At 65.6% G+C, this 55,945-nt stretch carries 52 protein-coding genes and 1 riboswitch (1 of these 53 cut by a window edge); of the genes, 33 read left to right on the forward strand and 19 right to left on the reverse strand.

From position 1 onward, the window contains the following. Positions 1 to 39: 39 nt before the first annotated feature. From V0R62_RS22205 to V0R62_RS22220, 4 genes are all read right to left on the reverse strand, one after another. Complete coding sequence (locus V0R62_RS22205; RefSeq protein ID WP_050704527.1) at positions 40 to 444, reverse strand: META domain-containing protein; 405 nt, start codon at positions 442 to 444, stop codon at positions 40 to 42. Next, on the reverse strand, positions 445 to 879 hold the full coding sequence (locus V0R62_RS22210) for a hypothetical protein (RefSeq protein WP_062573122.1): 435 nt from the start codon (positions 877 to 879) through the stop codon (positions 445 to 447). A 31-nt stretch (positions 880 to 910) separates the two neighbouring features. Continuing rightward, positions 911 to 1,900, reverse strand: coding sequence for a 2-hydroxyacid dehydrogenase (locus V0R62_RS22215; protein ID WP_330105242.1), 990 nt, complete (start codon positions 1,898 to 1,900; stop codon positions 911 to 913). 68 nt (positions 1,901 to 1,968) lie between these two features. After that, positions 1,969 to 4,725 (reverse strand): response regulator, encoded by a 2,757-nt coding sequence (locus tag V0R62_RS22220; protein ID WP_330105243.1) that lies wholly within the window; start codon positions 4,723 to 4,725, stop codon positions 1,969 to 1,971. A gap of 219 nt (positions 4,726 to 4,944) precedes the next feature. Between V0R62_RS22220 and V0R62_RS22225 the strand changes: the two genes are divergently transcribed. From V0R62_RS22225 to V0R62_RS22255, 7 genes are all read left to right on the forward strand, one after another. Further along, positions 4,945 to 5,661 carry a response regulator transcription factor gene (locus tag V0R62_RS22225; RefSeq protein ID WP_330105244.1) on the forward strand — a complete coding sequence of 239 codons (717 nt, stop codon included), beginning with the start codon at positions 4,945 to 4,947 and terminating at the stop codon, positions 5,659 to 5,661. Between the two features lie 3 nt (positions 5,662 to 5,664). Next, a complete protein-coding gene (locus V0R62_RS22230; RefSeq protein ID WP_330105245.1) occupies positions 5,665 to 7,059 on the forward strand; it encodes a sensor histidine kinase in 1,395 nt (464 codons plus the stop codon). 272 nt (positions 7,060 to 7,331) lie between these two features. Continuing rightward, complete coding sequence (gene cysM / locus V0R62_RS22235) at positions 7,332 to 8,231, forward strand: cysteine synthase CysM (RefSeq protein ID WP_330105246.1); 900 nt, start codon at positions 7,332 to 7,334, stop codon at positions 8,229 to 8,231. Then, positions 8,231 to 9,589 (forward strand): 23S rRNA (uracil(1939)-C(5))-methyltransferase RlmD, encoded by a 1,359-nt coding sequence (gene rlmD / locus V0R62_RS22240; protein ID WP_330105247.1) that lies wholly within the window; start codon positions 8,231 to 8,233, stop codon positions 9,587 to 9,589. Before cysM ends, rlmD begins: the two co-directional genes overlap by 1 nt. A gap of 99 nt (positions 9,590 to 9,688) precedes the next feature. Continuing rightward, positions 9,689 to 11,929, forward strand: coding sequence for a GTP diphosphokinase (gene relA / locus V0R62_RS22245; RefSeq protein WP_186733805.1), 2,241 nt, complete (start codon positions 9,689 to 9,691; stop codon positions 11,927 to 11,929). A 76-nt stretch (positions 11,930 to 12,005) separates the two neighbouring features. Then, positions 12,006 to 12,839: a nucleoside triphosphate pyrophosphohydrolase gene (gene mazG, locus V0R62_RS22250; RefSeq protein ID WP_330105248.1), complete on the forward strand. Its 834-nt coding sequence runs from the start codon at positions 12,006 to 12,008 to the stop codon at positions 12,837 to 12,839. Between the two features lie 27 nt (positions 12,840 to 12,866). Beyond that, positions 12,867 to 13,406 (forward strand): DUF2058 domain-containing protein, encoded by a 540-nt coding sequence (locus V0R62_RS22255; RefSeq protein ID WP_330105249.1) that lies wholly within the window; start codon positions 12,867 to 12,869, stop codon positions 13,404 to 13,406. Positions 13,407 to 13,452: 46 nt separating this feature from the next. On the opposite strand, the gene V0R62_RS22260 is transcribed toward V0R62_RS22255, so the two are convergent. The 4 genes from V0R62_RS22260 to purM all read right to left on the reverse strand — a co-directional run bounded on the left by V0R62_RS22260 (position 13,453) and on the right by purM (position 16,366). Then, the gene (locus V0R62_RS22260; protein ID WP_050704537.1) at positions 13,453 to 13,635 is read right to left on the reverse strand and encodes a hypothetical protein; all 183 of its coding nucleotides are present in this window, start codon (positions 13,633 to 13,635) and stop codon (positions 13,453 to 13,455) included. A gap of 309 nt (positions 13,636 to 13,944) precedes the next feature. Beyond that, entirely contained in the window at positions 13,945 to 14,655 is a 711-nt protein-coding gene (locus V0R62_RS22265; protein WP_050704538.1) for a DUF3108 domain-containing protein, read from the reverse strand. 8 nt (positions 14,656 to 14,663) lie between these two features. After that, positions 14,664 to 15,308: a phosphoribosylglycinamide formyltransferase gene (purN, locus tag V0R62_RS22270; RefSeq protein WP_050704539.1), complete on the reverse strand. Its 645-nt coding sequence runs from the start codon at positions 15,306 to 15,308 to the stop codon at positions 14,664 to 14,666. After that, a complete protein-coding gene (gene purM, locus V0R62_RS22275) occupies positions 15,308 to 16,366 on the reverse strand; it encodes a phosphoribosylformylglycinamidine cyclo-ligase (RefSeq protein WP_330105250.1) in 1,059 nt (352 codons plus the stop codon). The genes purN and purM overlap by 1 nt, the downstream gene beginning before the upstream one ends. 342 nt (positions 16,367 to 16,708) lie before the next feature. Here purM and V0R62_RS22280 point away from each other — a divergent pair, with 342 nt between their 5' ends. The 6 genes from V0R62_RS22280 to V0R62_RS22305 all read left to right on the forward strand — a co-directional run bounded on the left by V0R62_RS22280 (position 16,709) and on the right by V0R62_RS22305 (position 23,892). Beyond that, the gene (locus V0R62_RS22280) at positions 16,709 to 17,764 is read left to right on the forward strand and encodes a DUF2066 domain-containing protein (RefSeq protein ID WP_330105251.1); all 1,056 of its coding nucleotides are present in this window, start codon (positions 16,709 to 16,711) and stop codon (positions 17,762 to 17,764) included. 11 nt (positions 17,765 to 17,775) lie between these two features. Continuing rightward, a complete protein-coding gene (locus V0R62_RS22285; RefSeq protein WP_186712746.1) occupies positions 17,776 to 18,849 on the forward strand; it encodes an AI-2E family transporter in 1,074 nt (357 codons plus the stop codon). 187 nt (positions 18,850 to 19,036) lie between these two features. Continuing rightward, positions 19,037 to 19,741, forward strand: coding sequence for a DnaA regulatory inactivator Hda (gene hda, locus V0R62_RS22290; RefSeq protein ID WP_050704543.1), 705 nt, complete (start codon positions 19,037 to 19,039; stop codon positions 19,739 to 19,741). A 125-nt stretch (positions 19,742 to 19,866) separates the two neighbouring features. Further along, on the forward strand, positions 19,867 to 20,502 hold the full coding sequence (locus tag V0R62_RS22295; RefSeq protein ID WP_050704544.1) for a C40 family peptidase: 636 nt from the start codon (positions 19,867 to 19,869) through the stop codon (positions 20,500 to 20,502). Between the two features lie 146 nt (positions 20,503 to 20,648). Further along, positions 20,649 to 21,182 carry a C40 family peptidase gene (locus V0R62_RS22300; RefSeq protein WP_330105252.1) on the forward strand — a complete coding sequence of 178 codons (534 nt, stop codon included), beginning with the start codon at positions 20,649 to 20,651 and terminating at the stop codon, positions 21,180 to 21,182. 139 nt (positions 21,183 to 21,321) lie between these two features. Next, positions 21,322 to 23,892: a dermonecrotic toxin domain-containing protein gene (locus V0R62_RS22305; RefSeq protein ID WP_330105253.1), complete on the forward strand. Its 2,571-nt coding sequence runs from the start codon at positions 21,322 to 21,324 to the stop codon at positions 23,890 to 23,892. 11 nt (positions 23,893 to 23,903) lie between these two features. Here V0R62_RS22305 and V0R62_RS22310 read toward each other — a convergent pair whose 3' ends face one another. Then, positions 23,904 to 24,482, reverse strand: coding sequence for a hypothetical protein (locus tag V0R62_RS22310; RefSeq protein WP_325927320.1), 579 nt, complete (start codon positions 24,480 to 24,482; stop codon positions 23,904 to 23,906). Positions 24,483 to 24,634: 152 nt separating this feature from the next. Then, a riboswitch (cobalamin riboswitch) is annotated at positions 24,635 to 24,853 on the forward strand. A gap of 113 nt (positions 24,854 to 24,966) precedes the next feature. On the opposite strand from V0R62_RS22310, the gene cobO reads away from it, so the two are divergent. From cobO to V0R62_RS22390, 16 genes are all read left to right on the forward strand, one after another. After that, complete coding sequence (gene cobO / locus V0R62_RS22315; protein ID WP_028690903.1) at positions 24,967 to 25,578, forward strand: cob(I)yrinic acid a,c-diamide adenosyltransferase; 612 nt, start codon at positions 24,967 to 24,969, stop codon at positions 25,576 to 25,578. Beyond that, positions 25,575 to 26,870: a cobyrinate a,c-diamide synthase gene (locus V0R62_RS22320; RefSeq protein WP_186733797.1), complete on the forward strand. Its 1,296-nt coding sequence runs from the start codon at positions 25,575 to 25,577 to the stop codon at positions 26,868 to 26,870. Before cobO ends, V0R62_RS22320 begins: the two co-directional genes overlap by 4 nt. Next, positions 26,867 to 27,517, forward strand: coding sequence for a 5,6-dimethylbenzimidazole synthase (gene bluB / locus V0R62_RS22325; protein ID WP_330105254.1), 651 nt, complete (start codon positions 26,867 to 26,869; stop codon positions 27,515 to 27,517). The genes V0R62_RS22320 and bluB overlap by 4 nt, the downstream gene beginning before the upstream one ends. Beyond that, entirely contained in the window at positions 27,514 to 28,422 is a 909-nt protein-coding gene (cbiB, locus tag V0R62_RS22330; protein WP_330105255.1) for an adenosylcobinamide-phosphate synthase CbiB, read from the forward strand. The genes bluB and cbiB overlap by 4 nt, the downstream gene beginning before the upstream one ends. Further along, positions 28,415 to 29,407 carry a threonine-phosphate decarboxylase CobD gene (cobD, locus tag V0R62_RS22335; RefSeq protein ID WP_330105256.1) on the forward strand — a complete coding sequence of 331 codons (993 nt, stop codon included), beginning with the start codon at positions 28,415 to 28,417 and terminating at the stop codon, positions 29,405 to 29,407. The genes cbiB and cobD overlap by 8 nt, the downstream gene beginning before the upstream one ends. Next, positions 29,404 to 30,858, forward strand: a complete 1,455-nt coding sequence (locus V0R62_RS22340; protein ID WP_330105257.1) for a cobyric acid synthase — start codon at positions 29,404 to 29,406, stop codon at positions 30,856 to 30,858. The genes cobD and V0R62_RS22340 overlap by 4 nt, the downstream gene beginning before the upstream one ends. A gap of 1 nt (position 30,859) precedes the next feature. After that, a complete protein-coding gene (gene cobU, locus V0R62_RS22345) occupies positions 30,860 to 31,381 on the forward strand; it encodes a bifunctional adenosylcobinamide kinase/adenosylcobinamide-phosphate guanylyltransferase (RefSeq protein ID WP_330105258.1) in 522 nt (173 codons plus the stop codon). After that, complete coding sequence (gene cobT / locus V0R62_RS22350; protein ID WP_330105259.1) at positions 31,378 to 32,433, forward strand: nicotinate-nucleotide--dimethylbenzimidazole phosphoribosyltransferase; 1,056 nt, start codon at positions 31,378 to 31,380, stop codon at positions 32,431 to 32,433. Before cobU ends, cobT begins: the two co-directional genes overlap by 4 nt. Continuing rightward, positions 32,430 to 32,999, forward strand: a complete 570-nt coding sequence (cobC, locus tag V0R62_RS22355) for an alpha-ribazole phosphatase family protein (RefSeq protein ID WP_330105260.1) — start codon at positions 32,430 to 32,432, stop codon at positions 32,997 to 32,999. Before cobT ends, cobC begins: the two co-directional genes overlap by 4 nt. 1 nt (position 33,000) lies before the next feature. Beyond that, positions 33,001 to 33,735 carry an adenosylcobinamide-GDP ribazoletransferase gene (locus tag V0R62_RS22360; RefSeq protein WP_330105261.1) on the forward strand — a complete coding sequence of 245 codons (735 nt, stop codon included), beginning with the start codon at positions 33,001 to 33,003 and terminating at the stop codon, positions 33,733 to 33,735. Positions 33,736 to 33,848: 113 nt separating this feature from the next. Then, positions 33,849 to 35,039 (forward strand): glycoside hydrolase family 5 protein, encoded by a 1,191-nt coding sequence (locus tag V0R62_RS22365; RefSeq protein WP_330105262.1) that lies wholly within the window; start codon positions 33,849 to 33,851, stop codon positions 35,037 to 35,039. Between the two features lie 42 nt (positions 35,040 to 35,081). Continuing rightward, complete coding sequence (locus V0R62_RS22370; RefSeq protein ID WP_050704557.1) at positions 35,082 to 35,486, forward strand: MarR family winged helix-turn-helix transcriptional regulator; 405 nt, start codon at positions 35,082 to 35,084, stop codon at positions 35,484 to 35,486. A 64-nt stretch (positions 35,487 to 35,550) separates the two neighbouring features. Next, a complete protein-coding gene (locus tag V0R62_RS22375) occupies positions 35,551 to 36,753 on the forward strand; it encodes an MFS transporter (RefSeq protein ID WP_028690891.1) in 1,203 nt (400 codons plus the stop codon). Next, the gene (locus V0R62_RS22380; RefSeq protein ID WP_264082553.1) at positions 36,750 to 36,872 is read left to right on the forward strand and encodes a hypothetical protein; all 123 of its coding nucleotides are present in this window, start codon (positions 36,750 to 36,752) and stop codon (positions 36,870 to 36,872) included. The genes V0R62_RS22375 and V0R62_RS22380 overlap by 4 nt, the downstream gene beginning before the upstream one ends. A 46-nt stretch (positions 36,873 to 36,918) precedes the next feature. Next, positions 36,919 to 37,470 carry a glutathione peroxidase gene (locus V0R62_RS22385; protein ID WP_186712762.1) on the forward strand — a complete coding sequence of 184 codons (552 nt, stop codon included), beginning with the start codon at positions 36,919 to 36,921 and terminating at the stop codon, positions 37,468 to 37,470. Positions 37,471 to 37,584: 114 nt separating this feature from the next. Beyond that, positions 37,585 to 38,355 carry an RHS repeat-associated core domain-containing protein gene (locus V0R62_RS22390; protein WP_330105263.1) on the forward strand — a complete coding sequence of 257 codons (771 nt, stop codon included), beginning with the start codon at positions 37,585 to 37,587 and terminating at the stop codon, positions 38,353 to 38,355. A 288-nt stretch (positions 38,356 to 38,643) separates the two neighbouring features. Here V0R62_RS22390 and V0R62_RS22395 read toward each other — a convergent pair whose 3' ends face one another. The 3 genes from V0R62_RS22395 to V0R62_RS22405 form a co-directional block, all read right to left on the reverse strand. Continuing rightward, positions 38,644 to 39,921: an OmpP1/FadL family transporter gene (locus tag V0R62_RS22395; RefSeq protein ID WP_330105264.1), complete on the reverse strand. Its 1,278-nt coding sequence runs from the start codon at positions 39,919 to 39,921 to the stop codon at positions 38,644 to 38,646. Between the two features lie 145 nt (positions 39,922 to 40,066). Then, the gene (locus tag V0R62_RS22400; protein WP_186712763.1) at positions 40,067 to 40,549 is read right to left on the reverse strand and encodes a hypothetical protein; all 483 of its coding nucleotides are present in this window, start codon (positions 40,547 to 40,549) and stop codon (positions 40,067 to 40,069) included. Between the two features lie 244 nt (positions 40,550 to 40,793). Further along, a complete protein-coding gene (locus tag V0R62_RS22405) occupies positions 40,794 to 41,018 on the reverse strand; it encodes a hypothetical protein (protein ID WP_050704563.1) in 225 nt (74 codons plus the stop codon). 939 nt (positions 41,019 to 41,957) lie between these two features. Here V0R62_RS22405 and V0R62_RS22410 point away from each other — a divergent pair. Together V0R62_RS22410 and rmuC are read left to right on the forward strand one after the other, a co-directional pair. Beyond that, positions 41,958 to 42,377 carry a tetratricopeptide repeat protein gene (locus V0R62_RS22410; protein ID WP_330105265.1) on the forward strand — a complete coding sequence of 140 codons (420 nt, stop codon included), beginning with the start codon at positions 41,958 to 41,960 and terminating at the stop codon, positions 42,375 to 42,377. Positions 42,378 to 42,709: 332 nt separating this feature from the next. Beyond that, positions 42,710 to 44,068 (forward strand): DNA recombination protein RmuC, encoded by a 1,359-nt coding sequence (rmuC, locus tag V0R62_RS22415; RefSeq protein WP_330105274.1) that lies wholly within the window; start codon positions 42,710 to 42,712, stop codon positions 44,066 to 44,068. On the opposite strand, the gene V0R62_RS22420 is transcribed toward rmuC, so the two are convergent. Next, entirely contained in the window at positions 44,040 to 47,516 is a 3,477-nt protein-coding gene (locus tag V0R62_RS22420) for a hybrid sensor histidine kinase/response regulator (RefSeq protein ID WP_330105266.1), read from the reverse strand. The genes rmuC and V0R62_RS22420 overlap by 29 nt on opposite strands. A 120-nt stretch (positions 47,517 to 47,636) precedes the next feature. Further along, complete coding sequence (locus V0R62_RS22425; RefSeq protein ID WP_330105267.1) at positions 47,637 to 48,818, reverse strand: MFS transporter; 1,182 nt, start codon at positions 48,816 to 48,818, stop codon at positions 47,637 to 47,639. A 172-nt stretch (positions 48,819 to 48,990) separates the two neighbouring features. On the opposite strand from V0R62_RS22425, the gene V0R62_RS22430 reads away from it, so the two are divergent. Both V0R62_RS22430 and V0R62_RS22435 read left to right on the forward strand, forming a co-directional pair. Beyond that, entirely contained in the window at positions 48,991 to 50,130 is a 1,140-nt protein-coding gene (locus V0R62_RS22430; RefSeq protein ID WP_330105268.1) for a TDT family transporter, read from the forward strand. A gap of 200 nt (positions 50,131 to 50,330) precedes the next feature. After that, on the forward strand, positions 50,331 to 52,205 hold the full coding sequence (locus tag V0R62_RS22435; RefSeq protein ID WP_330105269.1) for an MFS transporter: 1,875 nt from the start codon (positions 50,331 to 50,333) through the stop codon (positions 52,203 to 52,205). A gap of 16 nt (positions 52,206 to 52,221) precedes the next feature. Here the strand turns inward: V0R62_RS22435 and sugE are convergent, their stop codons facing one another. The 5 genes from sugE to V0R62_RS22460 all read right to left on the reverse strand — a co-directional run. Then, the gene (sugE, locus tag V0R62_RS22440; RefSeq protein WP_050704569.1) at positions 52,222 to 52,539 is read right to left on the reverse strand and encodes a quaternary ammonium compound efflux SMR transporter SugE; all 318 of its coding nucleotides are present in this window, start codon (positions 52,537 to 52,539) and stop codon (positions 52,222 to 52,224) included. Positions 52,540 to 52,720: 181 nt separating this feature from the next. Continuing rightward, positions 52,721 to 53,374, reverse strand: coding sequence for an HAD family hydrolase (locus V0R62_RS22445; RefSeq protein WP_028690877.1), 654 nt, complete (start codon positions 53,372 to 53,374; stop codon positions 52,721 to 52,723). A gap of 13 nt (positions 53,375 to 53,387) precedes the next feature. Continuing rightward, positions 53,388 to 54,377 carry an ABC transporter ATP-binding protein gene (locus tag V0R62_RS22450; protein WP_330105270.1) on the reverse strand — a complete coding sequence of 330 codons (990 nt, stop codon included), beginning with the start codon at positions 54,375 to 54,377 and terminating at the stop codon, positions 53,388 to 53,390. A gap of 1 nt (position 54,378) precedes the next feature. Then, on the reverse strand, positions 54,379 to 55,173 hold the full coding sequence (locus V0R62_RS22455; protein WP_186733775.1) for an ABC transporter permease: 795 nt from the start codon (positions 55,171 to 55,173) through the stop codon (positions 54,379 to 54,381). Continuing rightward, positions 55,163 to 55,945: the 3' portion of an ABC transporter permease gene (locus tag V0R62_RS22460; protein ID WP_011532723.1), read on the reverse strand. It continues 57 nt past the right edge of the window; 783 of the gene's 840 nt are visible here — the last part of the coding sequence; its start codon lies beyond the right edge, outside the window; the stop codon is at positions 55,163 to 55,165. The genes V0R62_RS22455 and V0R62_RS22460 overlap by 11 nt, the downstream gene beginning before the upstream one ends.

The following is a 55,945-nucleotide window of genomic DNA, read 5'->3' on the forward strand; positions in this document are numbered from 1 at the left end:
CCCGCCCCCACGTGGGAGCGGGCTTGCCCCGCGATGGTTTCAGCCTTCCTCAGGCCAGAACCGTAGCGGCTTGCCTTCAACCGGCCAGAAACGGATCTGCTCGATCGGCGACACATCCCAGCGCTGCACCGTTTCCAACGCCTGTAGGAAGCGTTTTTCCTGGTCCATCAGCGCCGGCGCGCACAGCTTGCGGGTCTTGCCGACCTTGCCGAAGCTGATGCGCTCGCCATCCAGCGTGTAGGGCGCGAACCAGTGGTTGCAGCCGCCGTTGCCGTAGGCGCGACCATCGCTGGCCAGGGTCAGCGTCAGGTGGCTGTAGTCGATCAGCGGGCGCTCACCGATCCACTCCAGCACGTAGCTCTGCTCCTGCTGCAGCTTCGAGGGTTGTGCGGCGCAGCCCATCAGGCCGCAGGCGATCAGCGCGCCGGTCAGCAGCTGTTTCACTCAACCACGCTCCCGGCACTGCGGGCACAGGTGCTTGTCACCCTTGCTCGCCCAGCCCAGTTCCTGGATACGCGCGCTGGCGGCCGGGGCCTGGCCCTTCTTGCCCTGTTTGGCGTCGTTGGCAAACTCGAAGTCCAGCACCGCGTCGCAGCTGTCGCACTTGACCTGCCAGTTGAGGATTTCCAGCTCGTTGAACGCCGGGCCCTGAGCCACGGCGACCCACTGGCCGTGCGGGTTGATCAGGTGGCGCACGGTCTCGACGGTCAGGCGCATGGACAGGTCCTTGCTGCCCTTGAGGGTGACCAGCAGGACGTCGCCCTTCTGGATCGAGCCGCCGTTGCCGGTGACCTGGTAGCGGCCCGGCACCAGCGCGCGGCACTCGATCAGGGTGTGTTGCGGGTTGAAAAGGGTGTAGCGGAAATCGTGTTCGACCATGGGTCCTCCAAAATTGCCGCGTATCCTAGCATCAACCGTTTACAAGATTGTGCGGATTGCCTGCCGCCCAGCGGTTGATGTTGTCCAGGGTGGTCTCGGCGATGGCGTCCAGGGCCTCGCGGGTGAGGAAGGCCTGGTGGGCGGTGACGATCACGTTGGGGAAGGTCAGCAGGCGTGCCAGCACGTCATCCTGCAGCGGCAGGTCGGAACGGTCCTCGAAGAACAGCTGCGCCTCCTCTTCATACACATCCAGCCCCAGGTAGCCGAGCTGGCCGCTCTTGAGCGCGTCGATCAGCGCCGGGGTGTCGACCAGCGCGCCGCGGCCTGTGTTGATCAGCATGGCGCCGGGCTGCAGCTGGGCCAGGCTCTGTGCGTTGATCAGGTGGCGGGTGTGCTCGGTCAGCGGGCAGTGCAGGCTGATGATGCGTGCCTGGCGCAGCAGCTCGGGCAGTTCCAGGTAGCGGGCGCCGAGGGCGACCAGCTCGGGGTTGGGGTAGGGGTCGTAGGCCAGCAGCTGGCAGCCGAAGCCGGCCATGATGCGGGCGAAGGCGACGCCGATCTGGCCGGTGCCGACCACGCCGACGATCTTGCCGTGCAGGTCGAAGCCGGTCAGCCCGTGCAGGGTGAAGTCGCCTTCGCGGGTGCGGTTGTAGGCCCGGTGCAAGCGGCGGTTGAGGGCCAGGATCAGGGCCACGGCATGCTCGGCGACGGCGTGGGGCGAATAGGCCGGGACGCGGACCACGGTCAGGCCCAGGCGCTGTGCTGCGGCCAGGTCGACATGGTTGTAGCCGGCCGAGCGCAGGGCGATCAGGCGCGTGCCGCCGGCGGCCAGGCGCTCCAGCACCGGGGCGTCGAGCTCGTCGTTGATGAAGGCGCAGACCACCTCGAAGCCCTGGGCCAGGGGCGCGGTGTCGAGGGTCAGGCGGGCGGGCTGGTAGTGCAGCTCCACGGTGCCCGCACTCGCGGCGCGGGTGAAACTTTCCTGGTCGTAGTGTTGGCTGCTGAACAACAGGGCGCGCATGATCTGAGTCCTATCTGAAATGCCACCAGTCTAGCCATATGGCTGGCTTTGGCGTTGACCTGTGTCTCCTACGCGCTCTCACGCGCCTGCTCGGCCAGTCGGTTGATGGCCTGATCCAGTTCGTCCAGGGCCTGCAACGCCTGGGGGCTGTCCTGCTTGAGCAAGGTTTCGCTGCGCTGGCAGGCCGCACGCAACTGCGGCACGCCGCAATAGCGAGAGGCGCCGTTGAGCCGGTGCACGCGCTCGATCATCGCCGTGCGGTCGGCGGCGTTGCGGGCGGCCCGGATGGCTTCACGGTCGGACTCCAGCGAGGCCAGCAGCATGGCCAGCATGTCCGCCGCCAGGTCCGGCTTGCCGGCCGCCAGGCGCAGGCCTTCCTCCGGGTCGAGCACCTTCAGCTCGCTGCTGTCGGCCAGGCGTTCGCTGGCGCGCTCCGGTGGCGGTGAGCCCAGGCTCAGGCCGGTCCACTTCATCACCACCTGGGACAGCTGGCGCTCGCTGATCGGCTTGGTCAGGTAGTCGTCCATGCCGCTGTGCAGCAGGGCGCGCTTTTCGTTGGCCATGGCGTGAGCGGTGAGGGCCACGATCGGCAGGGGCGGGCCGCTCTGGCTGCTTTCCCACTGGCGGATCTGCTCGGTGCAGGCGCGGCCATCCATGCCGGGCATCTGTACATCCATCAGCACCAGGTCGAAAGGTTCGTCCTGCACGGCCTGTACCGCGCCGTAGCCGTTGTCCACCGCCAGCACTTCGGCGCCCATGCCTTCGAGCAGAGTCTGCACCAGCAGCAGGTTGGCCGGGTTGTCGTCGACGCAGAGGATCTTCGGCATGCGCTGGCCACCGTGGTTGCGCTGCTCGCACACCGGGCGGCGCGGCTGCACCAGTTCCAGCAGCAGGCGACGCAGCTTGCGGGTGCAGGTCGGCTTGGCCAGCAGTTGGCCATGGGCATTGGGCAAGTAAGGGTGGTAGAGCGGCTGCTCGGTGGTCGGACAGAGCACCACGCACTGGCAGCCGAGACGTTCGAGCTGCTGGTGGTACTGGCCCAGCTGTTCCGGCGCCAGGCTGCCCAGGTTGACCCCGAGCACGGCGAACTCGAACGGCTGCCCGGCCTGGCTGGCGGCCTGCACGCCTTGCAGCAGCTGGTCGCAGGAGGCGAACACGCTGACCGCCAGGCCGCAGTCCTCCAGTTGGTGCTCCAGCGCCTGGCGCGCCAGGTCGTGGCCGTCGACGATGGCCACGCGGCGGCCGAGCAGGGCCTGGGCAGGTTGTTCCTCGGCGTCGTCGTGAGCCTTGGGCAGGTTGAGGCTGATCCAGAACTGCGAGCCTTCGCCGGGCGTGCTGTCGACGCCGATCTCGCCACCCATCTGCTCGATCAGGCGCTTGGAGATCACCAGCCCCAGGCCGGTACCGCCGGGTTGGCGCGACAGCGAGTTGTCGGCCTGGCTGAAGGCCTGGAACAGGGTGCGCACGTCCTGGGGCGAGAGGCCGATGCCGGTGTCCTGCACACTGATGCGCAGCTGCACGCTGTCTTCCTGTTCGTCCTCGAGCATGGCGCGCACGACGATGGTGCCTTCGCGGGTGAACTTGATGGCGTTGCTCACCAGGTTGGTGAGGATCTGCTTGAGCCGCAGCGGGTCGCCCACCAGCGACAGCGGCGTGTCGCGGTAGACCAGGCTGAGCAGTTCCAGCTGTTTGGCGTGGGCAGCCGGGGCAAGGATGGTCAGGGTGTCCTGGATCAGGTCGCGCAGGTTCAGCGGGATGCTGTCGAGCACCAGCTTGCCGGCCTCGATCTTGGAGAAGTCGAGGATCTCGTTGATGATCCCCAGCAGGTTGTCGGCGGACTTCTCGATGGTGCCGAGGTAGTCGAGCTGACGCGGGGTCAGCTCGCTCTTCTGCAACAGGTGGGTGAAGCCGAGGATGCCGTTGAGCGGAGTGCGGATCTCGTGGCTCATGTTGGCGAGGAACTCGGACTTGATGCGGCTGGCCTCCAGGGCCTCCTTGCGCGCCATGTCCAGCTCGATGTTCTGGATCTCGATGGTCTCCAGGTTCTGGCGCACGTCCTCGGTGGCCTGGTCGATGCTGTGCTGCAGCTCTTCGTGGGCGCTGTGCAGGGTTTCGGCCATGCGGTTGATGCCGGCGGCCAGCTCGTCGAGCTCGTGGCTGCCCATGGCCGGCAGGCGCTCGTCCAGGTGGCCGTCCTTGAGCTGGTTGACCGCATGCTTGATGCGGTTGATCGGGTTGTTGATGGTGCGGCTCATGCGCAGGGCCAGCAACGCGGTCAGGCTCAGGCAGGCGAGGATCAGCAGCAGGCTGGTGAACAGGTTGCGGTAGCCGCGCAGCAGGGTGCCGTCATGGGACAGCTCGATCTCCACCCAGCCGAGCAGGCGCTCGGCCTCGGCGGGCACGGCGTCGGTGGCCAGGTCGCGGTGATGGCCGAACACCGGCATCAGGTAGCGGGTGGCGTCGTTGCCCGTGCGTTGCAGCAACTGCGTGCCGGTGCCGCCGCTGGGGGGCTGGTTGAGCATGCTGGGGCCGGCGTGGGCCAGGCGCGTGCGGTCGGCGGCGAGGAACGCCACGGCGCGCACATCGGCCTGCTCCAGGGCCTGGGCGGCGATGCGCTCCAGTTGCGCCGGAGCCTGGCGGGCGAGGGCCGGTGCCGCCAAGGGCGCCAGCTGCTCGGCGATCATCTTGCCGCGCTGCAGCAGCTGCGTGCGCAGGTCGCTCTGTTGCAGCCAGGTGAAGTAACTGCCCAGTACCAGGGCCATCAGGCTGGCGGGCAGTAAGGCCAGCAGCAGGACGCGGCTGCGGATTCCCAAACGGTCGAGCACACCTGTCTCCTGTCATGTGCTGTTGAAGGCGCGATTCGCGCATCAGCGGGAACGTTACTCTGCACTGAGGGGTAATGCACAGGATTTGTAGTGGTTTTTGCTTTTCTCGGCGGGCGTTGCCGGTGCGGCCACTTCGAGGTCACGTCAGTCGGACGACGGTTGCCTTGTTCGGACCGCTTGTCCAATAATCGCGTAACTGAGAATTGATGGCAGTTGCCAATGCATCCTGAAGCGATTCACGCGACCAACATCCTCGCCATCGAGGACGATCCCGTGCTGGGCGCCTACCTGCATGACGAGCTGCAGCGCGGTGGCTTCCAGGTGACCTGGTGCCGCAATGGCTTCGAAGGCCTGGAGGCGGCGGGGCGGCAGGTGTTCGACCTGGTGCTGATGGACATCCTGCTGCCCGGCCTCAATGGCCTGGACGCCCTGGCCAGTCTGCGTCGGCGCAGCGCCACGCCGGTGATCCTGATGTCGGCGCTGGGCGCCGAGGCCGACCGCATCAGCGGCTTCGAGCGCGGCGCGGACGACTACCTGCCCAAGCCGTTCAGTTTTGCCGAGCTGCGCGTGCGCATCGAGGCGATCCTGCGCCGGGTGGCCTTCGAGCGACGCGCTCGGGCGCCGCGTGAGGTGGAAGCCGGGCAGTTGCATTTCGACGAGCAGACCACCGATGTCAGCCTCGCCGGAGCCTGTGCCGGTCTGACCCCCAGCGAGTACCGCCTGCTCGACACCCTGCACCGCAGCCAGGACGAGGTGCTGAGCAAGCCCTTCCTCTACCAGCAGGTGCTGCAGCGCGGCTACTCGCGGCATGACCGCAGCCTGGACATGCATGTCAGCCAGATCCGCCGCAAGCTCAAGGCCATCGGCTACCACGAGCGACAGGTGCGTACCGTGTGGGGCAAAGGCTATGTGTTCGGCGCGGGCGAGGCCGACTGAATCGTGCTTGACCGTCACTCGCTGTTCTGGAAACTGACCGTTCTGCTGGTGGGCTTCTGCCTGCTGATGATCGGCTTGAGCTACAGCTGGGGCCGGCACATGGAAACCCAGGATGCCTTCCTGTCCGAGCCGGCACGGCAAGTGTTGCGCGGCTATGCGGCGGAGGCCGAGCAGGCCTGGCGCAGCGGCGACCGCGAGGGCGTGGATGCCTGGCTGGCCACCATGCGCGAGCGCGAGCGGGGCTGGGTGGGCGTGCTCGATGGCGATCTGCAGCCGCTGGGCAGCGCCGACCTGACCGCCGGCCAGGCCCAGCGCCTGACCCGCCTGCGTGGCGTCGACTGGCCCATGAGCCGGCGCACCATCGGCCAGCCCTGGTTGCGCCTGCCGTTCCCCGGCGCCCCGGAGCAGGGCATGCTGGTGATCGAGCTGCCGGAGCGTTTCAACCCTGGTCAGTACCGGTTGTTCTGGCGTGTCGTCACCAACGGCATCATCCCCGGGCTGTTCACCTTGCTCCTATGCGTCGGCCTGTACCGCATGCTCATCGTGCCGCTCAACCAGTTGCGCGAGCAGGCCAATGCCTGGCGCGCCGACCAGCTGGCGGCGCGCCTGGATTCGCGCACCACCCGGCGCAAGGACGAACTGGGCGAGCTGGCCCGCGCCTTCGACCAGATGGCCGAGCGCCTGCAGGGTACCGTGGCCCTGCAGCAGCAGTTGCTGCGCGACCTGTCCCACGAGATGCGCACGCCGCTCAGCCGCCTGCGCGTGGCCTGCGATGGCGAGACCGACCTGCAGCGCCTGCGCGAACGCCTGCACCGCGAGGTGGATGGCATGCAGCAACTGGTCGAGGACACCTTGCAACTGGCCTGGCAGGACGCCGAGCGCGCGCCGGTGAACCTCGAGCCGATCCAGGTGGCGGCGCTGTGGGACCTGCTCAGCGAGAACGCCTGCTACGAAAGTGGCTGGGCTCCGCGACGGCTGCGTTGCGAGCTGTCGGCCGACTGCTGGGTGCAGGGCAGCCTCAACGACCTGGCCCAGGCATTGGAGAACATGCTGCGCAACGCCATCCGTCACTCCCCGGAGGCGGGCGTGGTGCGCCTGAGCGGCTGGCGTGAGGGCGGGTATTGGCGTATCGACCTGGAGGACGAGGGCGGTGGCGTGGCCGAGGAAGACCTGGAGCGGATCTTCGCGCCGTTTTCCCGGCTGGAGGGTTCGCGGCCCGGGGATGGTGGTTTCGGCCTGGGCTTGAGCATTGCCCGCAATGCGATCCGCCGCCAGGGCGGGAGCGTGTGGGCGGTCAATGGCGAGCATGGCCTGCGCTTGTGCATGCGCCTGGCTGCGGGGGAGTTGAGCCCATCGCGGGACAAGCCCGCACCCACAAAGGCTTTGCACACCCTGTAGGAGACCGCCCAGCCCTGTGGGAGCGGCCTTGTGTCGCGAAAGGGCCGCGAAGCGGCCCCTGGATGTCAGCGTCACCGCCACTGCCGCCGGGGCTGCTGCGCAGCCCGTTCGCGACACAAGGCCGCTCCCACAGGGACTCGCTGAATCTATGACTTACGGTTTGCCCATGCCCTTATAGCTATGAGCTATAACATCCAGCAATTGCGTGATATGGCCGCGCAGGGTTTGCCGGTATGATAGTCGCCCCTGCCGTCCGGATTGCGAAAACGCCCATGACCCTGCAGTACCCAACCATTGCCGATTGCGTCGGCCATACGCCTCTGGTTCGCCTGCAGCGCATCGCCGGGGACACCAGCAACACCTTGCTGCTCAAGCTCGAAGGCAACAATCCGGCAGGCTCGGTCAAGGACCGCCCGGCGCTGTCGATGATCACCCGCGCCGAGCTGCGTGGCCAGATCAAGCCCGGCGACACCCTCATCGAAGCCACCTCCGGCAACACCGGCATCGCCCTGGCCATGGCCGCGGCGATCAAGGGCTACAAGATGATCCTGATCATGCCGGACAACTCCACCGCCGAGCGCAAGGCGGCGATGACCGCCTACGGCGCCGAGCTGATCCTGGTGACCAAGGAAGAGGGCATGGAGGGCGCACGCGACCTCGCCGAGAAGATGCAGGCCGAAGGCCGCGGCCTGGTCCTTGACCAGTTCGCCAACGGCGACAACCCGATCGCCCATTACAACAGCACCGGCCCGGAAATCTGGCAGCAGACCCAGGGCACCATCACCCATTTCGTCAGCTCCATGGGCACCACCGGCACCATCATGGGCTGCTCGCAGTACCTCAAGGAGCAGAACCCGGCAGTGCAGATCGTCGGCCTGCAGCCGATGGAAGGCTCGGCCATCCCCGGCATTCGCCGCTGGCCTCACGAGTACCTGCCGAAGATCTTCGACGCCACCCGCGTCGACCGTGTGGTCGACATGTCCCAGCAGGAGGCCGAGGAGACCACCCGTCGCCTGGCCCGCGAAGAGGGCATTTTCTGTGGCGTATCCTCCGGCGGTGCGGTGGCGGCGATGCTGCGCCTGTCCCGTGAAGTCGAGAACGCGGTGATGGTCGCCATCATCTGCGACCGCGGCGACCGTTATCTCTCCACCGGCCTGTTCGATCCGACCTGATGTCCAGAAAGAAAAGCAACACCGGCCTGCGTTTTCAGCCGGCCGGCGGCAACCGTGCCGCACAGGTGCCCGTGGGCAAGAAGCAGCGTCTGTCGATCGAGCGCGTGGCCGGTGACGGTCGCGGCATCGCCTTCATCGAAGGACGTACCTGGTTCGTCAGCGGCGCGCTGGCCGGCGAGGACGTCGAGGCGCGGGTGCTCGCTGCCCGTGGCAAGGTGGTCGAGGCGCGTCTGGAGCGCGTGTTCCAGGCCAGCCCCGAGCGCCGCGAAGCGCCTTGCCGGCACTACGCCCGCTGCGGTGGCTGCAACCTCCAGCACCTGCCCCATGACGGCCAGCTGGCGCTCAAGCAGCGCCTGCTCGCCGAGCAGCTGCAGCGGGTGGCTGGCGTGCAGCCCGAGGAGTGGGCTGTTCCCCTGAGCGGACCGGAATTCGGCTACCGCCGCCGGGCGCGGGTCGCGGTACGCTGGGACACCAAGGCGCGCCAACTGGACGTTGGGTTCCGCGCCGAGGCCAGCCAGGACATCGTCGGCATCGACGAATGCGCGGTGCTGGTACAACCCTTGCAAACGATCATGCGCCACCTGCCGACCGTGTTGCGCAGCCTGGGCAAGCCACAGGCACTGGGGCACGTGGAGCTGTTCAGCGGTACCGCCGAGGCGGTGCTGGTGCGGCATGTAGCGCCATTGCCCAGTGAAGACCTGGCACGGCTCGAGGCGTTCTGCCGCGAAGCCGGCGCCCAGCTGTGGCTGCAGGGCGATGGCGAGCCGGCGCCGCTGGATGCCGCGGCGCGACTGGGCTTTGCCCTGGAGCCCTGGGGCCTGGAACTGGCCTGGCGGCCGGGTGATTTCGTCCAGGTCAACGCCCAGGTCAACACCTTGATGATCCAGCAGGCCCTGGCCTGGCTGGCGCCCGAGGCGCACGAGCGGGTCCTGGACCTGTTCTGTGGCCTGGGCAACTTCGCCCTGCCCCTGGCTCTCCAGGCGCGCGAGGTGGTGGCAGTGGAGGGCGTGCAGGCCATGGTCGAGCGCGCCGCGGCCAACGCCGACAGTAACAATGTGCATAACGCTCGGTTTTTTCAGGCCGATTTATCGCAGCCTTTGGCAGGCGCCGGATGGGTCGCCGAGGGCTTTTCTGCGGTACTCTTGGATCCACCGCGCGACGGGGCTTTCGAGGTGGTGCAAGGCATCGCCCGGCTGGGTGCGAAGCGGCTGGTCTACGTATCGTGCAACCCGGCCACGCTGGCGCGAGACGCGCAGGTGCTGGTCGGGCAGGGGTACCGGTTAAAAAGGGCCGGGATTCTCGACATGTTTCCTCAGACGGCGCATGTCGAGGCCATGGCGTTATTCGAAGCGGGCTAGCCGGGCTGGCCCTCTTGGTGCGCCCTTCAGGGAGTGAGGGACGCACAGGTGATAGCCAGTGCACCCGCGTGGTGCGCTGTATGGAAAGGTAGAACAAAGATGGTACAGGTGAGAGTGCACCAGCCGGTCAACCACGACGGCAGTATCAATCTCGAAGCATGGCTCGATCATGTGGTGAGCGTCGATTCGCAGCTCGATCGCCTTGGGCTGAAAGAGGCCTGCGAGTTCGCCCATGAAGTCGAGAAGAAAGGCAATCCGGCCAAGCATTCCTGGGCCGACGGCACCTCCAGTTTCCAGGCGGGGCTGGAGATCGCCGAAATCCTCGCCGACCTCAAGCTCGACCAGGATTCGCTGGTGGCGGCGGTTATCTACCGTTCGGTGCGTGAAGGCAAGGTGACCCTGGCCGAGGTCGGCCAGCGTTTCGGTCCGGTGGTGTCCAAGCTGATCGACGGCGTGCTGCGCATGGCGGCCATCAGTGCCAGCCTCAGCCCGCGCCAGTCGCTGGTGCTCGGTTCCCAGGCGCAGGTCGAGAACCTGCGCAAGATGCTGGTGGCCATGGTCGACGACGTGCGCGTGGCGCTGATCAAACTCGCCGAACGTACCTGCGCCATCCGTGCGGTCAAGGCCGCCGATGACGAGAAGCGCCTGCGCGTGGCCCGCGAGGTGTTCGACATCTATGCGCCGCTGGCGCACCGGCTGGGTATCGGCCATATCAAGTGGGAGCTCGAGGACCTGTCGTTCCGCTACCTCGAGCCCGATCAGTACAAGCAGATCGCCAAGCTGCTGCACGAGCGTCGCCTGGACCGCGAGCGCTTCATCAGCGACGTGATGAACCAGCTGCAGAACGAGCTGCTGGCCACCGGCGTCAACGCCGACATCAGCGGCCGGGCCAAACACATCTACTCGATCTGGCGCAAGATGCAGCGCAAGGGCCTGGAATTCAGCCAGATCTACGACGTGCGCGCGGTGCGCGTGCTGGTGCCGGAAGTGCGCGACTGCTACACCGCGCTGGGCATCGTGCACACCCTGTGGCGGCACATTCCGAAGGAGTTCGACGACTACATCGCCAACCCCAAGGAAAACGGCTACCGCTCCCTGCACACCGCGGTGATCGGCCCCGAGGGCAAGGTGTTGGAGGTGCAGATCCGCACCCACGCCATGCACGAGGAAGCCGAGCTGGGCGTGTGCGCGCACTGGCGCTACAAGGGCACCGACGTCAAGCCCAGCTCCAACCACTACGAAGAGAAGATCTCCTGGCTGCGCCAGGTGCTGGAGTGGCACGAGGAACTGGGCGACATCGGCGGCCTGGCCGAACAGCTGCGTGTCGATATCGAGCCGGACCGGGTCTATGTGTTCACCCCCGACGGCCACGCCATCGACCTGCCCAAGGGCGCCACGCCGCTGGACTTCGCCTATCGGGTGCACACCGAGATCGGCCACAACTGCCGGGGCGCCAAGATCAACGGCCGTATCGTGCCGCTGAACTACAGCCTGCAGACCGGCGAGCAGGTGGAGATCATCACCAGCAAGCACGGCAACCCGAGCCGTGACTGGCTGAACTCCAACCTGGGCTACGTGACCACCTCGCGGGCCCGGGCCAAGATCGTCCACTGGTTCAAGCTGCAGGCCCGCGACCAGAACGTGGCCGCCGGCAAGACCCTGATCGAGCGCGAACTGAGCCGATTGGGCCTGCCCCAGGTGGACTTCGAACGCCTGGCGGAAAAGGCCAACGTCAAGACTGCCGAGGACATGTTCGCCGCCCTTGGCGCCGGCGACCTGCGCCTGGCGCACATGGTCAACGCCGCCCAGCAGCTGCTCGAGCCCGAGCGCCTGGAGCCGGTCGAGCTGATCCCGCGCCAGGCCCGGGGCATCCGCGCGGGCAAGCGCAGCGATATCCAGATCCAGGGCGTCGGCAACCTGCTTACGCAGATGGCCGGGTGCTGCCAGCCGTTGCCGGGCGATGCCATCGTCGGCTACATCACCCAGGGCCGTGGCGTGAGCATTCACCGCCAGGATTGCGCCTCGGTGCTGCAGCTGGCGGGCAAGGAGCCGGAGCGCATGATCCAGGTCAGTTGGGGGCCGATCCCGGTGCAGACCTACCCGGTCGACATCGTCATCCGTGCCTACGACCGCCCGGGGCTGCTGCGCGACGTGTCGCAGGTGCTGCTCAACGAGAAGATCAACGTGCTGGCGGTCAACACCCGCTCGAACAAGGAAGACAACACCGCGCTGATGTCGCTGACCATCGAGATCCCGGGCCTGGATGCCCTCGGGCGCTTGCTGGGGCGGATCTCGCAGTTGCCCAACATCATCGAGACGCGGCGTAACCGTACCCCTTGATACCGCCCGCTCCCAGCGTGGGAGCGGCGGTGCGCCGATGCGACTTGTCCCGCTATGGGGCCGGTAAGGACAACCCATGACCTACACCCTTGAAGACCTGCTGCACCTCATGGCCCGCTTGCGCGACCCGCAATACGGTTGCCCCTGGGACCTGATCCAGAACTACGCAAGCATCGTCCCGCATACCATCGAGGAGGCCTACGAAGTCGCCGACGCCATCGAGCGCGGCGATTTCGAGCACCTGCAGGGCGAGTTGGGCGATTTACTGTTCCAGGTGGTCTACTACAGCCAGTTGGCCCGCGAGGAAGGGCGCTTCGAGTTCGATGGGGTGGTCGATTCGATCACTCGCAAGCTGATCCGCCGCCATCCCCATGTGTTCCCTACCGGCGAGCTGTACGCTCCGTTGGACACACCTAAGCTCGACGAGGGTCAGGTCAAGTCGCGCTGGGAAGAAATCAAGGCCGAGGAACGCGCCGAGAAAGGCGCCCCGGAGCAGTTGTCCTTGCTCGATGACGTACCGGCTGCCTTGCCCGCCCTGTCCCGCGCCGCCAAACTGCAGAAGCGCGCCGCCACGGTCGGCTTCGACTGGCCCGAGGCGCTGCCAGTGCTGGACAAGGTCCGCGAGGAGCTCGACGAAGTGCTGCAGGCCATGGCCGACGGCGACAGCGATGCGCTGGAGGACGAGCTGGGCGATCTGCTGTTCGCCACCGTCAATTTGGCCCGGCACCTCAAGCACGACCCGGAAAACGCCCTGCGCCGCGCCAACCGCAAGTTCGAGCGGCGCTTCCGATTCATCGAACAGGCATTGCGCGAGCAGGGCCTGAACATCCAAGATCGTACCCTCGACGAGCTGGACGCCCTCTGGGGCGAGGCCAAGCGTCAGGAAAAGAACCTGCCCAGCTGCGGCTGAGCCGATGCATAAGTGAGTAGAACACCCATGAGCCTTTCCCTTCGCGACCAATTGCTCAAAGCCGGCCTGGTCAACCAGAAACAGGTCTCGCAGACCAACAAAGCCGAGAAGAAACAGAAACGCCTGGAACACAAGGGCCAGGTGGACGTGGACGACAGCCAGCAGCGCCTGGCCAAGGAAGCCATGGCCGAGAAGGCCAAGAAGGACCAGGAGCTGAACCGCCAGGTCCAGGAGAAGGCCGAGCAGAAGGCCCGTGCCGCGCAGATCAAGCAACTGATCGAGGCGACCCGCCTGCCCAAGCTGACCACCGAGGACTACTACAACTTCGTCGATGACAAGAAGGTCAAGCGCATCGCCGTCAACGCCCTGATGCGCAGCAAGCTGAGCAATGGCGCGCTGGCCATCGTCGCCCATGGTGGCGGCTACGAAGTGATCCCGCGCGAGGCGGCGGTGAAGATCCAGGAGCGTGACCCCAATCGCATTTTGCTGCTCAACACTCATGTCGAGGAGGCGGACGAGGACGATCCGTACGCGGCCTACAAGATCCCTGACGATCTGATGTGGTAAGCACGAAAAACCCCGCCTTGGCGGGGTTTTTTGTTGCAGGGCCGGGTCACTGCGCCGGGCGTTGGCGCTCGAGGTACTCCAGCTCCATGCGGTACTGCTGAGCCTGTTGCTCGTCATGGAACATGCCGACCAGCTGGCCCTGTTGATGCACGTCCCAGATCCGCAGGCCAGCGGCCTGGCCTTCGTGGGACATTTTCGATTCGTCGCGTTCGGTTACCTGGACTGTCATCGTCAAACTCCACTGCTTGGGTTGGCTGCGGCACTGTGTCGCAGGTCTCCTTTATAGAATTTGTTAGCAGGCTAAGTAAATAAAACAGCGATGAAACAAGTTTCATGAAAGGTAACGCATACCCTGTAGGAGCGGCCTTGTGTCGCGAAAGGGCTGCGCAGCAGCCCCGGCAATTTTGCATGATGCCAAGATCCTGGGGCCGCTGCGCAGCCCTTTCGCGGCACGAGGCCGCTCCTACAGGAAAGAGCGGTGTGCAGCAAAAAAGAAGCCCCGCACAAGGCGGGGCTTCGGGTGTTGCAGGCAGCGGTATCAGTTACCCTTGACCGCCTTGCCATCGACCGTGCCATCCTGCAGCACGATCACGTACTCCTTGCCATCGGTCTCGACCTGGCGCAGCTGCACCAGCAGGTAGTCCCAGTCCTTGGCGAACCACAGCTCGGTGATGCGCTTGCTCTGGCTCGGGTCGCGCACGCGCTCGACCTTGATCGCGTCGACCTGGCCGGTCTTGGTGGTCACTTTTTCGGTGCCCAGCACGCGGAAGTCGTAGGTGTCGATCTCGTCACCGTCAACCACCTGGTAGGTCATGCTCTTCTTGCCGGCGGCCACATCATGCTGCAGTGCCAGCTGGTAGGACGACTTGTCCAGCACGCCGCGGTTGAGCGGCAGGTTGATGGCGTCGCCACGGTCGCTGCCGGTGATCTTCTTGCCGGCCCAGTCGAAGTTCAGGTCGACCTTCTTCGCCTTGCCCAGGCCGCCGCGTTCGAAGTGATACTGCTGCGGCAGCAGGGTGTCGTTCTCGAACTTGAGGGTGCTTTGCTCGGTCAGGCTGGCAATCATCATCGAAGCCTTGAAGTTCAGGCTCCAGGTACCGTTGGCGTTCTTTTCCAGGCTGCGTGCGGCGGTGCCGCTCATCGGCAGCTGTTTCCAGTCGGCGGTGTAGCTGGCCGCGAAAGGCTTCAGATCAGCTGCCTGGAGGGGCAGGGCGAGCACGGCGAGAGCCAAGAGCAGGGCGCGACGCATAAATTCTCCTAGGATCGAATCAAGTGACCGCTGGCCGCCAGCGGCTGGCCATCCAGTAATGCACCCTGTTCGCCCAGACGCAAGCGTCCTTCGGCGAACCAGCGCACCGCCAGCGGGTAGATCTGGTGTTCCTGCAGGTGCACGCGCTGGGCGAGCGTCTGCGCGGTGTCGTCCGTTGCCACGGGCACCACAGCCTGTACGACCAGAGGCCCGCCATCGAGTTCCTCGGTGACGAAGTGCACGCTGCAGCCATGCTCGGCGTCGCCCGCCTCCAGCGCGCGCTGATGGGTGTGCAGGCCTTTGTACTTCGGCAACAGTGACGGATGGATGTTCAGCAGGCGGCCCTGGTAGTGGCGCACGAAATCGCCACTGAGGATACGCATGAAACCGGCCAGCACCACCAGGTCGGGCTGGAAGCCGTCGATCAGCGCCATCAGCGCCGCGTCGAAGGCTTCGCGCCCGTCGAACCCGGTGTGCGACAACACGGCGGTTTCGATGCCGGCGGCCTTGGCGCGCTCGAGGCCGTAGGCATCGGCACGGTTCGAGATGACCGCGCGGATGCGTGCCGGGCTGTCGCTGGCGCTGTTGCTGTCGATCAGTGCCTGCAGGTTGCTGCCGGAGCCCGACAGCAACACGACTACATTGCAGGGCATCAGTGTGCCTTGAGGTTCTGCAGCTCGACCTGGGCGGCGCCTTCGGCGGCCACGTCGATACGGCCGATCACCCACGGTTGCTCGCCTTCGGCGCGCAGCACGTTCAGGGCGTTGTCGACCTGGTCCTGGGCCACGCAGATGACCATGCCCACGCCGCAGTTCAGCACGCGGTGCATTTCATGCTCGTCGACGTTGCCTTTTGCCTGCAGGAAGTCGAACACCGCCGGACGCTGCCAGCTGGCCACATCGACCACGGCCTGGGCGCCTTTTGGCAGCACGCGCGGGATGTTGTCCAGCAGACCGCCGCCGGTGATGTGGGCCATGGCCTTGACCGCGCCGGTCTGCTTGATCAGTTGCAGCAGCGGCTTGACGTAGATGCGGGTCGGCGCCATCAGCAGGTCGGCCAGCGGCTTGCCGTCGAGCTGGGTGTTGTCGATGTCGGTGCCGGACACCTCGAGGATCTTGCGGATCAGCGAGTAGCCGTTGGAGTGCGGACCGGAGGACGGCAGGGCGATCAGGGCGTCGCCGGTGACCACTTTCGAGCCGTCGATGATCTCGGCCTTTTCCACCACGCCGACGCAGAAACCGGCCAGGTCGTAGTCTTCACCCTCGTACATGCCTGGCATCTCGGCGGTTTCACCACCGACCAGCGAGCAGCCGGCCAGTTCGCAACCGGCGCCGATGCCGGTGACCACGGTGGCGGCCACGTCGACGTTGAGCTTGCCGGTGGCGTAGTAGTCGAGGAAGAACAGCGGCTCGGCGCCGCACACCACCAGGTCGTTGACGCACATGGCGACCAGGTCCTGGCCGATGCTGTCGTGCTTGTTCAGGTTCAGCGCCAGGCGCAGCTTGGTGCCGACGCCGTCGGTGCCGGAGACCAGCACCGGCTGCTTGTAGCCAGCCGGGATCTCGCAGAGGGCGCCGAAGCCGCCCAGGCCACCCATGACTTCAGGACGTGCGGTGCGCTTGGCGACGCCCTTGATGCGTTCGACCAGTGCTTCGCCGGCGTCGATGTCTACACCGGCGTCTTTGTAGCTCAGGGAGGGTTGCTTGCTCATTGATCCAGGCCTTTAGGAGGGAGGGATTCAGAAAAACGACCGGGACGGCCAAGGCCGGTTTCAGAAACGGCGGCTGCCTGTACGTCACTGGTCTGCGAAGGCGCGCGATTTTATCAGGGTTGCCCCAAGGCGGCCATCCTCAGGCCGACGGGCAGGCGGGAAATCTGGGCAAAAAACCGTGTTTCACCCCGTGCGACTGGTTGCCGCGCCGGTGCCTGTATAAGGTATAGGCATGGCGACCCACGTAACGGGCCGGCAACGCGGAGCATTTTCCATGGTTGCGCGGTCACAGCCGACAGGCAAGGGCGTGTCGCCCCAAGGTCATCTGGACAGGAATCCTCAATGCGTCTTCTCAATTTCCTCGCGTGTGCCTGCTTGGCTGTGGCCGGCACCGTCGCCCAGGCCGAAACCGTCTCCGGCTTGTATCAGGTACGCGAGCCCGTCGAAGGGCAGGGCGGCGAAGCCCGCGCCCAGGCCACCGGCAAGGCCCTGGATACCTTGGTGCTGCGCCTGACCGGCGATCCCAAGGCGGCGCAGAACCCGGCATTGGCCGCCCTGCGCAAGGACCCGCAGCAGATCATCAACCAGGTCGGCAGCGAGGCCGGGCCGCCGGAGTCGGTGCTGGTCGAGTTCGACCCCGGCAGCACCGAGCGCGCCCTGCGCCAGGCTGGCCTGGCGCTGTGGGGCAGCAATCGGCCGTCGATCCTTGGCTGGTGGCTGAACGACAGCGTCGAGGGCAGCAACCTGGTCGGCGATGGCCAGGCCGTCGCCGAACCCCTGCGCCGGGCCGCCCAGCACCGTGGCCTGCCCCTGCGCCTGCCGTTGGCCGACCTGCAGGAGCAACTGGTGGCCAATGCCAAGCTGCTCGAAGGCAACGACCCGGCGCCGCTGCGCGAGGCCTCCGAGCGCTATGGCGCCGATGCCCTGCTGGCGGTACACGCCCATGAGGCTGACGGCAAGTGGCAGGGCAAGTGGCAGCTGTGGCTGGGCGACCAGCGTGAGCAGGGCAACGCCGAGGGCGCCGACCAGGCGGCCCTGGCCGATGCCGTGCTGCTGGCGGTGAGCAACCGCCTGGCGCCGCGTTACGTCACCCGTCCCGGTGCCAGCAGCGACCTGCAGGTGCAGGTCCAGGGCATGAACCTGGCGCGCTACGCCGAGCTGAGCCGGGTGCTCGAGCCTTATGGCGCGCGCCTGCAGATGGCTGATGGCGGCACCCTGACCTACCGCGTCAGCGGCAATCGCGAGCAGCTGCGCGCGCAGTTGAGCCTGGCCAAGCTCCAGGAACTGCCCGCCGAGCCTGTGCCCGCCACGCCTGCGCCGAGCACGCAGGACCCGGCCGGCGCGACACCGCCGGCCACCGCCGCCAAGCCGTTCGACGGCCTGCGTTTTCGCTGGTAAGGAATACTTGAATGATTGATATGCGTCGCTGGATCTGGTTGGGCGCGGCTTTTGTGATCGCCGTGCTGCTGTACTTCCTGCACAACATCCTCTCGCCGTTCCTGGTGGGCATCCTGTTGGCCTACCTGGCAGACCCGCTGGTGGATCGCCTGGAGCGGCTCGGCCTGTCGCGCACCTGGGGCGTGGTGGTGGTGTTCAGCCTGTTTACCCTGATCTTCCTGGCCCTGCTGTTGGTATTGGTGCCGATGCTGGCCAAGCAGCTGCTGCGCCTGTACGAGCTGGCGCCGCAGATGCTCGACTGGCTGCAGCATGTGGCGCTGCCCTGGGTGCAGAGCCGCCTGGGCCTCGCCGATGGCTTCTGGAAATTCGACAAGATCAAGGCTGCCATCGGCGAGCACATGGGCCAGACCACCGACATCGTCGGCGTGCTGCTGTCCCAGGCCACCGCCTCGAGCCTGGCGCTGATCGGCTGGCTGGCCAACCTGGTGCTGATCCCGGTGGTGGGCTTCTACCTGCTGCGCGACTGGGACCTGATGATGGCCAAGCTGCGTAGCCTGCTGCCGCGCCAGCGCGAACCGCAGGTGGTGGGGCTGGCCGGCGAGTGCCACGAGGTGCTGGGGGCCTTCGTGCGCGGGCAACTGCTGGTGATGCTGGCGCTGGGCGTCATCTATTCCACCGGCTTGATGCTGGTGGGCCTGGAGCTGGGCCTGCTGATCGGCATGCTCGCGGGGCTGGCGGCGATCGTGCCGTACATGGGCTTCATCATCGGCATCGGCGCGGCGCTGGTCGCCGGGTTGTTCCAGTTCGGTGGCGAGCTCTACCCGATGTTGGGCATCGTCGCGGTATTCATGATCGGGCAGGCCCTCGAAGGCATGGTGCTGACACCGCTGCTGGTGGGCGACCGCATCGGCCTGCACCCGGTGGCAGTGATCTTCGCGATCCTGGCCGGCGGCGAGCTGTTCGGCTTTACCGGGGTGTTGCTGGCGTTGCCGGTGGCGGCGGTGATCATGGTGCTGCTGCGGCATGTGCATGACCTGTACAAGGAATCGGACATGTATGCCGGGGAGATCGACCCGGAGCTATGATCGATCGCTCCCATGTCCGCCTGGCTTTCGTGGGAGCGGGCTTGCCCCGCGATGCTTGTAAAGTGGTGCAACTGATTGATTTTACTTGCGCTATTCCCCTCGCCGATTGTGCCGTCAGCGCTGCGGGTATAGACTTTGCACACTGTTCATCAAAGGCCCCCTGTGGTCCCCGCGACCGCCCGCGAGCATGAAACCGATCCAGTTGCCCCTGGGTGTGCGTCTGCGCGACGACGCCACCTTCATCAACTACTACCCCGGCGCCAATGCTGCGGCACTGGGCTATGTCGAGCGGCTGTGCGAAGCCGATGCCGGCTGGACCGAAAGCCTCATCTACCTGTGGGGCAAGCAGGGCGTGGGCCGCACCCACCTGTTGCAGGCCGCCACCCAGCGTTTCCAGCAGTTGGGTCAACCCGCCGTCTACCTGCCCCTGGCGCAACTGCTCGATCGCGGCGTCGAACTGCTCGACCACCTCGAACAGTACGAACTGGTGTGCATCGACGACCTGCACGTGATTGCCGGCAAGGCGGACTGGGAAGAGGCGATGTTCCACCTGTTCAACCGCCTGCGCGACAGCGGCCGGCGCTTGCTGCTGGCGGCGTCCAGCTCGCCACGGGAACTGCCGATCAAGCTGGCCGACCTGAAATCGCGGCTGACCCTGGCACTGATCTTCCAGATGCGCGGGATGTCCGACGAGGACAAACTGCGCGCCTTGCAACTGCGCGCCTCGCGCCGTGGCCTGCACCTCACCGACGAAGTCGGCCACTTCATCCTCACCCGCGGCACGCGCAGCATGAGCGCGCTGTTCGACCTGCTTGAGCGCCTCGACCAAGCCTCCCTGCAAGCCCAGCGCAAGCTGACCATCCCGTTCCTCAAGGAAACCCTCGGCTGGTAACCCTGAGAACACGGTGCCAGAGCGTCAAAACGGAAAAGTCACATCTTTTTCGATAAAATTTGCAAATTGGTCCGATAGAAGGCATAGTTTCCCCCTTCTAAAGGACTACAGACACGGTCGTGCCCATGCTGAAGCGCTTCGCACCCCTCGTGCCACTTGCACTTGTCACCCTACTTTACGGCTGCGCCTCCACCGGCCCGGTCGAGCCTTCGCAGGACCACCGCGTGGCCACCGAGCAATCGGTCAAGGCCAAGGCTTCCGCCTCTTCCGTATTCACCGAGGAAGAGCTGGCCAGCGAAGACGACCTCGACGCCTTCTCCAGCAACGGCAAGCCTTATCAGCTGCCCGTGCTGGCCGACAGCATTCTCGAACGCGGCATGGCCCTGATCGGCACCCGCTACCGTTTCGGCGGTACCTCCGAGAAGTCCGGCTTCGACTGCAGCGGTTTCATCGGCTACCTGTTCCGCGAAGAAGCGGGCATGAACCTGCCACGCTCGACCCGCGAGATGATCAACGTCGACGCGCCAAAGGTCGCCCGCAACAAGCTCAAGCCCGGCGACCTGCTGTTCTTCAGCACCAACGGCCGTGGCCGCGTCAGTCATGCCGGTATCTACCTGGGTGACAATCAGTTCATCCACTCCAGCAGCCGCCGCAGCGGTGGCGTGCGCATCGACAGCCTGGGCGATCGCTACTGGAGCAAGACCTTCATCGAGGCCAAACGCGCGCTCGCCATGGCGCCGACCACGATCTCGCGCAATTGATTTGATATCAAAATGCTGTAACCTCGCACGGCGGCGTAGCTGAAAAGCTCGCCGCCGTGCGCATTTACAGAAAGCGTCTAATCTAATTTCTCAACTCTTTTTACCTTCGACCGTGGTCGTGGGGTTCCTGACAGGACGTTCGCATCATGGCGATGTTGGCGCGCTTCGCATTCCTTTCCCTGGTGGCCCTGCTTGCGGCCTGCTCCAGCCGTGCGCCCGCACCGGCACCGGTACCCAAGTCGCCGATGGTGTTCAATCAAGCGCCTTCCTCGCCTGCGGCTGATGATGTGCTGTTCCGCGCCATTGGCCTGGTGGGCACGCCGTACCGTTGGGGTGGCAACACGCCGGATTCCGGGTTCGATTGCAGCGGCCTGATCGGCTACGTCTACCGTGACGCGGCGGGCATCAGCCTGCCGCGCTCGACCCGCGAAATGATCGTCATGCGCGCGCCGAATGTGGACATCAATGCGCTACAGTCGGGCGACCTGGTGTTCTTCGCCACCAGCGGTGGGTCGCAGGTCAGCCATGCCGGCATCTACGTCGGCGAAGGACGTTTCGTGCACGCGCCTTCGACAGGCGGCACCGTGCGCCTGGACTACCTGTCCAACAGCTATTGGTCCAAGGCCTACCTGCAGGCCAAGCGCGTGTTGCCGCCGGGGCATCTGGCGCAGAATCCCTGATCCCTGATGGCGTTCGCCAGACCTGTCTGAGTGACTTGGCGAACTGCTGGGCATTCTTGCCTCTACAATCTTCTACCGCTCCTCCCGCTTCCCGTTACGCCAGGATGCTCGCTCCATAACGACATCCCGGGAGCGGGTCATGACCACGATCAAGGAGCGCGTGGAGCGCAGTCTCGACACATTGGAAGCAGGGCGGCCGCTGGTTCGCCTGGTGGACGAGATCGTCCGCGAGTACCCCGATCCCTTCGTGCTGGCAAGCCAGCATGCGCAGCGCATCGTGCTCAAGCACACGGGCAAGGCAATCGATCCGCGGTTCATCTGGTGGCATCAGTTCGGCACCGCCAGCACCAGCAGCCACACTTTCACGGGATGGCAGCACGGCGGCCCGCCATTGAAGTCAATGTCCCTGACCGAGTTGGTGATCAAGCGTTTCGATGCGCACTTCCAGGAGGCGCCGGACGAGCTTGACCTGTATGGCGGTTTCTACCGCCAGGGACGGCAGGCCGAACACTTCGATGAGTGCAACGAAGTGGCGATGCTCGGCAGCAAGGTCCAGGAGGACCTGTGGGCGCTCGACTTCTCGGTAGCCTATCGCACCGCAATCACGCGATTCTGGAACACCTATTCACAACATTTTCGCGTCCTGGCCAAGGTCAACCTGCTGGGGCAGGGGAGTATCGCTGTTCGTGCAGGACGGATCAGCGAGAGTGACTGGGTTTCGTTGCGGGCAATGGTTGCCGACGGGTTGGTTACTGGCGTGCTGCCGACGTTGGACACACTCAAGCAGGGCAGTTCGACAGTGCCCTTTTCGATCTTCCGTTATGTACTGGATCGAAGCGATCGCGGTTGCCTCTACAGTTTTGTGGTGGGTAGCGGTCGCACGCTTCTCTATCGCCCTTGGGCTAGCGAGGCGTTAAGGAGCTTTGCCTCGGAGCAGGATCAGGCTGGGTGGCTACGCAGGCAATTGCAGGATCCCGCCGCCCTGGCCAGCTATGTGGCCGCTGCCCTCACCGATGCCCGTGACCCTTCGCGTGCCCACTCAGTCAGGATGCATCTGCAAAGTATCGCCAGCAGCGCGAGCGATGAAGCGGCGCTGGAGTTGCTCGGCTACCTGAAGCGGCCGATCACCCTCGACCTTTTCACCTACCTGGCCAATCAGGCCACCACTGAGATGAACGACAACGCCACGGCCTTGTTGGACAACGCTCAACTGCGCAAGGCGATGTGGAGCGGTTATCTCTCGGCGTTCATCAAGGTGTTCGGTGGTTTTGCGCCGCTTGGCTGGCCGATGACGCTGATGCTGTTGGGGGCCAGCCTGGGCAAGGTGGGGTTGGACATCGATGTCGCCTTGCATGCCGCCGACGAACAGAGCCGCAAGAGTGCATTGCGCGATGCCATGCTCGACAGCCTGTTCGCGGCCTTGAACATGGTCGATCTGGGGTTTCAGTCGAGTTTTGCCTCTTTGGCTCATGACGTGCCGTTCGATGGGTTGGATGGCAACCTGGACCAGTGGCAGGTGTCGCAGTCCGCCACCCTGCTGGTCGAAGGGCGGGAGAGCAACGCGTTGCTCAGTGGTGAGCAGGTGACTTCCGGGCGTTTGCGTGGCATCAGGCTGGAGAGCGATGGCAGTTGCTGGATCGTGCTCAATGGTTTGTCGTACCGCGTGCGGTACGACCAGGAGCTGCATACCTGGTTGGTTGTGTCGGCCCATAACCCGTTTGCTTTTGGCCCTCTTTACCCGGTACGACTGAACGAGGCGAACGAGTGGGAGTTGCTGGTGCCGCCGCGCTTGGTCGGGGGTATGCCGCCTGCGGCGGTGAGCATGTCCAGTACCAGGTCGAGGTTCTGGGACCTGCATCTGGTGGTGGATGATGTGCGCAGCAAGGTGCTCTCCGCCAATGCACTTCGCCGTCAGAAAACGCTGTTGCAGGCTCATCCGATTCCCGTGCTGGAGCAGAATCAGGTGCCTGGCGTGGACGCCAATGGCCTGGATTGTGTAAAGGTCGACGGTCGCCTGCAGTATTCCTATCGCTATGATCGCGAATACTACAATTCTCTGATCGAGTACTACACCAGCGACGAGTCCAAAGTGAACGATGTGTTCCGCTCGGGTACTTACCGGTACGACGATGAGGACGATTACATTCAAGCGTTGGCCGATACCCTGGACGAGCTGCCCGAGAGTAACGAGGTGAACCTGTATCGTGGCGGACATGGTTCTCGGGGCACGAGTGGCCAGCATTATCGCAATGGCCAGCTGCGGGTAGGGGATGTACTGGTCAATACCGACCTGACCTCGTTTACTGAGAATCCCTATAAGGTTGCCGAGTTCGCCTCACAACCTTCGGTGAATGCGCCCAGCCATCTTGCGGGGCAGTTCGACGACACCTCGGTGATCTTCGAGCTGCCCCTAGGCCGCTACCAGGAAGGCACGCCGATCAGCGCATTCTCGCTTTACTGGGACGAAGGGGAGACCCTGTTCCTGCCCGGCCATTATTTCCAGATCGACAATCTGGAGCAGGTCTACGGTGAGCACTATCGCTTCGTGCATGTCACGCTCCACCAGGTGCCCAAGCCTGCTGCCGGGCCTGTCTACGACCTGCGCACCGGCCTGTTGTTCGACGAACAGGCCTACAAGGCGCGCTTCAGGACAGCTGGGCTGGCAGAGCGTTTCTTTCCCGTCGACCCGCCGGCTGCAGCCGCCAACTGAGGCGACGGGGATCACGCCTGCTTGAGCAGCAACGCCACCCCGGGGTAGTACTGCCCCAGTTCGTTATGCAGCTTGCGGTAGGCATACGGGAAGTACCAGGCAATTGCACAGGCCGTATGTTTCTGCAGGTCGTCCACCAGGTCCTGCAGTTCCTCGGGGCTGGCGTGCTGGCCCGCCTTCCATGGCGTGACGAACAGCGCCCCGGCCTTGAGCTGGCTGGCATAGGCGATCGGTTTGGCCAGGGTGGCGGTTTCCTGCAGGGCCGCCGTCAGGTCGAGGCGGGCGATGCGCGGCCAGCGCTGGCCCGCGTACAGGTGCAGCGACTCCTCGGCGCTGCTGATCGACAGGTCGCAGCGCCCGTCGCGCTCGCCCTCGTCGCGCTGCTTCTTGCTCATGTGCCGTTCCAGCGCCACCAGCTCACCCTGCCAGGCGGCGGCTGCGAGCAGGCCGACGTTGGCGGCGGTGCCGTGCCAGTAGGGCGCCTCGTTGTCGCCCTGCAGCTGGTTGAAGCGGTCGATGCAGTCGACCCAGCGTTCGAGGGCCGGGCGCAGGAACTCCAGGCGCGGGTTGTTGATGATCAGGCCTTGCATGCTGCGCTCTCCTTGTCATTGTGATCGAGGTCAGCCGAAAATGGTGGCTATGTGATATCACTGCTTTCAGTGTGGCACAAGCTGGCGGATCGGCCATTGATCCAGGCCAGATCGGCCCTCGTTCGATTGACGCTCCCGGTGCAACCCTCTAACCTTCGCGGCGTGTTTCAGGTGCCCTGCGAGCCGCGGCTCGGCAGGGTGAAACTGGGAAGCCGGTGGGCGCCAGCAGGCGCGAGTCCGGCGCTGCCCCCGCAACGGTAGATGAGTCGACGGTTACGCAAGGCCACTGGATTTCCAAGTCCGGGAAGGCGCGTGGCCAGGGCCTGCGCCCGCTCATGAGCCCGGAGACCGGCCTGTCACTGCCAAACGGCATCACGGAGGGTGATGCGCGGTGCGATGTGGCTGTTGCCATGCCCCCTGCGCGCTCCTCGTCTGCCTGCCTTTTACCTGTCGCCGCCGCCGCGACAGCCTGCGGAGACCCCTGATGAGCGAATCCATCGAACGCGACGAACGTCACCTGGCGCGCATGCAGCGCAAGAAGGCGATCATCGACGAGCGCATCGCCAATTCCCCCAACGAATGCGGGCTGCTGCTGGTGCTGACCGGCAATGGCAAGGGCAAGAGCAGCTCGGCCTTCGGCATGCTCGCCCGCGCCCTGGGCCATGGCATGCAGTGCGGCGTGGTGCAGTTCATCAAGGGGCGCAACAGCACCGGCGAGGAGCTGTTCTTCCGTCGATTCCCCGAGCAGGTGCGCTATCACGTGATGGGCGAGGGCTTTACCTGGGAAACCCAGGACCGCCAGCGTGACATCGCCGCCGCCGAGGCCGCCTGGGCGGTCTCGCGGCAGTTGCTGCAGGATCCGTCTATCCAGTTCGTCGTGCTCGATGAGCTAAACATCGCCCTCAAGCACGGTTACCTGGACCTGGATCAGGTGCTTTCCGATATCCAGGCCCGTCCGCCGATGCAGCATGTGATCGTCACTGGGCGCGCCGCCAAGCCGGAAATGATCGAGCTGGCCGACACCGTCACCGAGATGGGCATGCTCAAGCACGCCTTCCAGGCCGGTATCCGCGCGCAGAAGGGCGTCGAACTGTGAGTGAGTCGCGCCAGTGTCCCGCCGTGCTGATCGCCGCCCCGGCCTCGGGCCAGGGCAAGACCACGGTCACCGCCGCCCTGGCCCGTCTGCACCGCAACCTCGGGCGCAAGGTGCGGGTGTTCAAGTGCGGGCCTGACTTTCTCGACCCGATGATCCTCGAACGCGCCAGCGGCGCGCCGGTCTACCAGCTCGACCTGTGGATGATCGGTGCCGAGGAGAGCCGGCGCCTGCTGTGGGAGGCGGCAGGTGAGGCCGACCTGATCCTGATCGAGGGCGTGATGGGCCTGTTCGACGGCACGCCGTCGAGCGCCGACCTGGCGCGCCACTTCGGCGTTCCGGTGCTGGCGGTGATCGATGGCACGGCCATGGCCCAGACCTTCGGCGCCCTGGCCCTGGGCCTGGCACGCTACCAGTCCGACCTGCCGTTCGCCGGGGTGCTGGCCAACCGGGTCGGCAGCCTGCGCCATGCGCAACTGCTCGAAGGCAGCCTGACCGAAGGCCTGCGCTGGTACGGCGGGTTGTCCCGCGAGCGCGGCATCGAGCTGCCCAGCCGTCACCTAGGCCTGGTCCAGGCCAGTGAGTTGAACGACCTGGATGCACGCCTGGATGCCGCCGCCGAAGCGCTGGGCGCCAGCTGCGATGCCGCGCTGCCGCCACCGGTCCGTTTTTCCGGGCCTGAGCCTGTGAATGTGACTGCGTCGCTGACCGGGGTGCGCATCGGTGTGGCCCGTGATGAGGCCTTCGCCTTCACTTATGGCGCCAATCTCGACCTGCTGCGCGGCCTTGGCGCGCAGCTGGAATTCTTCTCGCCGTTGCATGACCGCGAGCTGCCCGTGGTGGACAGCCTCTACCTGCCCGGTGGCTACCCCGAGCTGCATCACCAGGCGCTGGCCGCCAACGCACCGATGCTGGAAGCGATCCGCGCCCATCATGCCGCCGGCAAGCCATTGCTGGCCGAGTGCGGTGGCATGCTCTACCTGCTCGACGCACTGACTGACGTGGCAGGCGAGCGCGCCGCGCTGCTGGGCCTGCTGCCGGGCGAGGCGACCATGCAGAAGCGCCTGGCGGCCCTGGCCCTGCAGGCGGTCGAACTGCCCGAAGGCACCCTGCGTGGCCACACTTACCATCATTCGCTGACCAGCACCGAGCTGGCGCCGATCGCCCGTGGCCTGAGCCCCAACGGTGGCCGGGGCAACGAGGCGGTCTATCGCCTGGGGCGCCTGACCGCCTCCTACGTGCACTTCTATTTCCCCTCCAACCCCGACGCGGCGGCGGCGCTGCTGCGACCATGAGCCGACACGCCTACAGCGAAGCCGAACGCCAGGCCATCTACCGGGCCATTGGCGAACGCCGCGACATGCGCCATTTCGCCGGGGGGGAGGTGGCCCCCGAGTTGCTCGGGCGCCTGCTCGCCGCTGCCCACCAGGCGCCCAGCGTTGGCCTGATGCAGCCGTGGCGGTTCATCCGTATCAGCCAGCGTGCCTTGCGCGAGCGGATCCAGGCGCTGGTGGAGCAGGAGCGGGTGCGCACCGCCGAGGCCCTGGGCGAGCGCTCCGACGAGTTCATGAAGCTCAAGGTCGAAGGCATCAACGACTGCGCCGAAGTGCTGGTGGCCGCGTTGATGGACAAGCGCGAGGCGCACGTCTTCGGCCGCCGCACCCTGCCCGAGATGGACCTGGCCTCGCTGGCCTGCGCCATCCAGAACCTGTGGCTGGCGGCACGCGCCGAGGGGCTGGGGATGGGCTGGGTGTCGCTGTTCGACCCCCTGGCCCTGGCCGAGCTACTGGGCATGCCCACTGGCGCCAAGCCCATGGCGGTGCTGTGCCTGGGGCCGGTGACCGAATTCTATCCGGCACCGATGCTGGTGCTGGAGGAGTGGGCCGAGCAACGGCCCTTGAGCGAGATGCTGTACGAGAACCATTGGGGAGAGCGCCCATGAGCGTGGCCTTGCTGACCGTGGCGGGCGTGGCCCTGGATGCGCTGCTGGGCGAGCCGCGCCGGCGGCATCCGCTGGTGGGGTTTGGCAACTTCGCCTCGCGCCTGGAACAACGCTTCAACGCCGGTGGGCGCGGTTGGCGCAGCCATGGCGTCACCGCGTGGTTCCTGGCGGTGGTGCCGCTGACCCTGCTGGCGCTGATCCTGTCCTGGCTGCCGTACATCGGCTGGCTAGTGGATGTGTTGGCGCTGTACTGCGCCCTGGGCCTGCGTAGCCTGGGCGAGCATGTGCTACCGGTGGCCCAGGCGTTGCGCCAAGGTGACCTGGGCGAGGCGCGGCGGCGCGTCGGTTACCTGGTCAGCCGCGAGACCCGCGAGCTGGACGAGCCCGCCGTGGCCCGGGCGGCCACCGAATCGGTGCTTGAAAACGGCAGCGACGCGGTGTTCGCCGCGCTGTTCTGGTTCGTCGTGGCCGGTGCGCCGGGGGTGGTGCTGTACCGCCTGAGCAATACCCTGGATGCCATGTGGGGCTACCGCAACGAGCGCTTCGAACGCTTCGGCTGGTGCGCGGCGCGCATCGACGATGGGCTTAACTATATTCCCGCCAGGCTGGTGGCGCTGACCTATGCGCTGCTGGGCAAGACCCGCCTGGCCCTGGCCTGCTGGCGCGAGCAGGCGCCGCTGTGGGACAGCCCCAACGCCGGCCCGGTGATGGCTGCTGGTGCCGGCGCCCTGGGCGTGGAGCTGGGCGGCCCGGCGGTGTATCACGGTGAGCTGCACGAACGACCGCGCCTGGGTGAAGGGCCGATGGCCGACGCCGCTGCCATCGAGCGCGGCTGGAGCCTGGTGCAGCGCGGCGTGTGGCTGTGGGTGCTGTTGATCTGCGTGGGAGCCTATCTGAATGCTTGAACACGGTGGCCGCCTGCTGCGGGCGGTGAAACAGTACGCCATCCCTCGGGAGCAGTGGCTCGACCTGTCCAGCGGCATCGCGCCATGGCCTTACTCGATACCGCCGATTCCGCTGGAGGCCTGGGCCCGCTTGCCGGAGACCGAGGACGGCCTGGAGGCGGCGGCGCGGCAGTACTATGGCGCGCAGCCGCTACTGGCGGTGGCCGGTTCCCAGGCGGCGATCCAGGCCCTGCCGTACCTGCGCCCGACCGGACGGGTCGGGGTCCTGTCTCCGTGCTATGCCGAGCATCCGCATGCCTGGGCACGGGCAGGGCACACGCTGGTCGAACTGGACGAGACCGAGGTCGAGGATGTACTCGACAGCCTTGACGTCCTGGTGCTGGTCAACCCCAACAACCCCACTGGTCGACGGGTGACCCGCGAACGCCTGCTGGCCTGGCATGCGCGTCTGGCCGAGCGTGGTGGCTGGCTGCTGGTGGATGAAGCCTTCATGGACAATACGCCCGAACACAGTGTGGTCGATCAGGCCGGGCAACCGGGTTTGATCGTGTTACGCTCGTTCGGCAAGTTCTTTGGCCTGGCCGGTGTGCGGCTGGGCTTTGTCGTCGCCCAGCCCGATGTGCTGCGGCGCCTGGCCGAAGCGCTCGGGCCCTGGACCGTCAGCGGCCCGACCCGAGTGCTGGGGCAGGCCTGTTTCGCCGACGAGGCGGCGCACCTGGCGCAGATTGCTCGTTGCGCCCAGGCCAGCCAGCGCCTGGCCTCGTTGCTCGACGGCGCAGGCCTGACACCCGGCGGCGGCTGCGACCTGTTCCAGTACGTGCGTGATGAGCGTGCCGCGCACCTGCATGATTTTCTCGCCCGCCGCGGCATTCTGGTGCGCCTGTTCGAGCAGCCGCCCGCGCTGCGTTTCGGCCTGCCCGCCACAGCCGCCGACGAACAACGCCTGGCCCAGGCCCTGGCGGACTACCAGAAGGAATCGGCATGACCACCCTCATGGTGCAAGGTACCACCTCCGATGCCGGCAAGAGCACGCTGGTTACCGCCCTGTGCCGCTGGTTGCTGCGCCAGGGCATCGCCGTGGTGCCGTTCAAGCCGCAGAACATGGCGCTCAACAGCGCCGTGACCGCCGACGGCGGCGAGATCGGTCGCGCCCAGGCAGTGCAGGCCCAGGCCTGCCGGCTGGCGCCGCACACCGACATGAACCCGGTGCTGCTCAAGCCCAACAGCGACACCGGCGCCCAGGTGATTGTCCATGGCCGCGCGGTGACCAGCATGAACGCCGTCGCCTACCACGACTACAAGGCCATCGCCATGCAGGCGGTGCTGGCGTCCCACGAGCGCCTGAGCGAAGCCTACCCGGTGGTGATGGTCGAAGGCGCCGGCTCGCCGGCGGAGATCAACCTGCGTGTCGGCGACATCGCCAACATGGGCTTCGCCGAGGCGGTCGACTGCCCGGTGATCCTGGTGGCCGATATCAACCGGGGCGGTGTGTTCGCCCACCTTGTTGGCACCCTGGAGCTGCTGTCGGCAAGCGAGCAGGCACGGGTCAAGGGCTTTGTCATCAACCGTTTCCGTGGCGACATCGCCTTGCTGCAGCCCGGCCTGGACTGGCTGCAGCAGCGCACCGGCAAGCCGGTGCTGGGCGTGCTGCCCTATGTCACCGACCTGCACCTGGAGGCCGAGGACGGTATCGATACCCGCCAGGGGGTGAAGGGCGAGCGCGTGCTCAAGGTGATCGTCCCGGTGCTGCCGCGGATCAGCAACCACACCGACTTCGACCCGCTGCGCCTGCATCCGCAGGTGGACCTGCAGTTCATCGGCCCGGGCCAGCCGATCCCGCCCGCCGACCTGATCATCCTGCCCGGCTCCAAGAGCGTGCGCGGCGACCTGGCACAACTGCGCGAGCGTGGCTGGGACACCGCCATCGCCCGGCACCTGCGCTACGGCGGCAAGCTCATCGGCATCTGCGGCGGCCTGCAGATGCTCGGCGAGCAGGTGCACGATCCACTGGGCCTGGAAGGGCCCGCCGGTTCCAGCGCCGGTCTCGGCCTGCTGGCCTACAGCACCGTGCTGGAGGCCGAGAAGCAACTGCGCAACGTGTCGGGCACGTTCAATCTCGAGCAGGCTCCGGTGTCGGGTTACGAGATCCATGCCGGGGTTACCCACGGCCCGGCGCTGGAGCGTCCGGCGGTGCTGCTGGCCGATGGCCGCGCCGACGGGGCCATCAGCGCCGACGGGCAGATCCTCGCCACCTACTTGCATGGCCTGTTCGAGGGCACCCAGTCGTGCGCCGCGCTGCTGCGCTGGGCGGGTCTGGCCGAGGTGCAGCCCATCGACTACGAGGCCCTGCGCGAACGCGATATCGAGCGCCTGGCCGACCTGGTCGAGCAGCACCTGGACACCGCGCGCCTGCGCCAACTGTGTGGAGTCGCCTGACATGCGCAACCTGATCCTCGGCGGCGCCCGTTCGGGCAAGAGCCGCCTGGCCGAGCAACTGGCCGAGGCCAGCGGCCTGCCGGTGACCTATATCGCCACCAGCCAGCCGCTGGATGGCGAGATGAATGAGCGCGTGCGTCTGCATCGCGAGCGCCGTCCGGCCCATTGGGGGCTGGTCGAGGAGCCCGTGGCGCTGGCTGATGTGCTGCGCGCCGAAGCCGATGAAGGGCGCTGCCTGCTGGTGGACTGCCTGACCCTGTGGCTGACCAACCTGCTGATGCTCGAGGATGACCTGCACTTGGCGCAGGAGCGCGATGCGCTGCTCGATTGCCTGGAACAGCTGCCGGGCACGCTTGTCCTGGTCAGCAACGAAACCGGCCTGGGCGTGGTGCCCATGGGCGAACTGACCCGTCGCTACGTCGACCTGGCGGGCACGCTGCACCAGGCCGTGGCCGAACGCTGCCAGCGCGTGGTGCTGACCGTGGCCGGCCTCCCTCTCATGCTCAAAGGACCTGCCCTATGACCCAGATGTGGTGGCGTGACGCCTGCCAACCCCTCGATACCGCCGCCATGGATCAGGCCCGCGCTCGTCAGCAGCAGCTGACCAAACCCGCCGGCTCCCTCGGCCAGCTCGAAGGCCTGGCGATCCGCCTGGCCGGCCTGCAAGGGCGCGAGCGTCCCAGCCTGGAGCGGGTCGCCATCACGATCTTCGCCGGTGACCATGGCGTGGTGGAGGAGGGTATATCCGCCTACCCGCAGGCAGTGACTGGGCAGATGCTGCGCAACTTCGTCGGCGGTGGCGCGGCGATCAGCGTGCTGGCGCGCCAGTTGGACGCAGACCTTGAGGTGGTCGACCTCGGTACCATCGACCCGACGCTGCAACTGCCCGGTGTCCATCACCTGAATGTTGGGCCCGGCACCGCCAACTTCGCCCGTCAGCCGGCGATGACCGACGTGCAATTGGCTGCGGCACTGCAGGCCGGTCGCGACAGCGCCTTGCGCGCACTCGACAACGGCGCCCAGCTGTTTATCGGCGGCGAAATGGGCATCGGCAACACCACTGCAGCGGCGGCTGTGGCCAGCACCTTGCTGGGCTGCCCGGCGCGCGAGCTGAGCGGCCCGGGCACCGGCCTGGACAGCGCTGGCGTGCGGCACAAGGCCGAAGTGATCGAGCGTGCCCTGGTGCTGCACGGCCTGCGTGCCGACCAGCCGCTGCAGGCGCTGGCCTGTGTCGGCGGTTTCGAGATCGCCGCGCTGGCCGGTGCCTACCTGGCGTGCGCCCAGCATGGCGTGGCGGTGCTGGTCGATGGCTTCATCTGCAGTGTCGCCGCCCTGGTGGCGGTCCGCCTCAATCCGCAGTGCCGCCCCTGGCTGCTGTTCGCCCACCAGGGCGCCGAGCCGGGTCACAAGGCCTTGCTGGCGGCCCTGGAGGCCGAGCCGCTGCTAGCCCTGGGGCTGCGCCTGGGCGAGGGCAGCGGCGCGGCGCTGGCGGTGCCGCTGATCCGCCTGGCCTGCGCCCTGCACGGGCAGATGGCGACCTTCGCCGAGGCGGCGGTGGCGGATCGCCCGGCATGATCCTCGAACTGCTGCGCCATGGCGAGACGGAACTGGGGGGCGGCCTGCGTGGCAGCCTCGATGACGCCCTGACCGAAACTGGTTGGGCGCAGATGCGCCAGGCCGTCGCCGACGCCGGTCCCTGGGACGTGCTGGTCAGTTCGCCGTTGCAGCGCTGCGCGGCGTTCGCCGATGAGCTGGGTGCGCGCCTGAACCTGCCAGTGCTGCGCGAGGCCGGTGTGCGCGAGCTGCACTTCGGCGAGTGGGAAGGGCAAAGCGCCGCGCAGATCATGCAGGTCGATGCCGATGCCCTGGGGCAGTTCTGGAATGACCCGTATGCGTTCACTCCGCCGGACGGCGAGCCGGTGCTGGCCTTTGCCGAACGGGTGGTGGCGGCGGTCGAGGGTTTGCGCAGCGCGTATGCAGGCAAGCGCGTGCTGCTGGTCACCCATGGTGGGGTGATGCGTCTGCTGCTAGCGCGGGCGCGTGGCCTGCCACGGGAGCAGTTGTTGCAGGTCGAGGTTGGGCATGGCGCGCTGGTGAGGCTGGCGTTGGACCACGACGGCCAGATGCGCGAGGTGGGTTGAGATGCTGCCGTTCTGGATTGCCTTGCAGTTCCTCAGCAGCCTGCCGGTACGCTTGCCGGGCATGCCGGCGCCTCGGGAGATGGGGCGTTCGCTGTTGTGCTATCCGCTGGTGGGGCTGCTGTTCGGCCTGTTGCTGTGGCTGGCCAGCCATCTGTTGCATGGCACTGCGGCGCCCTTGCACGCGGCTTTGTTGCTGGCGCTGTGGGTGCTGCTCAGCGGCGGGCTGCACCTGGATGGCCTGGCCGACAGCGCCGATGCGTGGCTGGGGGGCTTCGGTGATCGCGAACGCACCTTGCAGATCATGAAGGACCCGCGCAGCGGGCCGATTGCCGTGGTCACGCTGGTGCTGGTATTGCTGCTGAAGTTCTGTGCTCTCTGGGTGCTGGTCGAGCGGGGCGCTGGTGGCCTGCTGGTGCTGGCGCCGGTGGTGGGGCGGGCGGCGATGCTCGGGTTGTTTCTCGGCACGCCCTACGTGCGTGCGGGCGGGCTGGGGGCGGCCCTGGCCGAACACCTGCCCCGGCGCGGCGCGATCTGGGTATTGTTGGTTTCTGCGCTGGCCGGACTGGCGCTGGGAGGCTGGGCGGTGCTGTGGCCGCTGCTGGCGGCGTTGGTCGTGTTCGTGTGGTTGCGTCAGCTGATGTGCCGTCGCTTGGGTGGAAGCACAGGGGATACGGCCGGGGCGCTGTTGGAACTGCTGGAATTGACGGTGGTGGTTACTCTGGCACTACGCGCATAGCTTCAGGCCGACACGCTCCTACAAGGGGACGTGTCTTACAAAGATCCCGGAAACCTTCCGCAACTATTGCGTCTATCTTCGTTCGTTCCCCAAAACCACCAGGAACCCCCGCCATGCACCACTGGATACTCGCCAGCCTGCTGGCCCTTACCGCCATACCCGCCACCGCCGCCGACCTGATCGATTTCTGGAACACCCCCCGCCACGGCGGCAACAGCTTCAACCGCTTGCCCCCGAACCAAGCCTACTTCGATGCCCTGAAAGGTTACGGCGCCAGCTGGGTGCGCCTCTCCTACGATAAATGGCACCCGGCCGAACGCGATTTCCTGCTGGGCAACGCCGACGATTACCAGGGCCTGGCCAGCGCCGACCTGAAGCAGCTTATCGCGGTGCTGGACCGTGCCCACGCCGCCGGTCTCAAGGTGGTCATCACGCCGCTGTCGCTCCCCGGCATGCGCTGGGCGCAGAACAACCAGAATCGCTTCGACGACCGGCTATGGCAGGACAAGCGTTACTGGACCCAGTCCGCCCGCTTCTGGCGAGACGTTGCCCAGGCCCTCAAGGACCACCCGGCCGTTGCCGCCTACAACCTCATCAACGAGCCCGCGCCCGAGAAGCATGGCGGCCTGGCCGAGCATGCCGACCTCGATCGGATGAAGCAGTGGTACGCCCGCGAGCAGGGCGGGGCGCGTGACCTGCCGGCGCTCTATCGGCAGTTGCTGGCGGCAATCCGCGAGGTCGACGGCAAGACACCGATCATGGTCGATGCCGGCTGGTACGCCGCCGCCGATGCCTTCGGCTACTGGCCCAAGGCGCTGGCGGATGAGCGTGTGCTGTACAGCGTGCACATGTACGAACCCTATGCCGCCACCAGTGCGCCCAATCTTGCCCGCAAGCAACCTTTCGCCTATCCGGGGCCTGTGCCGTTTGCCGGGCAGACCCGGCAGTGGGATGCCGAGCAGGTAGCCCGCTATCTGCAGCAACCGGTGGACTGGGCCGATTCGATCAAGTTGCCGCATTCGCGGCTGGTGGTGGGCGAGTTCGGCTGCATGCGCCGGTTACCCGGGTGCCGGGAATACCTGGAGGATGTGCTCGCGGTGCTGGACCGCCAGCAACTGCATTGGGCCTTCTACAGCTTCCGCGAGGACAGTTGGGATGGCATGGATTACGAGCTGGGTTCGGCCAAGGTGCCGTGGCGCTATTGGCAAGCCATCGAAAACGCCGCGCCGGACCCTTTGCCGCGCAAGGCCACGGCCGAGTTCGAGCCGATCCGCCAGCGCCTGCAGCCTGAATCGACACAGTGAAATCTCTTGCAACATCCATAATGCGGGTATATACACGTATTCATGCTGACCAGTGAATGCATCTGTACCCATCTGCGTCGCGCCGCCCGCGGGGTGAGCCGGCATTACGACGAGGCCCTTGCCGGTTTCGGCATCAATGTCGCCCAGTTTTCCCTGTTGCGCCATGTGCAGCGCCTCGACCGCCCCAGCATCACCTGCCTGGCCGAGGCCATGGGCCTGGAGCGCAGCACCCTGGGCCGCAACCTCAAGGTGCTCGAGGCCGACGGCCTGGTGCGTCTTGCCGACGGCGACGACCAGCGCAACCGTGTGGTGCTGCTGAGCGAAGCGGGCAGGGCACGCCTTGACGCCGCCTACCCGGCCTGGCAGCAGGCCCAGGCGCAGTTGGTGGAGCGCTTGGGTGAAAGCCAGCGTGACGAGTTGGTGCGCTTGCTGGAGCAGCTTGCATGAACGACTACGATAGAAAGCGGGTATATACCCGCGTCAACCTTGCGATGGGCTGGAGACAACGACAATGACTTCCCTTTGGCGGAGCAGCGGTTGGGTACTTCTGGGGGCGGCGCTGATCCTGGCGCTGTCGTTGGGGGTGCGACATGGTTTCGGCCTGTTCCTGGCGCCGATGAGCGCCGAGTTCGGCTGGGGCCGCGAGGTATTCGCCTTCGCCATCGCCCTGCAGAACCTGATCTGGGGCCTGGCCCAGCCGTTCACCGGCGCCCTGGCCGACCGCCTGGGCGCGGCCAAGGTGGTGGTGATCGGCGGCATCCTCTACACCGCCGGCCTGGTGATGATGGGCATGGCCGACTCGGCCTGGTCGCTGTCGCTGAGCGCCGGCCTGCTGATCGGCATCGGCCTGTCCGGTACCTCGTTCTCGGTGATCCTCGGCGTGGTTGGGCGCGCGGTGCCGCCGGAAAAGCGCAGCATGGCCATGGGCATTGCCAGCGCCGCCGGCTCCTTCGGCCAGTTCGCCATGCTCCCCGGCACCCTCGGTCTGATCCAGTGGCTGGGCTGGTCGGCGGCCTTGCTGGTGCTGGGTCTGATGGTGGCGCTGATCGTGCCGTTCGTAGGCCTGTTGCGTGATAACCCGCTGCCCAGCCACGGCGCCGAGCAGAGCCTCGGCCAGGCGCTGCGCGAAGCTTGCTCGCATTCCGGCTTCTGGCTGTTGGCGCTGGGCTTTTTCGTCTGCGGCTTCCAGGTGGTGTTCATCGGCGTGCACCTGCCAGCCTACCTGGTCGACCAGCACCTACCGGCAATCACCGGCACCACCGTGCTGGCGCTGGTCGGCCTGTTCAATATCGTTGGCACCTACACGGCGGGCTGGCTCGGCGGGCGCATGTCCAAGCCGCGCCTGCTGACCGGCCTGTACCTGCTGCGCGCCGTGGTCATCGTGCTGTTCCTCTGGGCGCCGGTGACCCAGTTCAGCGCCTACCTGTTCGGTATCGCCATGGGGCTGCTGTGGCTGTCCACGGTGCCGTTGACCAATGGCACCGTGGCCACGCTGTTCGGCGTGCGCAACCTGTCGATGCTCGGCGGCATCGTGTTCCTGTTCCACCAGTTGGGCGCGTTCCTTGGCGGCTGGTTGGGCGGGGTGGTGTATGACCAGACCGGCAGCTACGACCTGGTGTGGCAGATCTCGATCCTGCTCAGCCTGCTGGCCGCGGCCCTCAACTGGCCGGTGCGCGAGCGCCCGGTCGCCCGCCTGCAGGCCCAGGCCGCATGAACCGCCTGCTTGGGCGTGGCTTGCTGCTGGTCGCTACGGTGCTGGTGCTGGCGCTGGTGTGGTGGGGCTGGCACAAGGGTGGGCTGGCGTTGATGCAGTTGGGCATGAGCCTGTGTTAAACGCTACCCTGCACACTCAAGGAACCATGTGCAGGAGACCGCTATCATGCATGCCCGTTGGCTGACCCTACCCCTGCTGGCCCTGGCCGCCGCCACTTCGAGCTGGGCGGCGGACTGCCCCGCGCTGCTCCAGGGCAGCTTGCCGGAGCTGCGCGGCAAGGAGCAGATCGACCTGTGCCAGCGCTTCGCCGGCAAGCCGCTGGTGGTGATCAACACCGCCAGCTACTGCGGCTTCGCCCCGCAGTTCGAAGGCCTTGAGGCGACCTACAAGGACTACCACGAACAGGGCCTGGAAATGCTTGGCGTGCCGTCCAACGACTTCAAGCAGGAAGACGCCGACAGCGACAAGACCGCCAAGGTCTGCTACGCCAACTACGGCGTGACCTTCACCATGACCAAGGCCCAGCCGGTGCGCGGCAAGGACGCGATCCCGCTGTTCGTCGAACTGGCCCGGCAGAGCAGCGCGCCGAAGTGGAATTTCTACAAGTACGTGGTGGACCGCAAGGGCAAGGTGATTGGCAACTTCTCCAGTTTGACAAAACCGGATGATCCGGCGTTCAGGGCGGCGATCGACAAGGCGATTGCGTCGCAGCCTTGAAACAGTGGGTGTGGGAGTGCTGAGGCCGAGGCCTGATATTTTTGCCAGTTTTAACCGTCGCTGGGATGGTGCAGCTTATCGGTAGAGTGCATCGGTCCAGAGGTTATTGCGTCGATGAGCCACCTACTTATGTGTGACCGTCAGCAGTCGGTGTTGGGCGCGGCCAATACTGTTCGAAGTTATTCCGCCTATGGCGCACTGTCGGCGATTACTGGGCCGAGCCTGGCTTATTGCGGGCAGCATCGGGATCCGCTCAAGGGCATCTACCACCTGGGTAATGGTCACCGAAGTTTCGATCCCGCTTTGATGCGGTTCCTTTCCCCTGATGCGCTGAGTCCTTTCGGCGCAGGGGGAGTCAATGCCTATGCGTATTGTACGTCTGACCCTATTAACCATCATGATCGTAGTGGGCGGATGGGCGTGTCGAGTCTATCAAGTACCTTTTATGCTGCTGGGAAAGGAGTGCTCTTTCATAAGCATTGGGTGGCGTTGGGGGAAATTAGAAAAAATGGGGCGGGTCTGTTTGATAAGTCTATAGTTGCTACGGCAATGGTCCTTGATGTTATTGATTTGTCTGTGGAGAGTATAAAGGGTTATTTTGGTTTAAGTCTTCATTCGAATAGAGAGATGACGCTTTGGGATGACCCGTTGTTCGAAACTATTGCAAGGGTGGATTTGGGGATAAAGGCGACCTCTGGCGTTTTTGACGTTCTTGCATTGGATGTGGCCAGAAAAAGTGTGAAACCAGAGGGTCTACAAGTACAGAGGGTCGAAGAAGGAGAGCAGAGGGTGTTTATTCCTCCCGCTATGGTGAATACGAATGACGTTGGGTTACCTACTGATAATGGTGAAATGATCCGAAGGGGCGTAGAACCTAATGCTTGACATCGTAGTATTTGCGTTGATCACTGTGTGGCATGGTTAATACTACCAGGCGGACAACTATCGGCAGCACAGCCAGCACACAAAAAAAGCTACTGGCATTGCAAGTCAATAGACTTTGAACTCATTCAGAGTTGAGTTCGACATTGGCAACTGTAATGACGAAACACATCAACGGGGTCATGATTGCTGACATGTGGAAGGCAAACCAAGAGTACTTTGGCGTGCGGTGGTGCGTGCAGACATGAAAAAACCGCCACGAGGGCGGTTTTTTCATGCAGCGGGTGCCACTCAGAAGCGGTAGGTCAGCGAAGCACCAACGCCGTGGGCGCTGTTTTCGTACTTGGCCTGGTAGCTGCCCTTGAGGCCGGCCTCGGTCAGGCTGTGCGGCTGGTTGTTGACCTTGGTGTCCTCTTCCCACAGGTAGGAGTAGGCCACGTCGATGGTCATGTCGTCGGTCGGGCTCCAGCCTGCGCCGATGCTGAAGATCTTGCGATCGCCAGTAGGGATGCGCGGGGAGCGGTTGGTGTTGTTGGTCGGCGACTGGTCAACCGAGAAGCCGGTGCGCAGGACCCACTCCTTGTTCACCTTGTAGGAGGCGCCAATGGCGTGAGCCCAGGTGTCGTGCCAGTTCTGTTCCTCGTTGATGGTCTTGAACTGCCCGGCAGGGCCTGCCGGCACTTCGTTGTTGACCGTGATGTTCTCCAGGCGGCTCCAGCGGGTCCAGGTGCTGCCTGCGTACAGAGTCCACTTGTCGTCCAGTTCGTGGGTGACCGAGAAGTCCACCGACTCGGGGGTCTTGATCTTCAGGGTGGCATCGAACTTGTTGCCGTCCAGGCCGAGCAGCGGGTAGCTGACCTTGGTCTTGCCTTCGAGCTTGTAGTCGACCATCGAGTGGTAGGTCAGGCCGACGCGGGTGCGGTCGGTGGCCTGCACCAGAATACCGATGTTGTAGCCGACGGCGGTGTCGTCGCCCTTGATCTTCACCTCGCCATCAGCCGGACGCAGCGGCGAGATACTGGCCAGGTTCGAACCCAGTTCACCCTTGATGCGGTTGATGGTCGGGCCGAAACCGATCGAGACCTTGTCGTTGAACGCATAGCTCACGGTCGGCTGGAAGGTCACGACCTCGACATGGCTCTTCTTGCCCCAGTAGCGCGCGGCATCGTCGCTACCGTAGTCGGTGACCAGGCCGAACGGCACGTAGACGCCGAAACCGACGCTCCAGTGGTCATCGATGGACTTGACGTAGTAACCCATCGGCACGCCGACCACGGGCACCATGTCACCGTCCATTTCCCCCCCTTTGTTACTGCCGCGTCCGGAAATATCGGACTTGGCGATGACCGCGGCACCACCGACGGTCATCTGGTCGCGCTTCAGGCGGGACATGCCCGCCGGGTTGCCATACACGGTGCTGGCATCTTCGGCAGAAGAAGAACGACCCGCGAAACCTGTCCCCATGCCGCTGACGCTCTGTTCGTTCAGGGCAAAGCCGCTGGCGAGCAATTGGCTGGAAGCGAGGGCAACGGCAATGCCGAGAGAGGTTTTGAGCATAACTTTTTTCATTATTAGAAAACTCCTTGGGATCTCCGGGGCGAAAAGCTACCAACAAATGCCGCGCTGCGCCATAGGCTGAAACGCAGGAGATAGAGCGGTTTTGTAGGACAATCCGACCAAAATTCCGTTTATTCCGGTTGTAGGACGCGTTGGCTCAGGAGGCAGGGGTGAGCATCGGCTCGATGCAGTGGTGCCAGGCCTGGGTGAAATCCCGCAGGCGGCCCTGGGGTTGGAAAGTCTGCCGCCAGATCCGCGCCAGGCCCAGCAGATCGTCGGCTGCCGGCAAGGGCATGGCCTGCTCTTCGATCAGCATCCAGGCGATGGCAGTGGCGTAGCGCAGGTTGACGGTCAGTTCGAGGTGCGGGCCGCCGAGGAAGGCGTGCTGGCTGGCCAGGCCACGCACCAGGCTCGCCAGTTCGGGGTCGCGGGCCAGGTATTCGTCCCACAGGCAACGGTGACGATTCCCACCGATTCGGTAGAGCCCATGGCCACGTCGGTCATGCAGGGCGGCCCCCAGCGCAGACTGACTCGCGGCAACGCCCAGTAACAAAGCTTCGGCGCTGTCGCAGTGACGACCCAGGTAGATCAGGGTCGGTCGGATCACATATCGACTCAACTCGTTCGCAGCGATGCCCATGATGCCCTCTGCTGAAAAGGGCCGACGGGCGCTGGAGCTTGGCAGCTGGTGAGTGGTCAGGCCCGCCGGAAGCGGCAGGTGCCGCTCGAGTTGAAGTGTAGTGTGATAACTGTGGTGTAAAGGGCTGTTTTTAAATCGATTGCAGCCCGAAGGCGCGGGGCATATGCCCGCTGGCGATTAGGCCAATTACCTTCAGGCTGGGTGTTGCATGGCGTATTCATGGCGTGAATCACCCGCCATTCGTTCATGCAGTCAGCGACTGGCGGGTGCGCTCGATCACCGCCTGCAGCGGTTCGGCCCGGTTGTACTGTTCCGGGTAGAGGCGCTCGCTGTGGCAGGCGATGCCATGCTCGTCGACCAGGGTGAAGCTGAAGCTGCCCTTGCGTGGGGCAACGATAAGGCACTTCAGTGGGGCGAAGGCCTGGGAAAGGGTGCCAAAGGCAGCCTGGATCTGTTGATGGTTACTCATATTGTTGGATGTTCCTGCGTAAGACACGGTGTTTGATCCGTGCACAATAGAAACGTTCCAGTGACGTCTTTATTAAGGAGACGCAGAACCTGACTGGAACAGGGCAGCCAGAGAGGCGCATGCAATAGGTGGCGCTGGGCTGACTGGTAGGTACGACAGAAGGCAGGCAGCACACCGACACCAGGGTTCTGGGCGTCGGGGAAGATCCTGATCAATCTGAAACGTGATTCGTGCTGGGCAAGGTCTGCCGAGTGAATCATCGAATGGGCCGGTCCCGATGGGGCAGTGCTTGCTCGTTGTCGAGCAGTGAGCTGTGGGGACTGAGTGGCCAGAATGACTTCAGCTGGGTACTAACGGGGCGCAACCCTACACGAACTTTTCGGGGTTGGCAAGCTTTGGGTGTTCTGCTGGGAAGCCGATCATTATGTCGTCAATCGCGCCTGCTGTGAAGAGGGGAAAATGCCCGGCCAATTGCCCGCCTGTACCGTTTTCGTGCACCGCGATGCCGTTTGTTAGTGCAGTTGTACACACTCGGCTGAACAGTTGTAACCCTCCTGCAACATCCTGTGGACGGCTCGCCAATGACTTGACTGGGGGCTTAAGTCAATGAAAAAAAACACTAATTTTAGCTGGTGAAAAAATCGACAGTTTGACTGAAAGCCCCATTTCATAGGGGTTTGCGGGCTGCCTCAAGGGGTTGTCCACCGAGTTATCCACAGGTTCTGTGGATTGTCCCGGGGACTTGCTCTAGGACGGGCGTGCCAGCTGTTTCATCGATTGTCCGACAATCGGTGGGCGGGGGTGGCATGGGCATTTTCCCTGAGAAAACGTCAAGAAAAAATCATGGAAAAAAATGTCGATCAGCCGAAAGTCGCCCGGGCCAGCCCACGAAAAATGGAGTAGAGTGGCGCGCCTCTCGAGTCACCCTTGCTGTTGGTCATGAAGCTTCGCGGTAAACACCTCGCCAGTCCTGATGCCTCGCCATCGCTGCCTTCCCCCAAGCGTTTCTCCCTGAAAGTGGCCCTGTGGCTGCTCGACAGCCCGCGCCTGGGTGACAAGCCCAGCGTCAAGCATCTGGCCGGGCGCATGCTCAAGCAGCCGGCGCGCCAGGGCGTGGTGGTGGCGCAGAGTCGTCTGGGGCAGATGCTCTGCCGCGACTGCGGCAATGCCCGCGACCGGCGCATCGGCCATGAACTGCTGCGTCAGGCGGCCCGCGCCGGTGATCGTCGGGCCCAGTTGGAATATGGGCGGTTGTGCCAGGCCCAGGAGCCGGAGCAGGCCCGCTACTGGCTGGAGCTGGCGGCGGGGCAGGGCTCGCAGGAGGCGCGGCGATTGTTGCGCCAGTGGTTCGGTGGTTAGCGGAGTATCAATCCTCGCGTTCCCCCTGTAGGAGCGGCCTTGTGCCGCGAAAGGGCCGTGCAACGGCCCCGACGATCTTTGCGTCAACGCTGAACCCCGGGGCCGTTACACGGCCCTCTCGCGGCACAAGGCCGCTCCTACAGGGGGCACTGATCAGGCAACCCAGCCACCAGGCTGATAAGCTGCGCAGCATTCGTCAACGTTCGATCGGGGTAAGCATGACAGTGGATCTGACCAGCATTCTGCTGGGCTTGGTGGCGGGCGCCGTGCCCTGCCTGGGCTGGGTCATGCAGGTGCAGCGCGGCCAGGGCGCGCGCAAGGCCGAGCAGGCCTTGCTCGAAGAACGCCTGAATGCCGCCCAGCTGATCCAGGCCGGCCTGCAGGCGCAGCTGGAGGCCAGCCGCGACGAGATCAGCGACCTCAGTGAGGCCAACACCGTCAAGCAGACCCAGCTGGCCGCCCAGGGACGGGAACTGGAACTGCTGCAGATCGACCGCGACAACGCCCGTGACGCCGCCCATGCCTGGCACCTGGAGCGCGCCAACCGCGAGGCCGAGCTGCGGCGCCTCGAGGCCCAGGCCGCACGCCTTGAGGCGGAGCTGCGGGAGCAGCAGGAGAGCCACCAGCAACGCCTCGAGGACTTGCAGGAGGCCCGCGACACCCTGCGCGCGCAGTTCGCCGACATGGCCACCAAGATCTTCGACGAGCGCGAGCAACGCTTCGCCCAGACCAGCCAGCAGCACCTGGGCCAATTGCTCGACCCGCTCAAGGAGCGTATCCAGGCGTTCGAGAAGCGCGTCGAGGAAAGCTACCAGCAGGAAGCCCGCGAGCGCTTCTCCCTGGGCAAGGAGCTTGAGCGCCTGCAGCAGCTCAACCTGCGCCTGTCCGACGAGGCCACCAACCTCACCCAGGCGCTCAAGGGCCAGAAGACCCAGGGCAACTGGGGCGAACTGATCCTGGAGCGGGTGCTGGAGCACGCGGGCCTGGAGAAGGGCCGCGAGTACCAGACCCAGGTCAGCCTGCGCAGCGCCGATGGCGAGCGCTTCCAGCCCGATGTATTGATCATGCTGCCGGGCGACAAGCAGGTGGTGGTGGACGCCAAGGTCAGCCTGACGGCCTACCAGCAGTTCGTCGGCAACAACGACGAAGCCGCGCTCAAGCAGCACGTGCAGTCACTGCGCAACCACGTAAAGGGGTTGTCGAGCAAGGACTACAACCGCCTGGAAGGCCTCCACAGCCTCGATTTCGTGCTGCTGTTCGTGCCCATCGAGGCAGCCTTCTCGGCGGCGTTGCAGGCCGAGCCCAACCTGTTCCAGGAGGCCTTCGACCGGCAGATCGTGATCGTCAGCCCGACCACCTTGCTCGCCACCCTGCGGGTGATCGACAGCCTGTGGAAGCAGGAGCGCCAGGGGCAGAACGCCCGTGAGATCGCCGAGCGCGCCGGCTGGCTGTACGACAAGTTCGTGCTGTTCATCCAGGACCTGGACGAGCTCGGCGCGCGCCTGGCCCAGGTGGACAAGGCTTACGCCGCGGCGCGTAACAAGCTGTGCGAGGGGCGTGGCAACCTGGTCAGCCGCAGCGAGCAGCTCAAGCTGCTCGGTGCCCGGGCCAGCAAGAGCCTGCCGGCCGATTTGATCGAGCGCGCCCTGAGCGACGAGGCGCTTACTGAACCAGGCTCAGATGCCGATTGAGCAGGGCGCGCAGGGCCGCCGGCTTGACCGGCTTGGCCAGGTAGTCGAGGCCCGCAGCATGCACCAGGGCGATGGTCTCGTTGCGTCCGTCGGCGCTGATCACCACGCCGGGCACCGGCTCGCCCAGGCGCGTTCGTAGCCAGCCCATCAGCCCGGTGCCGGTCTCGCCGTCATCCAGGTGGTAGTCCACCAGCGCCAGGTGCGGGCGCAGGCCCTTGCCGAGCAGGGCCTCGCATTCGGCCTGGTTGCGCGCGGTCCACACCTGGCAGCCCCAGCGGCTGAGCAGGCTGTTCATGCCGATCAGGATGCTGTCCTCGTTGTCCACGCACAGCACCTGCAGGCCGGCCAGCGGCTGCCCGGCCTGCTCGACAGGGGCGGGCGTCGCGGGCGCGGGGCTGTGGGCGATGGGCACGCTGACGCGGAACACGCTGCCCTTGCCCGGCCAGGAGCGCACCTCCAGCGGATGCCCGAGCACCCGGCACAGGCCGTCGGCGATCGCCAGGCCCAGGCCCAGGCCCTTCTCGGCGCGGGTCTGGTGGCTGTCCAGGCGCTTGAACTCCTGGAAGATCACCTGCAGCTTGTCGTCGGCGATGCCCGGGCCACGGTCCCACACCTCCAGCCACAGGCGTCCACTTTGACGCCGTGCCCCCAGCAGCAGTGGGCTCTTGCCGTAGCGCAGGGCGTTGGTGAGGAAGTTCTGCAGCACCCGGCGCAGCAGCTTCATGTCGCTGTCCACCCGCAGGCGGCTGCCGCGTAAGCGGAACTCCAGGCCCTTCTCGGCGGCCAGTACCTTGAACTCGGCGCCGAGGGTGTCGAACAGCTCGTTGAGGGCGAAGGGCTTGATGTCGGGGGTGACCTTGCCGTTCTCCAGGCGCGAGATGTCGAGCAGGTCGCTGATCAGCTCCTCGGCCGAGCGCAGCGAGCTGTCCATGTGCTGCACCAGTTGCCGGGCCTCGTCGTTCATGGCCTCGGCCTGCTGCGACAGGGCGGCGGAGAATAGCCGGGCGGCGTTGAGCGGCTGCATCAGGTCGTGGCTGACGGCGGCGAGGAAGCGGGTCTTGGACTGGCTGACCGCCTCGGCGCGGCTCTTGGCCTCGGTCAACGCCTGGTTGAGCTGCGACAGTTCGTGGGTGCGCTCGGCGACGCGTTGCTCCAGGCCCTCATTGGAGTCGCGCAGGGCCTGCTCGGCCTCGCGGAACGGGGTGATGTCGGTAAAGCTCATGACGAAGCCGCCGCCGGGCATCGGGTTGCCGATCAGCTCGATCACCCGGCCATTGGGGAACAGCCGTTCGGAGGAGTGGGCGCGGCCCTGGCGCATCCAGTGCAGGCGCCGCGCCACATGCACCTGGGCCTCGCCCGGCCCGCACAGGCCGCGCTCGGCGTTGTAGCGGATGATGTCGGCAATTGGCCGGCCGACGCTGATCAGGCCGTCGGGGTAGTTGAACAGCTCCAGGTAGCGGCGGTTCCAGGCCACCAGGCGCAGGTTCTGGTCGACTACGCTGATGCCCTGGTTGATGTTCTCGATGGCGCCCTGCAGCAGCGCGCGGTTGAACTGCAGCACCTCGCTGGCTTCGTCGGCGATGCGCACCACGTCCTCGAGCTGCATGTCGCGGCCTTCGATGGCGGCCTTGACCACGGCGCGGGTCGAGGAGGTGCCGAGCACGCCGGCCAGCAGCCGTTCGGTGTGCTCGATCCAGTCGCCATCGGCGTTCTGGTTGGGGTTGAAGCCCTTGCCCTGGCGGTAGGCGAAGCGGATGAAGCTTTGCCGGGCGCGCTCCTCGCCGACGAAGCGCGCGGCCAGCTTGAGCAGGTCGTCGATCTGCACCGCCAGCAGGGGTTTGCTGGAGGGGCGGGCGCTGGTCTGCTGGCCGATGAAGCGCCCGGCCTGCCAGTGTTCGGAAACCCGTGTGCGGGACAGGATCGAAACCCAGGCGAACAGGGTGAAGTTGCCCGCCAGCGACAGCACCACGCCCTGGGTGAGCGGGGTGATCGGCAGGTTGAGCGGGTTGCCGTGCAGCCAGGCCAGGCCCGGAAACAGTTGCAGCGGCCAGCCCAGGCTGTGGGCGGCGATCGGCAGCACCAGGGTGTAGAACCACAGGAAGATGCCGGCGGCCAGGCCGGCGAACACGCCACGGCGGTTGGCCTGCTTCCAGTACAGCGCGCCGAGCATCGCCGGGGTCAGCTGGGTCACCGCGGCGAAGGCGATCTGGCCGATGGTCGCCAGGCTCGCGGTGGAGCCGAGCAGGCGGTAGCTGACGTAGGCCAGCAGCAGGATGACGACGATGGTCACTCGGCGCACCGAGAGCATCCAGTGGCGGAACACCTCGAACGGCCGCTCGGCGTTGTTGCGCCGCAGCAACCAGGGCAGCAGCATGTCGTTGGAGACCATGGTCGACAGCGCCACGGCCTCGACGATGACCATGCCGGTGGCCGCCGAGGCGCCGCCGATGAACGCCAGCAGGGCCAGGCTCGGGTGAGCCTCGGCCAGTGGCAGGCTGATCACGAACGAGTCGGAGATCACCGTGCCCGGCAGCAGCATCTGCCCGGCCAGGGCGATGGGCACCACGAACAGCGCGGCCAGGGCCAGGTACAGTGGGAACACCCAGCGCGCCAGGCGCATGTCCTGGGGCTCGATGTTCTCCACCACGGTGACGTGGAACTGCCGCGGCAAGCAGATGATCGCCATCATCGCCACGGCGGTCTGCACCACCATCGACGGCCAGTTGATGGTCTCTTCCCAGTAGTCGCTCAGGTGCACCGACTGCTGGGCCTGGGTGAACAGGTCATCAAAGCCGTCGTACAGGTTGAACACCACGAAGGCACCCACGGCGAGGAAGGCCAGCAGCTTGACCAGCGACTCGAAGGCGATCGCCAGGACCATGCCGCGGTGGTGCTCGGTGACGTCCAGGCTGCGCGTGCCGAAGACGATGGCGAACAGCGCCAGCACCAGCGACACCACTAGCGCGGTGTCCTGCACCCGGCTGCCGGTGGCATCGGCGTTGGCGCCGATCAACAGGTTCACCCCCAGCACGATGCCCTTGAGCTGCAGGGCGATGTACGGCAGCACGCCGACCAGGCAGATCAGCGCCACCACCACCGCCAGGGTCTGCGACTTGCCGTAGCGGGCGGCGATGAAGTCGGCGATCGAGGTGATGTTCTGCTGCTTGCTGATCAGCACCATCTTCTGCAGCACCCAGGGCGCGAAGATCAGCAGCAGCACCGGGCCCAGGTAGATGGGCAGGAACGCCCACAGCTGCTCGGCGGCCTGGCCGACCGCGCCGAAGAAGGTCCAGCTGGTGCAGTACACCGCCAGCGACAGGCTGTACACCCAGGCGCGCAGGCGCGGCGGCAACGGCGTGCTGCGGCGGTCGCCATAGAAGGCGATGGCGAACATGATGGCCATGTAGGCCAGGGCGACCACGGCGATCAGCCCGCTGGACAACGACATGCAAACTCCGGAGCAAAAATAGAAACGCGGTCCCGATCAATCAGTCTGGCACGCAGGGCGCGGTTCGTCAGCGCCGACCATGGTCGCAGTGGCAGGACGTCGCAGGGCCGCGCGATGGCATCACTCGGGTCGGCGCGTCCCCAGCCAGTAGAACACACCTGCCAGTATCACCGACCCGATCAGCAGATAGAACACCGCCACCGGCACCAGGTGCCCCAGCGCGGCGCCCACCAGCACCGGCCCCAGTGCCGCGCCCAGATTGCCCAGGTTCTGCGCGCCGTAGTAGATGCCGCGCAGGTGCTCCGGGGCGATCAGGTCGATGAACATGTACTCGGCCGGAATCACGATGATCTCGCCCAGGGTGAACACCAGCATCGCCAGGCACCAGGCCAGCGCCGTGCCGGCCAGGGAAAAGCCCAGCAGCCCGGCGACGAACAGGCCCATGCCGGCCATCAGCCAGGGCATCAGCCGGCGCCGGTCGATGCGCTTGCCGATCAGGTACTGCAAGGCGATCACCGTCACCGCGTTGGTGGTGACCAGGTAGCCGACCAGTCGCGCCGCTTCGGCGGGGTTGCGGGTCACCACCAGGTATTGCGACAGGTAGGCGGTGAACTGGCCGAACACCACTGCGCTGAGCACACCGCCCAGGGTGAAGCACACCAGCCGCCGGTCGCGCAGCAGGCCCAGGGCCACCTGGGCGAAGCCGGCGCCGGGTTGCGGCCGGTCCTGGGGCTGCAGGTCGCGAACGCCCAGGCGCTGGTAGGCCAGGCACATGGCGAGGCCGATCAGCGCCGACACCACGAAGGGCAGGTGGCCGTCCACCTCAATCAGGGCCACGCCGAGCATCGGCCCCACGGCATAGGCGATGTTGCTCAGGGTGTACTTGATGGCGAACACCTCGGCGCGCTGCTCCACCGGCAACAGGGCGCAGAAGGCGGCCTTGGCGGCGATGTCGACCAGCGCCAGGGCCAGGTTGATCACCACCAGGCAGAGGAAGAACAGCGCGGCCGAGCGACTGGCGATGGCGCCGACGAAGGCCAGGGCGAACACCAGCAGGCTGGCGATCACCAGGGTGTGGTTGCGCACGGTGTCGACCAGATGTCCGCCGTACAGGCTCAGCAGCGAGGCGACGATCAGCGCGCCGCCGATCACCAGGCCGATACGGCCGACCGAGAGCTGGAAGTTGTCGGCCAGGTAGACCACCAGGTAGGGCAGGGTGATCGCTCGGGCCATGGTCAGGGTGAAGGTGGTGAGCAGGAGCAGGTGTACCGGGTTGGGGTAGCGCTTGAGGGCGGTGAGCATCGACAGGTCCTTGTCATTATTGTCATCAGGAAAACCGCGCCAAGCATATTCCAGAGCCTATGCCTTTAGCTATATCTGCAAAACAGATAACAGATAGAGAAATTACCCGTTATATAGATATTCTTCGGGAGCATAAGATAAATCCACCTTACACAAGGCCAGGAGACATCACATGCCATGCATCCAGACCCGCGCCCCCTCGTGGCGCCCGTTGAGCCATCTGGCCCATCCCCGCGAAGTGATCCGCCAGTTCACCCCCAACTGGTTCGCCGCGACCATGGGTACCGGCGTGCTGGCCCTGGCGTTGCACCAGGTGCAGGTGCCAGTGCTGGATACCCTTGCCCAGGGCCTGTGGTGGCTGACCATTGGCCTGTTCACCCTGTTCTGCGTCTTGTATGGCGCCCGTTGGGTGATGTTCTTCGACGAGGCGCGGCGGATTTTCGCCCATTCCACCGTGTCGATGTTCTTCGGCACCATTCCCATGGGCCTGGCCACCATCCTCAACGGCGCCCTGGTATTCGGCCTGGCGCGCTGGGGCGAGGCGGTGGTGCCGTGGGTGGAAATGCTCTGGTGGCTGGACGTGGGCCTGGCGCTGCTGTGCGGCGTGGCCATTCCCTACCTGATGTTCACCCGCCAGGAGCACAGCATCGACCAGATGACTGCGGTGTGGCTGCTGCCGGTGGTGGCAGCGGAGGTCGCCGCCGCCAGTGGCGGGTTGCTGGCGCCGCACCTGGTGGATGCGCACCGGCAGTTCCTGGTGGTGATCACCAGCTATGTGATGTGGGCGGTGTCGTTGCCGGTGGCGTTCAGCATCCTCACCATCCTCATGCTGCGCATGGCCCTGCATAAACTGCCGCCGGCGAACATGGCTGCCTCCAGTTGGCTGGCGCTGGGCCCGATCGGTACCGGTGCGCTGGGCATGCTGGTGCTCGGTGGCGATGCCCCCGCGGTTTTCGCCGCCAATGGTCTGGGCGGCCTCGGCGAGGTGGCCCGTGGACTGGGGCTGGTGGCCGGTATCGTGCTATGGGGCGCCGGCTTGTGGTGGCTGCTGACGGCAGTGCTGATCACCCTGCGCTACATGCGCCAGGGCATGCCGTTCAACCTGGGCTGGTGGGGGTTCACCTTCCCGCTGGGGGTGTACTGCCTGGCCACCCTGAAGCTGGCGGCCTGGTTGGGACTCGGTTTCTTCAGCGTGTTTGGCTTGGTACTGGTGGTGGCGCTGGCCTTGCTCTGGGCGGTGGTGGCCAGCCGTACCTTGCGGGGTGCCTGGCGCGGCGAGCTGTTCGTATCGCCGTGTATCGCGCAGCACTGACTTTATTGTGCTTTGTGGGGGGGCTTTGTGGGAGCGGGCTTGCCCCGCGATAGGGGCGACAGGCCTTATCGCGGGGCAAGCCCGCGCTCGCAAAGCCCGCCCTCACAAGTTCCTTGTGCCTATGGACATTCCCGTGCAGATTTGTGGCTTATCACGCTGTACGTGCCTCCAATGACAAAGCCCAACCAGGTACAAGGACGATGAGTCACCCCTCGCAATTCACCCTGCTCGGCAAGCGGCGCTTCCTGCCGTTCTTCATTACCCAGTCGCTGGGCGCCTTCAACGACAACCTGTTCAAGCAGTCGCTGATCCTGGCGATCCTCTACAAGCTGAGCCTGGAAGGCGACCGCTCGATCTGGGTCAACCTCTGCGCCTTGCTGTTCATCCTGCCGTTCTTCCTGTTCTCGGCGCTGGCCGGGCAGTTCGGCGAGAAGTTCGCCAAGGACCGGCTGATCCGCGCGATCAAGCTGGCCGAGATCGTCATCATGGCCATCGGCGCGACCGGTTTCGTCACCCATCACCTTGAACTGATGCTGGTGGCGCTGTTCGCCATGGGCACCCACTCGGCGCTGTTCGGCCCGGTGAAGTACTCGATCCTGCCCCAGGCCCTGCGCGAGGAGGAGCTTGTAGGCGGCAACGGCCTGGTGGAGATGGGTACCTTCCTGGCGATCCTGGCCGGCACCATCGGCGCCGGGATGCTGATGTCCTCCAGACAGTACGCGGTACTGGCCGCCGCCGGGGTGGTGGCCACCGCCGTGCTGGGCTACCTGGCCAGCCGCTGGATCCCCCGCGCCGCCGCTGCCGCGCCGCAGATGAAGCTGGACTGGAACATCTTCAAGCAGTCCTGGCTGACCCTGCGCCTGGGCCTGGGCCAGACCCCGGCGGTGTCGCGCTCGATCGTCGGCAACTCGTGGTTCTGGTTCGTCGGCGCCATCTACCTCACGCAGATCCCGGCCTACGCCAAGGACTGGTTGCACGGCGACGAGACCGTGGTGACCCTGGTGCTGACCCTGTTCTCGGTGGGCATCGCCATCGGCTCGCTGCTGTGCGAGCGCCTGAGCGGGCGCAAGGTGGAGATCGGCCTGGTGCCGTTCGGCTCGTTCGGCCTGACCCTGTTCGGCCTGCTCTGGTGGTGGCATTCGGGGGATGTGCCGGCTGGCGCCGTGCCCCATGACTGGCTGGCGTTGCTGGGCATGAGCCAGGCCTGGTGGATCATGCTGTCGATCGTCGGCCTGGGCATTTTCGGCGGTTTCTACATTGTGCCGCTGTACGCGCTGATCCAGGCGCGCACCCCGGAAGACCAGCGGGCCCGGGTGATCGCCGCCAACAACATCCTCAACGCGCTGTTCATGGTGGTGTCGGCGATCATCACCATTGTCCTGTTGAGCCTGGCCAAGCTGAGCATCCCGCAGCTGTTCCTGGTGGTGTCGCTGCTCAATATCGCGGTCAACGCCTACATCTTCCGCATCGTGCCGGAATTCACCATGCGTTTCCTGATCTGGCTGCTCAGCCACTCGATGTACCGGGTCGAGCACCGCGAGCTGCAGCGCATTCCCGACGAGGGCGCGGCGCTGCTGGTGTGCAACCATGTGTCGTTCGTCGATGCGCTGCTGATCGGTGGGGCGATCCGCCGGCCGATCCGTTTCGTCATGTACTACAAGATCTACAACCTGCCGGTGCTCAACTTCGTGTTCCGCACCGCTGGCGCCATCCCCATCGCCGGGCGCGGCGAGGACGAGGCCACCTACGAGCGTGCCTTCGCCCGCATCGCCCAGTACCTGGCCGACGGCGAGCTGGTGTGTATTTTCCCCGAAGGCAAGCTGAGTTCGGACGGTGAGATCGATGTGTTCAAAGGTGGGGTGAACCGCATCCTGCAGGAGACGCCGGTACCGGTGATTCCGCTGGCGCTGCAGGGGCTGTGGGGCAGTTTCTTCAGTCGCGACCCGAACAAGGGCTTCTTCAAGCGCCTGTGGTCGCGGGTGACCCTGGTGGCCGGCGCCGCCATCCCGGTGGAGGCGGCGCAGCCCGAGGCGCTGCGCGAGCAGGTGAGCCTGCTGCGCGGCGACGTTCGCTAAGGGAAACGGAGGGAGGTCAGCTGGCGCTGACCTTCAGGCCGACCAGGCCGGTGATGATCAGTGCGACACTGGCCAGGCGGATCAGCGCCATGGATTCGCCGAACAGGATGATCCCGGCGATCACCGTGCCGACCGCGCCAACGCCGGTCCAGATGGCATAGGCGGTGCCCAGCGGCAGCTCCTTCATGGCCAGGCCCAGCAGGCCAAGGCTGATGACCATGGCGCCGACGGTGAGGATGGTGGGCATGGGGCGGGTGAAGCCGTCGGTGTACTTGAGGCCGACAGCCCAGCCGACTTCGAACAGGCCGGCGAAGAACAGGATGATCCAGGACATGGTGAGTCTCCATCGATTCAATGATGGGGCCGTCCCCGGTATGTTCACGCACAGCGTCGTGAGGCCGTCCTCACAGTGCGCACTATACTGCACATTTGTGGCGGGTGAGGCAAGCGTGACGGATCAATGGTGCTTGTACCGGCCACACTCAATGACTGGCCGGTACATCCGCACTCCTGCGTCAAGACCAGCTCAGAATCGGCCAGCCATTGGTCTGCGCATGCTCGCGCAGCACCGGGTCCGGGTTCACCACGTGCGGGTGATCGACCTTCAGCAGCAGCGGCAGGTCGTTGCGCGAATCCGAGTAGAAACTCGCGCCCTCCAGGTTCTCCTGCTCCTGGTCCAGCCACTCCAGCAGGCGGGTGATCTTGCCTTCGCGGTAGGTGAGCACGCCGTGGGTCTTGCCGGTGAACACGCCGTTGACCGCTTCCAGCTCGATGGCCAGGTACTCGTCCACGCCCAGGCGCGCCGCGATCGGCCCGACCAGGTGGGTGCCGCTGGCCGAGATGATCAGGATCCGGTCACCGCGCTTGCGGTGTTCGGCGATGCAACGGCAGGCGTCGCCGTAGATGATCGGCTCGATCACATCCTCCACCCAGGGCTCGACCAGGTGCTCGACCTCTTCCAGGGTACGTCCGGCGATGGGCTCCAGGCTGAAGGCCATGTAGTCCTCCATGGCCAGGTGGCCCTTGCCGTAGGCTTCCATCAGCTCATGGTCGCGCTTGAGGAAAGCCTTGCCGTCCACCCAGCCCAGCCGGGCCATCTGCTCGCTCCACAGCGACGCGCAGTCGCCGTGGATCAGGGTTTCGTCCAGATCGAAGATTGCCAGTGCCATGCGTTGCTTCTCCTTAGGCCACTTCCCGTAGCGCCGTGGGGTCGATCGACAAGGATACCCGCTGCCCGTCCGCGTGCAGGTCGGCCGCGCAGCGGTTGAGCACGTCGACCACCAGCTCGACGTCGCGCACCCGCACCCGGTAGCGAATGACGTTGCCCAGCAGGCTGTGGCTGCGGATCTCGCCGTCCAGTTCACCGTTCAGGCCCAGGGTGATGGACTCCGGGCGGATCGCCAGGCGACCGATGACCGGGCGTTGCAGCAGGCGGCTGGCGCTGTCGGCGTCGAGCAGGTTGTAGTTGCCGATGAAGCCCGCGGCGAACATGTCCACGGGCGCGGTGTAGAGGGTCTCGGCATCGCCGCTCTGGACGATGCGGCCCTGGTTCATCAGGACGATGCGGTCCGACATGGTCAGCGCCTCTTCCTGGTCGTGGGTGACGAAGATGGTGGTCAGCCCCAGCTCGCGCTGGATGGCGCGGATCTGTTCGCGCAGGTGCTTGCGGATGCGCGCATCCAGTGCCGACAGCGGCTCGTCGAGCAGCAGCAGGCGCGGGCGGGTGACCAGCGAGCGGGCCAGGGCCACGCGTTGGCACTGGCCGCCGGACAGCTGGTGCGGGTAGCGTCCGGCGAAGCTGCCGAGTTCGACCAGGTCGAGTACTTCGCGCACCCGCGCCTGGCTTTCGTCGGCCTTGACCTTCTGCATGCGCAGGCCGAAGGCGACGTTCTGTTCCACGGTCATGTTGGGGAACAGCGCGTAGCTCTGGAACACCATGCCGATGCCGCGCTTCTGCGGGCTCAATGGCACGATGTCCTGGCCGTCGAGGAGGATCCGCCCGCTGTCCACCGGGGTCAGCCCGGCGATGCAGCGCAGCAGCGTGGATTTGCCGCAGCCCGACGGGCCAAGCAGGGTGACGAACTCGCCGCGCTCGATCTGGCAGTCGATGTTCTCGAACACCGGGCTGCCGGCGTAGCTCTTTTGCAGTTTCTGTACGCTGACGAAGCTCATGTCAGGTCTTGTCCTTGTTCAGGCGGTTGGCGACCCAGGTCAGCACCAGCACGAAGGCGAAGTAGGAGATGACCAGCGCGCTGTTGAAGTGGCCGCTGCTGTTGCGCATGTTGTTCAGGTACACCTGCAGGGTCTCGTAGCGGGTGCCCACCAGCAGGTTGGCGAACACGAACTCGCCGAACAGGAACGAGAACGACAGCAGCAGCGCCACCATCAGGCCCTTGCGCAGGTTGGGCAGCACCACCAGGAACGCCGCCTGCCAGGTGCTGGCGCCGAGCAGCTGGGCGGCGTCCATCAGGTCGCGCAGGTTGATGGCCTGCAGGTTGTTGGTGATGGCCCGGTACATGAACGGCAGGGCGATGGTGAAGTAGCAGCCGATCAGGATCCATGGCGTACCGACCATGGCCATCGGTCCGCTGCCGTACAGTTGCAGCAGGCCCACCGACGACACCACCGGTGGCACGGCGAACGGCAGCAGGATGAGGATGTTCATCAGCGCGTCGAGCTTGGGGAAGTGGTAGTGGACCACGAACAGCAACGGCAGGATCAGCAGCACCGACAGCAGCAGCGCGCCGACGCACACCAGCAGCGACTGGCCGAAGGCGGCGAGAAAGCGCGGCTCGCTCCACAGCGCGACGTACCACTTGAAGGTCAGCCCGCTGGGCAGCAGGGTCGCTGACCAGCTGGTGGCCAGCGAGTAGAGCAGGGTGCCGGCCAGCGGCAGCAGCAGGATGAGGAACAGCAGGTACACCACCGCGCGGTGGTAGAGCCCGCCGGCGTTGTTTTCAGCGCGCATGGTAGCTCCTCTTGAGCAGCCATTGATGGACCACCGTGACCACGGTCATCAGGCCTACCAGCACCATCGCCAGGGCGCTGGCCAGGTTCGGGTCGAGGCTGATGTCGCCGGCCACAAGGCCAGCGATGCGGATCGGCAGCACGTTGAAGTTGCCGGTGGTCAGGGCGTAGACGGTGGCGTAGGCGCCCAGGGCGTTGGCCAGCAGGATGACGAAGGTGCCGAGCAGCGCCGGGGTGAGCACCGGCAGGCCGATATGCCGCCAGAACTGCCAGTGGCTGGCGCCGAGCAAGGCCGCCGATTCGCGCCAGTCCTCGCGCAGGGCGTCGAAGGCTGGGTAGAGCAGCAGCACGCCCAGGGGGATCTGGAAGTAAGTGTACACCAGGATCAGGCCGGTCTTGGAGTAGATGCTGAAGTCACCGAGCAGGCCCATCTGCTTGAGCAGCAGGGTGAGCGCGCCATTGAAGCCGAGCAGGATGATGAAGGCGAACGCCAGGGGTACGCCGGCGAAGTTGCTGGTCATGTTGGCGAAGGCGCTGACGAAGTCGCGCAGCTTCGAGTCGACCCGGCGCAGCGAATAGGCGCCCAGGGTGGCGATGACGATGCCGAACAGGCTCGACCAGAAGCTGATCTCCAGGCTGCGTTGCAACGCCTGCAGGTAGAACTTCGAGGCGAAGATCTTGCTGAAGTTGGCCAGGCCCCAGCCGCTCTCGCTCTGCAGGCTGTTGAGGGCGACCCAGGCCAGCGGCGCGACCTGGAAGATGATGAAGAACAC

This window comes from Pseudomonas carassii (genome assembly GCF_036324045.1).
GTDB classification, from domain to species: Bacteria; Pseudomonadota; Gammaproteobacteria; order Pseudomonadales; family Pseudomonadaceae; genus Aquipseudomonas; species Aquipseudomonas peradeniyensis.

Excerpts from the sequence above, each read along its gene's own strand:
- V0R62_RS22225 (WP_330105244.1), top strand. The coding sequence starts at position 4,945 with ATGCATCCTGAAGCGATTCACGCGACCAACATCCTCGCCATCGAGGAC.
- sugE (WP_050704569.1), bottom strand. The coding sequence starts at position 52,539 with ATGTCCTGGATCATCCTGTTCTTCGCCGGCCTGTTCGAAGTCGGCTGG.
- relA (WP_186733805.1), top strand. The coding sequence starts at position 9,689 with ATGGTACAGGTGAGAGTGCACCAGCCGGTCAACCACGACGGCAGTATC.
- cobD (WP_330105256.1), top strand. The coding sequence starts at position 28,415 with ATGCTTGAACACGGTGGCCGCCTGCTGCGGGCGGTGAAACAGTACGCC.
- V0R62_RS22340 (WP_330105257.1), top strand. The coding sequence starts at position 29,404 with ATGACCACCCTCATGGTGCAAGGTACCACCTCCGATGCCGGCAAGAGC.
- V0R62_RS22255 (WP_330105249.1), top strand. The coding sequence starts at position 12,867 with ATGAGCCTTTCCCTTCGCGACCAATTGCTCAAAGCCGGCCTGGTCAAC.
- V0R62_RS22210 (WP_062573122.1), bottom strand. The coding sequence starts at position 879 with ATGGTCGAACACGATTTCCGCTACACCCTTTTCAACCCGCAACACACC.
- cobC (WP_330105260.1), top strand. The coding sequence starts at position 32,430 with ATGATCCTCGAACTGCTGCGCCATGGCGAGACGGAACTGGGGGGCGGC.
- rlmD (WP_330105247.1), top strand. The coding sequence starts at position 8,231 with ATGTCCAGAAAGAAAAGCAACACCGGCCTGCGTTTTCAGCCGGCCGGC.
- V0R62_RS22300 (WP_330105252.1), top strand. The coding sequence starts at position 20,649 with ATGGCGATGTTGGCGCGCTTCGCATTCCTTTCCCTGGTGGCCCTGCTT.
- V0R62_RS22305 (WP_330105253.1), top strand. The coding sequence starts at position 21,322 with ATGACCACGATCAAGGAGCGCGTGGAGCGCAGTCTCGACACATTGGAA.
- V0R62_RS22405 (WP_050704563.1), bottom strand. The coding sequence starts at position 41,018 with ATGAGTAACCATCAACAGATCCAGGCTGCCTTTGGCACCCTTTCCCAG.
- cobT (WP_330105259.1), top strand. The coding sequence starts at position 31,378 with ATGACCCAGATGTGGTGGCGTGACGCCTGCCAACCCCTCGATACCGCC.
- V0R62_RS22215 (WP_330105242.1), bottom strand. The coding sequence starts at position 1,900 with ATGCGCGCCCTGTTGTTCAGCAGCCAACACTACGACCAGGAAAGTTTC.
- hda (WP_050704543.1), top strand. The coding sequence starts at position 19,037 with ATGAAACCGATCCAGTTGCCCCTGGGTGTGCGTCTGCGCGACGACGCC.
- V0R62_RS22360 (WP_330105261.1), top strand. The coding sequence starts at position 33,001 with ATGCTGCCGTTCTGGATTGCCTTGCAGTTCCTCAGCAGCCTGCCGGTA.
- V0R62_RS22265 (WP_050704538.1), bottom strand. The coding sequence starts at position 14,655 with ATGCGTCGCGCCCTGCTCTTGGCTCTCGCCGTGCTCGCCCTGCCCCTC.
- V0R62_RS22365 (WP_330105262.1), top strand. The coding sequence starts at position 33,849 with ATGCACCACTGGATACTCGCCAGCCTGCTGGCCCTTACCGCCATACCC.
- cobU (WP_330105258.1), top strand. The coding sequence starts at position 30,860 with ATGCGCAACCTGATCCTCGGCGGCGCCCGTTCGGGCAAGAGCCGCCTG.
- V0R62_RS22435 (WP_330105269.1), top strand. The coding sequence starts at position 50,331 with ATGAGTCACCCCTCGCAATTCACCCTGCTCGGCAAGCGGCGCTTCCTG.
- V0R62_RS22260 (WP_050704537.1), bottom strand. The coding sequence starts at position 13,635 with ATGACAGTCCAGGTAACCGAACGCGACGAATCGAAAATGTCCCACGAA.
- purN (WP_050704539.1), bottom strand. The coding sequence starts at position 15,308 with ATGCCCTGCAATGTAGTCGTGTTGCTGTCGGGCTCCGGCAGCAACCTG.
- cobO (WP_028690903.1), top strand. The coding sequence starts at position 24,967 with ATGAGCGAATCCATCGAACGCGACGAACGTCACCTGGCGCGCATGCAG.
- cbiB (WP_330105255.1), top strand. The coding sequence starts at position 27,514 with ATGAGCGTGGCCTTGCTGACCGTGGCGGGCGTGGCCCTGGATGCGCTG.
- V0R62_RS22430 (WP_330105268.1), top strand. The coding sequence starts at position 48,991 with ATGCCATGCATCCAGACCCGCGCCCCCTCGTGGCGCCCGTTGAGCCAT.
- V0R62_RS22375 (WP_028690891.1), top strand. The coding sequence starts at position 35,551 with ATGACTTCCCTTTGGCGGAGCAGCGGTTGGGTACTTCTGGGGGCGGCG.
- V0R62_RS22310 (WP_325927320.1), bottom strand. The coding sequence starts at position 24,482 with ATGCAAGGCCTGATCATCAACAACCCGCGCCTGGAGTTCCTGCGCCCG.
- V0R62_RS22280 (WP_330105251.1), top strand. The coding sequence starts at position 16,709 with ATGCGTCTTCTCAATTTCCTCGCGTGTGCCTGCTTGGCTGTGGCCGGC.
- bluB (WP_330105254.1), top strand. The coding sequence starts at position 26,867 with ATGAGCCGACACGCCTACAGCGAAGCCGAACGCCAGGCCATCTACCGG.
- V0R62_RS22425 (WP_330105267.1), bottom strand. The coding sequence starts at position 48,818 with ATGCTCACCGCCCTCAAGCGCTACCCCAACCCGGTACACCTGCTCCTG.
- V0R62_RS22395 (WP_330105264.1), bottom strand. The coding sequence starts at position 39,921 with ATGAAAAAAGTTATGCTCAAAACCTCTCTCGGCATTGCCGTTGCCCTC.
- V0R62_RS22380 (WP_264082553.1), top strand. The coding sequence starts at position 36,750 with ATGAACCGCCTGCTTGGGCGTGGCTTGCTGCTGGTCGCTACGGTGCTG.
- mazG (WP_330105248.1), top strand. The coding sequence starts at position 12,006 with ATGACCTACACCCTTGAAGACCTGCTGCACCTCATGGCCCGCTTGCGC.
- V0R62_RS22445 (WP_028690877.1), bottom strand. The coding sequence starts at position 53,374 with ATGGCACTGGCAATCTTCGATCTGGACGAAACCCTGATCCACGGCGAC.
- V0R62_RS22400 (WP_186712763.1), bottom strand. The coding sequence starts at position 40,549 with ATGGGCATCGCTGCGAACGAGTTGAGTCGATATGTGATCCGACCGACC.
- V0R62_RS22295 (WP_050704544.1), top strand. The coding sequence starts at position 19,867 with ATGCTGAAGCGCTTCGCACCCCTCGTGCCACTTGCACTTGTCACCCTA.
- cysM (WP_330105246.1), top strand. The coding sequence starts at position 7,332 with ATGACCCTGCAGTACCCAACCATTGCCGATTGCGTCGGCCATACGCCT.
- V0R62_RS22285 (WP_186712746.1), top strand. The coding sequence starts at position 17,776 with ATGATTGATATGCGTCGCTGGATCTGGTTGGGCGCGGCTTTTGTGATC.
- V0R62_RS22410 (WP_330105265.1), top strand. The coding sequence starts at position 41,958 with ATGAAGCTTCGCGGTAAACACCTCGCCAGTCCTGATGCCTCGCCATCG.
- V0R62_RS22385 (WP_186712762.1), top strand. The coding sequence starts at position 36,919 with ATGCATGCCCGTTGGCTGACCCTACCCCTGCTGGCCCTGGCCGCCGCC.
- V0R62_RS22420 (WP_330105266.1), bottom strand. The coding sequence starts at position 47,516 with ATGTCGTTGTCCAGCGGGCTGATCGCCGTGGTCGCCCTGGCCTACATG.
- V0R62_RS22370 (WP_050704557.1), top strand. The coding sequence starts at position 35,082 with ATGCTGACCAGTGAATGCATCTGTACCCATCTGCGTCGCGCCGCCCGC.
- purM (WP_330105250.1), bottom strand. The coding sequence starts at position 16,366 with ATGAGCAAGCAACCCTCCCTGAGCTACAAAGACGCCGGTGTAGACATC.
- V0R62_RS22455 (WP_186733775.1), bottom strand. The coding sequence starts at position 55,173 with ATGCGCGCTGAAAACAACGCCGGCGGGCTCTACCACCGCGCGGTGGTG.
- V0R62_RS22450 (WP_330105270.1), bottom strand. The coding sequence starts at position 54,377 with ATGAGCTTCGTCAGCGTACAGAAACTGCAAAAGAGCTACGCCGGCAGC.
- V0R62_RS22390 (WP_330105263.1), top strand. The coding sequence starts at position 37,585 with ATGAGCCACCTACTTATGTGTGACCGTCAGCAGTCGGTGTTGGGCGCG.